General features: G+C 70.8%; 52 protein-coding genes and 1 tRNA gene. 28 read left to right on the top strand and 25 right to left on the bottom strand.

The genetic code is table 11. The annotated features are described in order from the left end of the window. Nucleotides 1-226 precede the first annotated feature (226 nt). Nucleotides 227-883 carry a PIN domain-containing protein gene (locus LHA35_RS21070; protein ID WP_226611770.1) on the bottom strand — a complete coding sequence of 219 codons (657 nt, stop codon included), beginning with the start codon at nt 881-883 and terminating at the stop codon, nt 227-229. Next, nucleotides 817-1026, bottom strand: coding sequence for a helix-turn-helix domain-containing protein (locus LHA35_RS21075; RefSeq protein ID WP_226611771.1), 210 nt, complete (start codon nt 1024-1026; stop codon nt 817-819). The genes LHA35_RS21070 and LHA35_RS21075 overlap by 67 nt, the downstream gene beginning before the upstream one ends. 378 nt (nt 1027-1404) lie before the next feature. On the opposite strand from LHA35_RS21075, the gene LHA35_RS21080 reads away from it, so the two are divergent. Then, nucleotides 1405-1587 carry a hypothetical protein gene (locus LHA35_RS21080; protein ID WP_226611772.1) on the top strand — a complete coding sequence of 61 codons (183 nt, stop codon included), beginning with the start codon at nt 1405-1407 and terminating at the stop codon, nt 1585-1587. Nucleotides 1588-1951: 364 nt separating this feature from the next. Here LHA35_RS21080 and LHA35_RS21085 read toward each other — a convergent pair whose 3' ends face one another. The 3 genes from LHA35_RS21085 to LHA35_RS21095 form a co-directional block, all read right to left on the bottom strand. Then, nucleotides 1952-3274 (bottom strand): acyltransferase family protein, encoded by a 1323-nt coding sequence (locus LHA35_RS21085; RefSeq protein WP_226611822.1) that lies wholly within the window; start codon nt 3272-3274, stop codon nt 1952-1954. Nucleotides 3275-4183: 909 nt separating this feature from the next. Further along, nucleotides 4184-5212, bottom strand: a complete 1029-nt coding sequence (locus LHA35_RS21090; protein ID WP_226611773.1) for a glycosyltransferase family 2 protein — start codon at nt 5210-5212, stop codon at nt 4184-4186. Nucleotides 5213-5472: 260 nt separating this feature from the next. Beyond that, nucleotides 5473-5781, bottom strand: coding sequence for a hypothetical protein (locus tag LHA35_RS21095; RefSeq protein ID WP_226611774.1), 309 nt, complete (start codon nt 5779-5781; stop codon nt 5473-5475). Nucleotides 5782-6013: 232 nt separating this feature from the next. On the opposite strand from LHA35_RS21095, the gene LHA35_RS21100 reads away from it, so the two are divergent. Together LHA35_RS21100 and LHA35_RS21105 are read left to right on the top strand one after the other, a co-directional pair. Next, complete coding sequence (locus LHA35_RS21100) at nt 6014-7495, top strand: SulP family inorganic anion transporter (protein WP_226611775.1); 1482 nt, start codon at nt 6014-6016, stop codon at nt 7493-7495. Nucleotides 7496-7509: 14 nt separating this feature from the next. Beyond that, the gene (locus LHA35_RS21105; protein ID WP_226611776.1) at nt 7510-8361 is read left to right on the top strand and encodes a universal stress protein; all 852 of its coding nucleotides are present in this window, start codon (nt 7510-7512) and stop codon (nt 8359-8361) included. An 820-nt stretch (nt 8362-9181) separates the two neighbouring features. Here the strand turns inward: LHA35_RS21105 and LHA35_RS21110 are convergent. Continuing rightward, nucleotides 9182-9258: transfer RNA gene (locus tag LHA35_RS21110), tRNA-Arg, on the bottom strand. A 213-nt stretch (nt 9259-9471) separates the two neighbouring features. Between LHA35_RS21110 and LHA35_RS21115 the strand changes: the two genes are divergently transcribed. Further along, nucleotides 9472-10002 carry a cupin domain-containing protein gene (locus tag LHA35_RS21115; protein ID WP_226611777.1) on the top strand — a complete coding sequence of 177 codons (531 nt, stop codon included), beginning with the start codon at nt 9472-9474 and terminating at the stop codon, nt 10000-10002. Between the two features lie 10 nt (nt 10003-10012). Here LHA35_RS21115 and LHA35_RS21120 read toward each other — a convergent pair whose 3' ends face one another. Then, nucleotides 10013-10381 carry a hypothetical protein gene (locus tag LHA35_RS21120; protein WP_226611778.1) on the bottom strand — a complete coding sequence of 123 codons (369 nt, stop codon included), beginning with the start codon at nt 10379-10381 and terminating at the stop codon, nt 10013-10015. Between the two features lie 56 nt (nt 10382-10437). After that, complete coding sequence (locus LHA35_RS21125; RefSeq protein WP_226611779.1) at nt 10438-11280, bottom strand: SDR family oxidoreductase; 843 nt, start codon at nt 11278-11280, stop codon at nt 10438-10440. Between the two features lie 218 nt (nt 11281-11498). Here LHA35_RS21125 and LHA35_RS21130 point away from each other — a divergent pair, with 218 nt between their 5' ends. After that, nucleotides 11499-12641 (top strand): CaiB/BaiF CoA transferase family protein, encoded by a 1143-nt coding sequence (locus tag LHA35_RS21130; protein WP_226611780.1) that lies wholly within the window; start codon nt 11499-11501, stop codon nt 12639-12641. A 116-nt stretch (nt 12642-12757) separates the two neighbouring features. After that, nucleotides 12758-14212, top strand: a complete 1455-nt coding sequence (locus tag LHA35_RS21135) for a DUF2142 domain-containing protein (protein WP_226611781.1) — start codon at nt 12758-12760, stop codon at nt 14210-14212. A gap of 12 nt (nt 14213-14224) precedes the next feature. Here LHA35_RS21135 and LHA35_RS21140 read toward each other — a convergent pair whose 3' ends face one another. Further along, a complete protein-coding gene (locus tag LHA35_RS21140; RefSeq protein WP_226611782.1) occupies nt 14225-15253 on the bottom strand; it encodes a TauD/TfdA family dioxygenase in 1029 nt (342 codons plus the stop codon). 129 nt (nt 15254-15382) lie between these two features. Here LHA35_RS21140 and LHA35_RS21145 point away from each other — a divergent pair, with 129 nt between their 5' ends. Next, complete coding sequence (locus LHA35_RS21145) at nt 15383-16165, top strand: class II aldolase/adducin family protein (RefSeq protein ID WP_226611783.1); 783 nt, start codon at nt 15383-15385, stop codon at nt 16163-16165. A 43-nt stretch (nt 16166-16208) separates the two neighbouring features. Beyond that, nucleotides 16209-17888 carry a thiamine pyrophosphate-dependent enzyme gene (locus tag LHA35_RS21150; RefSeq protein ID WP_226611784.1) on the top strand — a complete coding sequence of 560 codons (1680 nt, stop codon included), beginning with the start codon at nt 16209-16211 and terminating at the stop codon, nt 17886-17888. A gap of 328 nt (nt 17889-18216) precedes the next feature. On the opposite strand, the gene LHA35_RS21155 is transcribed toward LHA35_RS21150, so the two are convergent. The 3 genes from LHA35_RS21155 to LHA35_RS21165 are packed head-to-tail and all read right to left on the bottom strand — an operon-like array spanning nt 18217 to nt 20513. Then, on the bottom strand, nt 18217-18525 hold the full coding sequence (locus LHA35_RS21155) for a non-heme iron oxygenase ferredoxin subunit (RefSeq protein ID WP_226611785.1): 309 nt from the start codon (nt 18523-18525) through the stop codon (nt 18217-18219). A gap of 60 nt (nt 18526-18585) precedes the next feature. Further along, nucleotides 18586-19476 (bottom strand): MBL fold metallo-hydrolase, encoded by an 891-nt coding sequence (locus tag LHA35_RS21160; protein ID WP_226611786.1) that lies wholly within the window; start codon nt 19474-19476, stop codon nt 18586-18588. 50 nt (nt 19477-19526) lie between these two features. Further along, complete coding sequence (locus tag LHA35_RS21165) at nt 19527-20513, bottom strand: threonine dehydratase (RefSeq protein ID WP_226611787.1); 987 nt, start codon at nt 20511-20513, stop codon at nt 19527-19529. Between the two features lie 72 nt (nt 20514-20585). Between LHA35_RS21165 and LHA35_RS21170 the strand changes: the two genes are divergently transcribed. Then, nucleotides 20586-21158, top strand: a complete 573-nt coding sequence (locus LHA35_RS21170) for a hypothetical protein (protein WP_226611788.1) — start codon at nt 20586-20588, stop codon at nt 21156-21158. 50 nt (nt 21159-21208) lie between these two features. Next, nucleotides 21209-22183 (top strand): Bug family tripartite tricarboxylate transporter substrate binding protein, encoded by a 975-nt coding sequence (locus LHA35_RS21175; protein ID WP_226611789.1) that lies wholly within the window; start codon nt 21209-21211, stop codon nt 22181-22183. 86 nt (nt 22184-22269) lie between these two features. On the opposite strand, the gene LHA35_RS21180 is transcribed toward LHA35_RS21175, so the two are convergent. From LHA35_RS21180 to groES, 3 genes are all read right to left on the bottom strand, one after another. Then, complete coding sequence (locus tag LHA35_RS21180) at nt 22270-22473, bottom strand: cold-shock protein (RefSeq protein ID WP_132285923.1); 204 nt, start codon at nt 22471-22473, stop codon at nt 22270-22272. Between the two features lie 294 nt (nt 22474-22767). Beyond that, nucleotides 22768-24408: a chaperonin GroEL gene (groL, locus tag LHA35_RS21185; protein ID WP_226611790.1), complete on the bottom strand. Its 1641-nt coding sequence runs from the start codon at nt 24406-24408 to the stop codon at nt 22768-22770. Between the two features lie 158 nt (nt 24409-24566). After that, nucleotides 24567-24878 (bottom strand): co-chaperone GroES, encoded by a 312-nt coding sequence (gene groES, locus LHA35_RS21190; protein WP_226611791.1) that lies wholly within the window; start codon nt 24876-24878, stop codon nt 24567-24569. 296 nt (nt 24879-25174) lie between these two features. Between groES and LHA35_RS21195 the strand changes: the two genes are divergently transcribed. Further along, nucleotides 25175-25462, top strand: a complete 288-nt coding sequence (locus LHA35_RS21195; protein ID WP_226611792.1) for an usg protein — start codon at nt 25175-25177, stop codon at nt 25460-25462. Nucleotides 25463-25711: 249 nt separating this feature from the next. Here the strand turns inward: LHA35_RS21195 and LHA35_RS21200 are convergent, their stop codons facing one another. From LHA35_RS21200 to LHA35_RS21215, 4 genes are all read right to left on the bottom strand, one after another. Continuing rightward, nucleotides 25712-26704, bottom strand: a complete 993-nt coding sequence (locus LHA35_RS21200; RefSeq protein ID WP_226611793.1) for a polysaccharide pyruvyl transferase family protein — start codon at nt 26702-26704, stop codon at nt 25712-25714. Nucleotides 26705-26786: 82 nt separating this feature from the next. Then, nucleotides 26787-28331: a GMC oxidoreductase gene (locus LHA35_RS21205; RefSeq protein ID WP_226611794.1), complete on the bottom strand. Its 1545-nt coding sequence runs from the start codon at nt 28329-28331 to the stop codon at nt 26787-26789. Nucleotides 28332-28477: 146 nt separating this feature from the next. Then, the gene (locus LHA35_RS21210; RefSeq protein WP_264185696.1) at nt 28478-29176 is read right to left on the bottom strand and encodes a TVP38/TMEM64 family protein; all 699 of its coding nucleotides are present in this window, start codon (nt 29174-29176) and stop codon (nt 28478-28480) included. A 145-nt stretch (nt 29177-29321) separates the two neighbouring features. Next, a complete protein-coding gene (locus tag LHA35_RS21215) occupies nt 29322-30125 on the bottom strand; it encodes a glycosyltransferase family 2 protein (protein WP_226611795.1) in 804 nt (267 codons plus the stop codon). An 87-nt stretch (nt 30126-30212) separates the two neighbouring features. Here LHA35_RS21215 and LHA35_RS21220 point away from each other — a divergent pair, with 87 nt between their 5' ends. From LHA35_RS21220 to LHA35_RS21235, 4 genes are all read left to right on the top strand, one after another. Continuing rightward, a complete protein-coding gene (locus tag LHA35_RS21220) occupies nt 30213-31292 on the top strand; it encodes a COX15/CtaA family protein (protein WP_226611796.1) in 1080 nt (359 codons plus the stop codon). Then, nucleotides 31289-35797, top strand: a complete 4509-nt coding sequence (locus LHA35_RS21225) for a PAS-domain containing protein (RefSeq protein ID WP_226611797.1) — start codon at nt 31289-31291, stop codon at nt 35795-35797. The genes LHA35_RS21220 and LHA35_RS21225 overlap by 4 nt, the downstream gene beginning before the upstream one ends. Before the next feature lie 64 nt (nt 35798-35861). Beyond that, nucleotides 35862-37298 (top strand): metalloprotease TldD, encoded by a 1437-nt coding sequence (gene tldD / locus LHA35_RS21230; RefSeq protein ID WP_226611798.1) that lies wholly within the window; start codon nt 35862-35864, stop codon nt 37296-37298. Further along, on the top strand, nt 37295-37738 hold the full coding sequence (locus LHA35_RS21235; RefSeq protein WP_226611799.1) for a GNAT family N-acetyltransferase: 444 nt from the start codon (nt 37295-37297) through the stop codon (nt 37736-37738). The genes tldD and LHA35_RS21235 overlap by 4 nt, the downstream gene beginning before the upstream one ends. An 8-nt stretch (nt 37739-37746) precedes the next feature. Here LHA35_RS21235 and LHA35_RS21240 read toward each other — a convergent pair whose 3' ends face one another. Both LHA35_RS21240 and LHA35_RS21245 read right to left on the bottom strand, forming a co-directional pair. Next, a complete protein-coding gene (locus LHA35_RS21240; protein WP_226611800.1) occupies nt 37747-39090 on the bottom strand; it encodes a glutamate--cysteine ligase in 1344 nt (447 codons plus the stop codon). A gap of 49 nt (nt 39091-39139) precedes the next feature. Next, nucleotides 39140-39871 (bottom strand): 16S rRNA (uracil(1498)-N(3))-methyltransferase, encoded by a 732-nt coding sequence (locus LHA35_RS21245; protein ID WP_226611801.1) that lies wholly within the window; start codon nt 39869-39871, stop codon nt 39140-39142. Between the two features lie 28 nt (nt 39872-39899). On the opposite strand from LHA35_RS21245, the gene ubiA reads away from it, so the two are divergent. Next, the gene (gene ubiA / locus LHA35_RS21250) at nt 39900-40799 is read left to right on the top strand and encodes a 4-hydroxybenzoate octaprenyltransferase (RefSeq protein WP_226611802.1); all 900 of its coding nucleotides are present in this window, start codon (nt 39900-39902) and stop codon (nt 40797-40799) included. Next, on the top strand, nt 40796-41470 hold the full coding sequence (locus LHA35_RS21255) for a class I SAM-dependent methyltransferase (protein WP_226611803.1): 675 nt from the start codon (nt 40796-40798) through the stop codon (nt 41468-41470). Before ubiA ends, LHA35_RS21255 begins: the two co-directional genes overlap by 4 nt. 100 nt (nt 41471-41570) lie before the next feature. On the opposite strand, the gene LHA35_RS21260 is transcribed toward LHA35_RS21255, so the two are convergent. From LHA35_RS21260 to LHA35_RS21270, 3 genes are all read right to left on the bottom strand, one after another. After that, on the bottom strand, nt 41571-42371 hold the full coding sequence (locus tag LHA35_RS21260; protein ID WP_226611804.1) for a hypothetical protein: 801 nt from the start codon (nt 42369-42371) through the stop codon (nt 41571-41573). 102 nt (nt 42372-42473) lie between these two features. Further along, nucleotides 42474-43724, bottom strand: coding sequence for a hypothetical protein (locus tag LHA35_RS21265; RefSeq protein ID WP_226611805.1), 1251 nt, complete (start codon nt 43722-43724; stop codon nt 42474-42476). Between the two features lie 80 nt (nt 43725-43804). Continuing rightward, nucleotides 43805-44479 (bottom strand): SDR family NAD(P)-dependent oxidoreductase, encoded by a 675-nt coding sequence (locus LHA35_RS21270; RefSeq protein ID WP_226611806.1) that lies wholly within the window; start codon nt 44477-44479, stop codon nt 43805-43807. Between the two features lie 206 nt (nt 44480-44685). Here LHA35_RS21270 and LHA35_RS21275 point away from each other — a divergent pair, with 206 nt between their 5' ends. The 4 genes from LHA35_RS21275 (at nt 44686) to LHA35_RS21290 (ending at nt 50589) form a co-directional block, all read left to right on the top strand. Beyond that, nucleotides 44686-46002 (top strand): tyrosine-type recombinase/integrase, encoded by a 1317-nt coding sequence (locus LHA35_RS21275; RefSeq protein WP_226611807.1) that lies wholly within the window; start codon nt 44686-44688, stop codon nt 46000-46002. Nucleotides 46003-46106: 104 nt separating this feature from the next. Continuing rightward, nucleotides 46107-47873 (top strand): hypothetical protein, encoded by a 1767-nt coding sequence (locus LHA35_RS21280; protein WP_226611808.1) that lies wholly within the window; start codon nt 46107-46109, stop codon nt 47871-47873. 342 nt (nt 47874-48215) lie between these two features. Further along, nucleotides 48216-50096 (top strand): hypothetical protein, encoded by a 1881-nt coding sequence (locus tag LHA35_RS21285; RefSeq protein WP_226611809.1) that lies wholly within the window; start codon nt 48216-48218, stop codon nt 50094-50096. Further along, the gene (locus tag LHA35_RS21290; protein ID WP_226611810.1) at nt 50086-50589 is read left to right on the top strand and encodes a hypothetical protein; all 504 of its coding nucleotides are present in this window, start codon (nt 50086-50088) and stop codon (nt 50587-50589) included. The genes LHA35_RS21285 and LHA35_RS21290 overlap by 11 nt, the downstream gene beginning before the upstream one ends. 259 nt (nt 50590-50848) lie before the next feature. Here LHA35_RS21290 and LHA35_RS21295 read toward each other — a convergent pair whose 3' ends face one another. Then, nucleotides 50849-51304, bottom strand: coding sequence for a helix-turn-helix domain-containing protein (locus tag LHA35_RS21295; RefSeq protein ID WP_408902382.1), 456 nt, complete (start codon nt 51302-51304; stop codon nt 50849-50851). A 413-nt stretch (nt 51305-51717) separates the two neighbouring features. Here LHA35_RS21295 and LHA35_RS21300 point away from each other — a divergent pair, with 413 nt between their 5' ends. The 7 genes from LHA35_RS21300 to LHA35_RS21330 all read left to right on the top strand — a co-directional run bounded on the left by LHA35_RS21300 (nt 51718) and on the right by LHA35_RS21330 (nt 56240). Then, nucleotides 51718-52140: a hypothetical protein gene (locus LHA35_RS21300; RefSeq protein ID WP_226611812.1), complete on the top strand. Its 423-nt coding sequence runs from the start codon at nt 51718-51720 to the stop codon at nt 52138-52140. Next, nucleotides 52140-53423, top strand: a complete 1284-nt coding sequence (locus LHA35_RS21305) for a hypothetical protein (protein WP_226611813.1) — start codon at nt 52140-52142, stop codon at nt 53421-53423. The genes LHA35_RS21300 and LHA35_RS21305 overlap by 1 nt, the downstream gene beginning before the upstream one ends. Before the next feature lie 167 nt (nt 53424-53590). Further along, a complete protein-coding gene (locus LHA35_RS21310) occupies nt 53591-53830 on the top strand; it encodes a hypothetical protein (RefSeq protein ID WP_226611814.1) in 240 nt (79 codons plus the stop codon). Further along, the gene (locus tag LHA35_RS29025; RefSeq protein WP_226611815.1) at nt 53827-54558 is read left to right on the top strand and encodes a nucleotidyltransferase domain-containing protein; all 732 of its coding nucleotides are present in this window, start codon (nt 53827-53829) and stop codon (nt 54556-54558) included. The genes LHA35_RS21310 and LHA35_RS29025 overlap by 4 nt, the downstream gene beginning before the upstream one ends. Then, nucleotides 54551-55096 carry a hypothetical protein gene (locus LHA35_RS21320; protein ID WP_226611816.1) on the top strand — a complete coding sequence of 182 codons (546 nt, stop codon included), beginning with the start codon at nt 54551-54553 and terminating at the stop codon, nt 55094-55096. The genes LHA35_RS29025 and LHA35_RS21320 overlap by 8 nt, the downstream gene beginning before the upstream one ends. Before the next feature lie 60 nt (nt 55097-55156). Further along, nucleotides 55157-55426, top strand: a complete 270-nt coding sequence (locus LHA35_RS21325) for a hypothetical protein (RefSeq protein ID WP_226611817.1) — start codon at nt 55157-55159, stop codon at nt 55424-55426. Nucleotides 55427-55493: 67 nt separating this feature from the next. Continuing rightward, the gene (locus LHA35_RS21330) at nt 55494-56240 is read left to right on the top strand and encodes an antitoxin Xre/MbcA/ParS toxin-binding domain-containing protein (protein ID WP_226611818.1); all 747 of its coding nucleotides are present in this window, start codon (nt 55494-55496) and stop codon (nt 56238-56240) included. The last annotated feature ends 104 nt before the right edge of the window (nt 56241-56344 follow it).

The raw sequence follows: 56344 nt of genomic DNA on the forward strand, positions 1-56344 counted from the left end.
CAGGACCGTCGGCACCCTCTGGGATACCATCGGCAGTCTCCTCGACCGCTTCAGTCCGAGCGAGTGCGCCGCCTACTTCCAACACTGCGGCTATGCACAGTCAGGGCAATAAAGGTCTAGCCGCATGCCCAGCCCCTTTCGCTGCTGCTGTGCGGATCGGGCCGCTGCACTGCCATTCTTAGCCATGGTCGCTACCACGCCACCTTTCGCACGCCCGGCGCCGGCCTCAGGGCCGCGTCCTCTGCGCCGCAAGCAGCCGGCTCATGCCCGGCAACGACATCTTCCGGCCGGCCAGCAGCGCGAGATAGGCATCGCTGTCCTCGGCGACCTGCCCCAGCCCCGCGCGATGCGCCCGCAGCCCCGCCGCCATGCCGGCCGGATGCGTGGTGGCCAGCCACGCGCAGAAGGCGTCGGGCCGCAACGCCTGCAGGCCGTGGCGCGCCAGCACCGGCCGCGGGAAGTCGGCGATGTTCGCCGTGACGATCCAGCGCGCCTCGGCCGCCACCGCCGCGGCGATGACATGGGCGTCCCTGCGCTGGCGCTCCGTCCGGCAGAGCGCCTGGATGGCCGCGAGGCAGGCCGGGTCGGGCACGCATGAAGCCGCCGGGAAGGCCCGCTGCAGCAGCGCCTGCCTGAGCAGGCAGCGCTCCCAGGGGATGCCGCGGCGGCGGTGCAGGCTGTGCATCCACTCGGCATGGATCTCCGCCGACCAGGCCGGCTCGAACAGCCCGGCCTCGGCCAGGTGCAGCAGCAGGTCGGTCAGCCTGCCCCGGAACAGGACACAGGCATCAAGGACCGCAATATCCGGGGCGGCGGTCAGGGATCGACCTCCTCGGAGAGCCGGAGGAGGCGCTGCAGCGCATCGCGCCGGTCGGCCGCGCACCGGTCCCGCCAGGCGATGACCGCCTCCCGCGGCATGTGATCATCGCCGGCCCCGGCACCGCCTTGCAGTGCCCCCTGCGCGATCAGGCGCCGCAGGCCGGGCCGGGACAGGCCGAGGAACGCGGCGGCCTCCGCCAAGGTCATGGTTTCCACGGGGGCGTTCAGGGGCTGTGAGGAATTCACGGTATGGCTCTCCCGCTTCGCGGCCGATCGGCGGTCCGGTCTCAGCACCATGCGCCGCAGTCTTCCATGGTGAGCAGATGCGGGCGTCCGGGCATCCACGCCCGCCCGCGGCCTTTCCTCCGGTACGGGGCGCGACCCGACCGCCCCGCCGCAAGCTAGAGCAGATCGCCGGAGGCCGTGAACGACCGAAGGCGTGACTCTGCTCGGAAAACAAGGAGCACCAGCGGATGAGCGTTCAGTTCTGAACGCAATCCGCTGTAGCCGATGCCGGCCAGGTCGGCGAAGCGGCGCACTTCCGGCTCGCTGCCGCGTTGCCACGGGGCCAGCAGGAGAGGGCGAATGAGCGAACCGCCGAAGGGCCATCAGGAACGCATGAACACCGCGGATCCAGCCTCCAGGACCACCGCCGAGACGGTGCAGCAGGACAACATCACGAAGAACCCGAAGGCCAAGGTGCCGTCCGACCTCTATCCCGACCCACCCGGGGTGACGGACAGGACGCCGGGCGGCCGGGACGACTGATCCCCACTTTTGGGGCGGGGTTGCCCACCCGGCCGCCGCGCCAGCCTCGGCCGGAGGGCTCTCACACCAGGCCGTTGGCGCACCCGGTTGGGACGAGGCCGCTGGCCTAGCCGCCGGAAGCGTCCCGGAGGGCAGCAACGGCCCGCCCTGCCCTCACCCTGAGCGCGGTCCTGAACCTGGCGAGGACCCGTTCGATGGGGCTCCGGTCAGGGCCGCAGGGCGGGGGCAGAGGATTCGCGCTCCGGCTGTCTCGGGGGCCTGGCGGACGCCGTGACGCATCATGACGGCCCGCACGCGTCACGGTGCGTGCGGCGCCAGGGCTGAACCTCGCTGCCGGCGCCCCCGGAATCCATCCGGTACCCCGTCAAGCCGCCGCGCGGCCAATGCGGCGGACACCGAGCCGCCCGAACAGCGTCCGGCCCAGCCAGATCGAGGGCCGTTCCGCCAGGTGGAAGAAGCCCCAGGCGAGCAGCAGCGAGAGCAGCACCGCAGCAGCCAGCACCGTCCAGAGCGGCAGGCCGGTCGGCGCCAGATGCAGCGCCGCGAGGATGACCGGGACATGCACCAGGTAGAGGCTGAAGGAAACCTTGCCGATCCAGGCCAGCGGCGGCCAGGCCAGTCCTGCCTGCGCGCGCGCCGAGGCCAGCACCAATGCGATCAGCAGCGCAGCCCCGGCGGCGTTGAACAGATCGATCACCAGCCCCGGCGCTGGAACCAGCCAACGGACGTTCAGCAACAGGTAGCAGAAGGTCAGCAGGCCGAGCCGCGCGCGCGGCGCCATGTCCGCGATCTGCGCCGGCAGCCTTGTCCCTTCCCGCGCCAGCAGGACACCCAGCATGAAATGCGGCACAAAGATCAGCGTCGAGAGCCAATTGCTGCCGACCAGCCGCATCTCCGCCACCGCCAGGGCCGCACAGGCAAGGCTCGCCGCCATGGCCATGCCCGGCCCTGCCGCCGCGAGCATGACGAGCAACGGGAAGAGCAGCGAGATACGCCATTCGTAATGCAGGGACCAGAGCGGGCTGTTCAGCCCATAGGGCTCCTCCAGCAGCAGCGCATGCGATGCGATCAGTCGCGGGGAGACCGTGTCGTTCCAATGGCCGGTCACCCATTCGCTCACCTCCGGCTGCGATACCGGCCCTAACAGCTCAGCCAGCAGGGCAACCGGCAATGCAATGGCGATACAGGGCAGGAGCAGCCGGCAGGCGCGCCGCGTCACGAACGGCAGGTAGGGCTGTGGACTGCGCAGGAAGCCCTGCGCCAGCACATAGCCACTGAGGACGAAGAAGAGGATCACCGCTTCCCGCCCGCTCCAGAGCAGGCTCGGCGGCGTCACGGTCAACAATCCGATGGCAAGCGGATCCTGCTCGGTCCGGAAGAAGGGCACGCCCTTGCCTCCGAGCGTTTCATAGAGCGAAGGCCAGACCAGCAGGCAGTGATAGATCATGACCGAGAAGGCCGCCACGCCGCGCAGGGAGTCGAGCGCATGAATGCGAACCGCATGGTCGGCTGCTTGCGAGGCTTCAGCATGTTTCCCCAAGATCGAGACATCCTCCTGCCTACCATCAAGGCTTGCGGGTTTCGTGCGATTCACGCCCGGATACCCAACCGTGCTTGCACAGCGCCGTTGCGGAACCCGTCCCGACACACTCGCGCGTGGCCGTGCCGCTGATGGGCGTTCAGGCATAGGGGCAACGTTCCATGCATCGGCTCCGCCCGGCGTTAAGCGGCCAGTGCCAGCCGTCGCCTGGACCTGGCGTCTGGCCGTGATCGACAATCCGGGTGCCGTTCATCCCCCAGGCCGCCACCTCGCTGCCCTGGCCGCGCCAGAGGATGTCGGAGCGGGCGTCTCCACCGAATCGGCCGCTGTATCCTGCGGCGCTGTCCCGCACCGCTCTGGAACCGCCTTCGTTCCGCAATCCCGCCGCCGAAGCACGAGCAGGCATTCCGTCATTGTCGCAGACCGCATTGCCTTCGGCCGGAGCGTGGCGGCCAAGGCGCATGTCGGTCGGGGAGAGAAAAACGGGCAAGAGGCTCCCGGCGGCCACACTGGCCGGCGAATGCCACGACGGGATTCGGATGTGCACGGAGGAGCCCAGCTGCTGGGGCGCAGTGCCCTGGTCACGACGCCAGTGTCCCGGCGAGCCGAGCCGATGGCGTGACGGAAAGCCGGAAGGCCGGCGCGTCACGCTAGGTCAGGGCGGCGTGGTGTCTGCAGCGAAGGACATGCAGCCATCCTTAACCAGGTACAGCGCCTGACGTCGAGGTGGAGAAGCAGTGAATGCCCAAGACGTTATCCGAGAGGGGCGGCAGGCCCGGAATCCGGTGTTGGTGGGCAGCCTTCCGCGGGCTTGAGCCTTTTCGCGAGTGGGCGTCGGCGCGACATCAGGTTGGATTGCATCATTGCGGCCGGCCTCCCGACGTGACTTTCTCCACTCGCTGGCCGCCGCAGCAGGCATGGGGGCGACAAATGCCCGCATGCGGGAAGACGGCACTATGCGCCCGGCGCAAGCGGCACGGGCGGCACCAGCAGGCGACAGACGCGCGGCTTAGCGCCGCAGCCTGCCCCTGATGCTCCCCGTGACCGCTGCACGGCTCATCGCCGTGAGGTCACGCCGAGTACCCGGTCCCTCGCCTTGCGGATGCCGGCACGCACCGCGGGATGATTCTTCAGAAGGTCGCGCAGCACATCCGGGAAGTGGCCGTCGGTGAACCACCAGCGAAGCAACTCACCGGTGCATGCCGCGCGCTCCATACCATGCGTGTTCTTCCGCACGACGCTGAGGTAGTGGCGGTAGACGCCAAGATGGTACATCGGGCTCTCCACGCGGGTTGACACAGCCGTGTCGAGCCACAATGCGGCCTGCGAGCGGTCTCCCAGCAATACGGCACGGGTGTACCGCTGATCATGCTCGCGGTGGAGAAAGAGTGGCTCCGGAACGCAGGCCCAGGGGCCGCGCAGCGCCATCTCCGCCAGCAACACGCGATCCGAGCCGCTATAGGTTCCATGCAGGTCGGATCCGACCAGTGCGGCACGGCGGAACAGGCCGAAGAAATCCTCGCATTCATGGCGGGTGTGAATGACCGCAGCGAGGCGGCGCGCGGCGCCGGGCGCATCGATGCCCGGAAAGTGGTTGCAGTAGACCCGCTGCACGTCGTCATCGGGTCCGATCTCCGCAATGCCCGTCGTGCACAGAACGACACCTGGTGATGCGTCGAGCACAGCTACGGTGCGGGAGAGGTAGTCGGGTGCCAGGCAGTCATCGTGGGCTGCCCATTTGAAGTAGGTGCCTTGAGACAGCTGGAAGCAGCGGTCGTAATTGGGCCCCGCCCCGAGGTTCCTCGGGTTGCGGAAATAGCGGACCCGCGGATCGGCCTGTGCATACCTGGCGCACATCTCGGCGGTCCGGTCGGTCGAGGCGTTATCGCAGACGATGAGTTCGAAATCCTGGAAGCTCTGCCCCAGAATCGAATCGATGGCCCGCGCGAGATAGCACTCCCCGTTGAATACCGGCAGGCCGATGCTGACGCGCGGTGCAGCCTTGGTGATTCCGCCGTGTCCCCCGCCCAACGGTTCGGCTGGCATGCTCTCGGCAGACGGGTGCAATGTTATGTCCTGCGGCATCGCGGAAGCGATCCTTAGCCATGACGTCTGGGACGGACAGCATTGAAGCTGCCCAGTGCTGGGCGCGGATGCACCATTCGCCTCCCCATGGAGGCGTTGCGGACGCCCTTATGGCGGCGTCGGGCTCGAGGCCAGTCCCGGGATGAACAGGCAAGGCTGCACGGCGTTGAGCAAGGACCGCTTTCCGGCAGGAGTGCCGCTGCCTTCATAGATTGATTCAGATCGTGGGGCAGTAACAAATCGGCCATCCAGGGCGGTGATCACCGCCCCTGGTCTTCGGCGGCGCCCTGCACTGCCCGCTCGCCATGTCGCGTCAACAGGTGCTGGCCTGCACCTTGGACACGAAACCGGTGGCGCGCCTTGACGGGCGATGCCGTCCGGACAGCTGTCGCCCGCGCCCGCGCCCGCGCCGGCGGCGCGAGCCTGGCCAACCCGTCCAGCAGACGGCCGATCCCGGGGTGGCGCTCCGCTGGCAGGCAGCGGGCCGCCTGTTCTGGTTGGTCGCCGCGAGCGCGATTGCGCTGCCGCTCGCGCATCGTGCCCGCCATCGGGCGGACCGAATGGGTCATGACCGCTGTCAAATTGGCATTGTGCAGCGCAGCAGTCCTCTGCTACGAGCCTCAGCGCATGATCCTCGGGCCGCCGTAACTCACTATTCCGCTCGCGCCCGTGCCTCTCGGCACCGGCGGATGCGTTGAAGCCTGCCCGTTGGGGCGGGACAGCCGCCTTATTCCCAGAGCATCTCCGGTTCCACGCGCCGACGCGCTGCGCCGCGCGGCGTCGCCCATGGAGTCTGTCCGCATGTCCCTTGCCCGGCTCCGTGCCGAATGGTTCCCGAATATTCGCGCCGAGATTCTGGCCGGCACCGTCGTCGCTCTCGCCCTGATCCCCGAGGCGATCGCCTTCTCGATCATCGCCGGCGTCGACCCGAAGGTCGGCCTCTACGCCTCCTTCTGCATCGCGGTGGTGATTGCCTTCGCCGGCGGCCGGCCGGCCATGATCTCGGCCGCGACCGGCGCCATGGCCCTGGTCATGGTCGACCTCGTGCGCGACCACGGTCTGCAATATCTGCTTGCGGCCACCCTCCTCACCGGATTGCTGCAGCTCATCGCCGGCGCCTTGCGGCTTGGCATTCTGATCCGCTTCGTCTCGCGTTCAGTCATGACCGGCTTCGTCAATGCCCTGGCGATCCTGATCTTCCTCGCGCAACTGCCGGAACTGATCGGGGTCGGCTGGATGACCTACCCGATGGTCGCAGCCGGACTCGCCATCATCTACCTCCTGCCACGCCTGACCAGGGCGGTGCCCTCGCCCCTGGTGGCGATCGTGGCGCTGACAGCCGTCTCGATCATCTTCGGGCTCGAGGTGCGGACGGTCGGCGACATGGGGGAACTGCCCAGCGACCTGCCGACCTTCCTCCTGCCCGAGGTGCCCTGGACCCTGGAGACGTTGCGGATCATCCTGCCGGTCTCCGCCACCCTGGCCGTGGTCGGGCTGCTTGAATCCCTGATGACGGCGTCGATCGTCGACGACCTGACCGACACCCCTTCCGACAAGAACCGCGAATGCCTCGGCCAGGGCACGGCCAACATCGTCGCCGGCTTCTTCGGCGGCATGGCCGGATGCGCGATGATCGGCCAGTCGGTCATCAATGTGAAATCCGGCGGCCGCGGGCGGCTCTCGACGCTCTGGGCTGGCGGTTTCCTGCTGTTCCTGATCCTCGTGCTGGGCGACATGGTGCGGCAGATCCCGATGCCGGCCCTGGTGGCCGTCATGATCATGGTCTCGATCGGCACCTTCTCCTGGAAGTCCCTGACGGATCTCCGCCTGCACCCGAAAAGCTCCAGCATCGTCATGCTGGCGACCGTCGCGGTGACGGTGGCGACGCATGACCTGGCGCAGGGCGTGCTGGTCGGCGTGCTGCTCTCGGGCATCTTCTTCGCCCGCAAGGTGGCGCGGCTGTTCCGCATCCGCTCGGAACTCTCGGCCGACGGCCTGACCCGCACCTACGCCGTGACGGGGCAGGTATTCTTCGCCTCGGCCGAGGCCTTCAGCGAGGCCTTCGACTTCCGCGAGGCCATCGAGCGCGTCACGATCGATGTCTCCGGTGCGCATATCTGGGACCTGACGGCGGTGGCGGCGCTTGACCGCGTGGTGCTGAAGTTCCGCCGCGAAGGCACCGAGGTGGAGATCCTCGGGATGAACGAGGCGAGCGCGACCCTGGTCGACCGCCTCGCCACCCATGACAAGCCGGGCGCGCTTGAGCGCCTGACGGCCCACTGAGGAGGCCTTGCACCATGCCCGGCATTCTGGCCTGCACCGATGGCTCGATCTACGCCGACAGCGTCTATGACCACGCCGCCTGGGCGGCACAGCAGCTCGGTGGCGCCGTCGTGCAGGTGCTGCACGTGCTCGACCGCGCCACCGCCGAGACCCCGGCGGACCGCAGCGGTACCCTCGGCTTCGACGCCTCCGAGGAGTTGCTGCGTGAACTGGCCGAGTTGGACGCCGCGCGTGGCCGGGTCGCCATCCGCCGTGCCCGCGTCCTGCTTGCGGCCGCGGAGGCGCGGCTGAAGGCTGCCGGCGTCGCCGAGGTGGTCCTGACGCAGCGACACGGCTCCCTGGTCGAGACGGTCACGGAGTTCGAGGCGGGCGCCGATCTCATTGTCATCGGCAAGCGGGGAGAGGCGGCCGACTTCGCAATCGGCCATCTCGGGGCCAATCTCGAGCGCGTGGTACGGGCAAGTGCAAGACCGGTGCTCGTGGCCTCTCGCGCCTTCCGCCCGATCAGGCGCTTTCTGATCGCTTATGATGGCGGGCCGGCGGCACTGAAGGCAGTGGATTTCGCCGCGCGCCAGGCAGCACTCAGAGGACTGGAATGCCACCTGGTCACCGTGGCGCCGCAGGGTGGCGCGGGCGCCATCCTGGACCAGCCGGCCGAATTGCTGCGCCGTGGCGGGCTGACGGTGACGGCGCAGACCCTGCATGGCGAGCCGGAGCAGGCGATCGCCGCCCATGTGGGCGCCGTCGAGATCGATCTTCTCGTCATGGGTGCTTACGGCCACAGCCGCATCCGCACCCTGCTGGTCGGCAGCACCACGACAGCGATGCTTCGTGCCTGCCGGATTCCGGTGCTGGTCTTCCGCTGAGTGGATCCGACGCGCTCAGCCGGAGCGGCCATCCGGAGTTGCGCATGGTCTTCCCGGCCCGCTCGTGGCCGGGAGGCAGGCTGGCGGGTGGCTTCACAGTTCGTGGTGATGACGTCAGGCAGCCTTCGGCACCTCCACGGCGACGACCGGCGTGGTCTGCCGGTCCGGCGGCGAAGCCGGCGCCGTCGCCATGGCGCAGTCTCCCGAGCGAAGGACGACGGATCGGCCATGCTCGCTGAGATGCCGGCCGCGCTCATAGGGCCTGGGCGTGGGTCGCCCGCGCTGCCGCCGGCTTGGTGCGATGGCTGCTACAGCGGATTGCGTTCAGAACTGAACACCAATCCGCTGCAGGTCATTGATTGCAGAGAGGAGTCACGCTCCCGGGCGTTCACGATCGTCCGCAACCTGCTCCAGGCCGTGCGCGCGAGGATACCGACGGGGCGCTCTGTCGCCTGCTTGATGTTATGGAGCACCGCTTTTCCTGAAAGCTGACATGCCGCGCGGTGCCGATGGCCCCGTCCCGGGCCGCACGAACCCGAATTCCGGTTCTCGACAGAGCCTTCGATCGGATTGCGATCCGGCCGGCCTCAGTCCCGGTCGTGGGGGGCCACCCGGCCGTAGTGGATCATGCACGCTTCCGGGAGCGGGGGGCCGGTAGCCGCCCCCGGGGCATCTTCCCGGCCCGATGCACCGAATGAAGGGCCTGGTCGGTCCTGGTTCGACAGATGAGGCCGGACATGGCCTCCCCCCACCGCTACCAGTTCTGTTGCCTGGAGCACCGAGGCGGGCAGGCAGACGCCTTGCGACCCATTGAGGAGATTGGCGGACCCGATACGATTCGAACGTACGACCTTTGCCTTCGGAGGGCAACGCTCTATCCAGCTGAGCTACGGGTCCGTTGAGGGGCTCTCTAACCTGCCTTGCGGCGCAAAGGAAGCCCCTTCGGCCGCTCTGTGATCGCGGAACCCAATTCCTTCCGGCCGCGCCGCACAGGCCATGCCCGGGCTGTTCCGCGCGGCGCGGCGTCAGGCCGGGGGATCGCCACTGCTTCCGGCCGGGCAACCGGTGCTCCGCCCACCGCGTTGGCCGCCGGACAGGGCGGAGGCAGGCATGGCGGAGCCGATGAAGCTGAAGGCGGAGGGCGTGGCAGCCACCCCCTTTGAGATCCCCGGATCGCGCGGGCAGTTCCGCATCCAGATCCTGAACGAGGATGCCGGGCGCGGCGTCGTCACCAGCATCGTCCACATCCCCCCCGGCGGCTTCATCCCGGCGCATTTCCACGAGGCCGGGCCGGAGATGCATTTCGTGCTGTCCGGCGACCTGATCGAGCACGGCGAGCGGCTCGCCCCCGGCGCCTTCCTCACCCATGCGCCCGGCGTGGTGCACGGCCCGCATGAGAGCGAGGGCGGCGCCCAGGTGCTGACCGTGCAGTCCTGGCAGTCGCATGAGGGGCAGTTCGATTTCCACATCGCCGAGGGCGAGGCCACCGGCGGAGACCAGCCGCAGGGCGGGGCGCCCGCCGGGGATGCCGGCGAGGCAGGCGAAGCCCTCGCCAGCGAGGGCATCCCGAAGCGCGACGAGGGCGGCTCCCCGCAGGAGCGCAAGGCAACGGAGCAGTCGCTCGGCCGCGGCTACGGCTGAGCCGGCACCCCTATCTGTGCCCTCCGGCCCGCCGCAGCACGGCGCAGAGGCGGGAGAAGCTGAGCCAGAAGGCGCCATGGCCCGGCGCCTCCTCCGGATCGGGGCCCTGCCGCGGCTCGCCCCGGCGCAGCAGGCCGAGCCGCGCCTCGAACCGCCCGCGCATATTCTCCAGGAAGGCGTCGCTGGCGCCGAGATACTGCTCCAGCAACTCGGCTGCGATCTCGATCTCAAGGCCCGGACGCCCGGCCTGGGTGAAGCGCTTCAGCGCCCGGCTGTCCCGCGCCAGCGTCAGGTGCAGCCGGTGCAACTCGGCCAGATGGCGGGCGATCTGCAGCCGCGCCTCCCGCGCCTCCTCCATCAGCGTGTCGCTCTCGGGCATCCTCCCTGACCCTTCTCCGGGGCCTGCAGCCTGCATGGCCAGGGCTGAAGGCGCGCTTAACGCCCCTGCCGCGCGCGATAGGCCGCCCAGTCGGCATCGCTCCAGTCCAGCATGGCGTCGCTGCCCGATCGCGCGCCGCCCAGGAAGCGCTTGCCGCCATCGATCACCACCGTCTCCCCGGTGATGTAGGCCGCCATGTCGGAGACGAGGAAGGCAGCTAGGTCGGCGAGCTCCCGGTGCTCTCCCACGCGCCGCAGCGGGATGCCGCGCTCGACGGCGCCGGCCGCCTCCACCTGCAGCCGGGCCGTCGCGTCCGGCGTCGGGACGTTGCCGGGTGCGATGGCGACCAGCCGGATGCCCTTCGGCCCCCACTCCACCGCCAGCGACTGCGTCATCGCCAGCACCCCTGCCTTCGCCATGGCCGAGGGCACGGTGAAGGCGCCGCCCTGCAGGGCCGAGAGGGTCAGGATGGACAGCACCGTGCCGCCGCGCCCTGCCTCGATCCAGCGCCGGCCGCAGCCCAGGGTGCACCAGGCGCTGCCCTTCAGCACGATATCCACCACCGCATCCACGGCGCGCGGCGAGAGGCGATGGGTCTGCGCCAGGAAATTGCCGGCGGCATTGTTCACCAGCACGTCGAGCGGCCCGCGCGCCCAGATGCGGTCCAGCATCGCCTCCACCGCCGTGGCGTCGCGCACATCGCAGCGCTCGGTCGCCAGCTCGGCGCCGAGTTCCGCGCGGAAGGCGGCGGCCGTCGCCTCCAGCACCTCGGCGCGCCGGCCGCAGATCGTGACCGCGGCGCCGAGTTCGACGAAGCGCCGTGCCATGCTGCGGCCGAGGCCGGTGCCGCCGCCGGTGACCAGGATGCGGCGGCCAGCGAGGGTATCGGGCGAGAGCATGTCGGACTTCCCCTTGTTCTGCGGGTATCCGGGGGGATCGGCGTTCGATCCTGAACGCCGATCCCCCCCGGCTTGTTGGCCATAGAGCCGATCCGCGCGCCCGGGCCTCCCCGCCCCTCCGCGATCCGCTGCGGTGCCGGCCCCGGCGGCCCCGCGCTTGACCGCCCGCGCCGCCAGGGCGAGCCTGCCACGGAACGTCCGGGAAGGAACATGCCGCGATGCTGCCTCTGCAGGGCATCAAGGTGCTGGAGATCGGCCAGAACCTGGCCGGCCCCTATGCGAGCGAGATCCTCGCGATGCTCGGCGCCGAGGTGGTGAAGATCGAAAGGCCGGAGGGCGACGACGCGCGCGGCTGGGGGCCGCCCTTCCATGCCGGCATCGCCTGCAGCTTCCATGCAGTGAACCGCAACAAGCGCAGCGTCGCGCTGGACCTGAAGGACAAGGCGGCGCTTGCCTGGCTGCGCGACTTCGTCCGTACGCAGGACATCTTCGTCCCGAACATGCGGCCGGGATCGCTGGACGCCTTCGGCCTGGGGGCGGAGGCGCTCCGGGCGCTGAACCCGCGCCTGATCTACTGCTCGCTGCACGCTTTCGGCGCCAAGGGGCCGATGGCGCTGAAGCCGGGCTATGAGCCGATCGTGCAGGCCTTCGCCGGCATGTTCAGCGTGAACGGCCTGGCCGAGGCGCCGCCGGCGCGCGTGGGGATGCAGGTGCTCGATCTCGGCACCGGCGTCTGGGCGGCGCTCGGCTGCCTCGCCGCCCTGCAGCGCCGGCACCACACCGGCCAGGGCTGCACCGTGGATACCTCGCTCTTCGAGACCGGCCTGGGCTGGATGGCGCAGCATGTCGCCGGCTTCAACGAGAGCGGCCGGCAGCCGCCGCGCCACCGCACCGGCAACCCGAAGCTCATCGTCTTCCAGGCCTTCGATACGGCGGATGGCGAGATCGTGGTCGCCGCCGCCAATGACCGGCTCTTTGCCAAATTCGCCGCCGTGCTGGGGCACCCGGAATGGGGGAGCGACCCGCGTTTCCGGACCAATGCCGACCGCATCGCCCATCGGGACATCCTGCTGCCGCTGCTGGAAGCGGAGATGGCGAAGAAGACCAGCGCCGAATGGAGCGACGCGCTGGAGGCGGCGGGCATCCCCTGCTCCCCCATCCACGACATCGCGGCGGTGAAGGCGCATCCGCAGACGGCGGCGCTCGGCATCATGCAGCCCATGCCGGGCTATGGGCTGGAGGGGGTGGCGCTGCCGGTCTCCTTCGACGGGGAAAGGCCGCCGGTCACGACCGGTGCGCCGGCGCTGGGCGAGGCGAATGCAGAGTTGGGCGCACCGAGGCCCGTCACCACCCCGGGCTGAGCACAGGCCGGGCTCTCCCGGCCCATGCTGTCGTTGCAGTTCCATATGGGCTAACTGCAGGCAATCTCAACTTCAGGTTGCCAATCCTCATGCTTTGCTGGCTTGCGGCCCCGCTGATGAGGCGCCGGCTGCTCCCTGCGCTGTTCGTCCCCGTGGCACTCGCGCTCGGGCTGCTGCTGGCGCGGCTGACGCCCCCCTTCCAGAACCCCGACGAGTTTGCCCATCTGCTGCGGGCGGAGCAGGTCTCGCGCGGTATCTGGCTCGGCCAGCGGGTCGATTGCGCCGCCGCGCCGGATCCGGGTCTTTGCCGGCTCAGCGACGACGTCGCGTTCGGAGTGGTACCGGGGCGTGCGACGACCGGCGGGATGGTGGATGCCGGGCTGCTCGAACTCGCCGCGGTCTATCGCGACCTCCCCTTCCAGCGGGACCGGAAGGCCACACCGGCCATGGCGGATGCCGCGATGCGCATCGGCTGGACCGGCCGGCTGCATCCGGCGGCCTTCACCAACACAGCCGTCTACCCGCCGCTGCTGTACCTGCCCGCCGCGGCCACGCTGGGCACGGCGCGCATGGCCGGCATGCCGCCGCCCTCAGCGTTCCGCCTCGCCCGCGCGGTCAACCTCCTCATCGCCATCGGCCTGGCGGCCCTGGCGCTCCACCTGTGCGGGCGCGGGCGGGCCAGCATGGCGGTCCTGCTGGTGCTGCCGATGACGCTCGCCCTGGGGGGGTCCATCGCACCGGACGGCATGCTGATTGCGGGTGCCGCGCTCGGCGCCTCCATCCTCTCCCGGGCCATGCAGCGCGAAGCGGGTCTGTCCTGGGGAGCAATCCTCGGCTTCGGCGCGGTGGTGCTGGCCCTGGCGCTGGCGCGCCCGCCATACCTGCTGCTCGGCCTGCTGGCGCTGGCGGCACCGGCGGCGACGCCGCTTGGTCCTGCCGGATCCTGGCCGAGCCGCCTCCTGCGGCTCGCCGTGCTGCTGCCCGCAGGCTTGGCGGCACTGGGCTGGATGGCCACAGCCGCACCGGTCATGGTGCCGGTCCAGCTTCCCGAGGTGCAGCCCGACCTCACGGCGCAGGCGCGGTTCCTGCTCGAACACCCCTTGCGCCTGCCGGAGATCCTGGCCCGCACCGCGGCCGTCTCGGGCGCATCCATCCTACGGCAGGCGATCGGCGTGCTGGGGTGGCTCGACACGCCGCTGCCGGGTCTCGTCTACCTCGCCGCCATCATGGCACTGGTGCTGGCGCTGGCCGCGGATGGCGGCGGCCTGGATGGTCGTCCCGGGCCGGAAGGCCGGGCGGTCCTCCTCGCCGCCGTGGTTCTGGCCGGCACCGTGACGGCCATCGCACTGGCGCTCTACCTGTCCTACTCGCCGGTCGGGCATCCGGTCGTGCAGGGCATCCAGGGCCGCTATCTGCTGCCGCTCCTGCTCCTGGCGCTGCCCTTCCTGCCGCGCCTGGTGCCGCCGCGGCCTTGGTCGGGACCGGCCGCCGGCCTCGGCATCGTCGCGCTCATCCTCTGTGTCGGCCTGCTGGTGCCGGCCCGGCTGATCACGCGCTATGGCTGGCCCTGAGCCATCGCCGCCTCACGCCGGCAGCGGCGCCGCCTCCGGCGCCAGCCGCGCCGGGATGCCGTCATGCTCGCCGAAATCGGGCGCCAGCGGCCGGCGCGGATGGACCGTCAGCCACAGCCGCACCATCAGCCGGCGCCTCTCCGGCTCGGGCCAGTCCTCGAACTCCGTCCGGGCATGCGTGGTGACGTAGTTGTTGCAGAACTGCATGTCCCCGGGCTCGAGCATCATGTCGAGCCGCATGTCCTCCCGCGCCGAGAGGTCCGACATCAGCTCCAGCGCCTCCCGCTCCTGCTCCGTCAGCGGCACGCCGCGGCGCTGCGCGCCGGTCTCGATCGGGTTGCGGATGAAGCGGCAGGAGAGCACGCCCCCGGGGCCATCGGGCCAGCGGCTGAAGACCGGGATGGGTCGCGGCGTCACGCCGTTCGGGTTGTCCGCCGCCTCGCGCTCGGAATAGTGGAAGCCGCGATAGAGGACCGGCAGAAGGTCCGGCCGCGTCCGCAGGATCTCGTTATGCACCGCCATGGTGCTGACGACGGAGGAGAGCCCGCCCGCCTTCGCCCGCCTCTGGCAGAGCAGCCCGACCAGGTCGCAGCGGTCGGTGTGGAAATCCAGCCGCGCCCTGGTCTGGTAGCCGCGGGTATTGGCGGAACCGTAGGTGCGGCCCTGGTCGAAGACATGGCCCAGCATCTCGCCATGGGAGTTCTGCGAGACCGCGGTGCCGAGATGCGTGCCGATGCCCCAGAAGATCGCCTCCCGCTCGGCTTCCGTGAACCGCCCCGCCGGCAGGCCGCGCAGCACGAAGAAGCCGCGGCCGCTCTGGGCCTCCCGCAGCCACGCCGCCAGGCGCGGCGCCAGCACGGGCAGCGGGAAATCCGCGCGGCTGATGGCGGTGGTGGCGAGGCCACGGGCCTGCACGCCGCGCAGCGCGGCCGCCAGATCCTCGACCTCCGCCGCGGTCAGGGTGCCGATCCAGCCGGCATCATTGGCGATCTCCGCGCCGCGCCAGGCGCTGGCATCGGTCACGGGGGCATGGTCGCTCATGGCGGTTGTTCCGGAGGTTTCCCTGGGGGCGGGAAGCTTCCGCCGCTTCCCGCACCCGCGCAACACCCCCTTCGCGCCCTGCCCGAAGGCTGGTTGAATGCCTGCAAGAACATGCTGGAGGGTCCGAGGATGACGTCCCATGCCGCGCTGCGGATCGCCCCGGTCCGCGCCTCCGTCTCGGAGGCCGAATGGCAGGCCCGCCTCGACCTCGCCGCCTGCTACCGGCTCTGCGAGGGCTACGGCATGTCCGACATGATCTACACCCATATCACCGCGCGGGTGCCGGACAGTCCGGGACATTTCCTGATCAACCCGAACGGCATGCTCTTCGGCGAGATCACGGCATCGAGCCTGCTGAAGGTCAGCCTGGAGGGCGAGATCCTCTACAGGCCGGACCTGCCCTATGGCCTGCACCCCGCGGGCTTCACCATTCACAGCGCCATCTACCGCGCGCGGCCGGACGCCATGGCGGCGATGCACACCCACACCGTCGCGGGCATGGCGGTTTCCGCCCTCACATGCGGGCTGCTGCCGCTCACCCAGACCGCAACGCGCTTCTACGGCCGCATCGCCTATCACGACTTCCGCGGGCCGGAGCGCGACCCGTCCGAACGCGACGCGCTGGCCAGGACCATCGGCCCGCTGAATTACTGCATCCTCCGCAACCACGGCCTGCTGACGCTGGGTGAGAGCGTGGCGGAGGCCTTCATCGCGATGTGGGGGATGGAGCGCGCCTGCCAGGCCCAGCTTCAGGCCATGGCCTGCAACACGGAGCTGAACATCCCCTCCGACGAGGTCGTGGCGAGATCCTGTGCCATGTACGACCCGCCGAACAGCCGGCGCTACGGGTTGCTGGAATGGCCGGGGCTGCTGCGCAAGCTGGATCTCGCCGACCCGTCCTGGCGGGACTGAGCGCGGCCGGGGGCATCCGCAGGCAAGGGAGGGACAGGAGCAGATGAGCCGCACCGTAGGCCGCGTCCTCGCGGAAAGCCTGATCGCGCATGGCATCGACACCATCTGGATGGTGCCGGGCGAGAGCTTCCTCGGCCTGACCGATGCGCTGACCGAGACGCCGGAGGTCCGCCTCATCGTCTGCCGGCATGAGGGCGGCGCCGGCTTCATGGCCGTCGCCGATGGCCGCATGCAGGGCGGCCGCGCCGGCGTGCTGCTGGTTTCGCGCGGCCCCGGCCTCTCCAACGCCATGGTCGCGCTGCACACGGCCTGGCACGACGCGACGCCGCTGGTCGTCCTGTGCGGCCAGGTGGAGCGCAAGGATTTCGGCCGGCTGGCGCTGCAGGAGCAGAACTACGGCAAATTCCTCTCCGACGTCACCAAGGACGTGATCGAGGTGAACGAGGTGGTGCAGGCCAGCGAGAGCATCGCCCGCGCCTTCCACCTGGCCGAGAGCGGCACCCCCGGCCCCGTCGCCGTCATCCTGCCGGAAGACATCTTCGACGAGCCGACGGACGCGCCGCTGGCGAAGCCGCGGCCGCGGGTCTTCGGCGGACCGCGCGAGGAAGACCTGGACCAGCTCGCTGGCATGCTCGCGCGGGCCGAGCGGCCGCTGGTCTGGGTCGGCGGGGCGCTGGCCAATGCCGATGCCGCCACGCTGGAGGCGTTACGGCAGCTCGCGGAGCAATGGGTGCTGCCCGTCTCCCCCACCCATCGCCGGCCGCAGCTCTTCGATGCCACGCATCCCCATTACGGCGGCTATATGGGGATCCGGGTGCCGAAGCAGCTGCTGGAGGAGATGCGGAAGGCCGACCTGCTGGTTGCCCTCGGCGAGCGCATCACGGATTCCGTCAGCCAGTCCTACAGCTTCCCGACCGCACCGGATCCGCAGCTTCCGCTGGTGCAGGTCTGGCCGGATGCCAATGAGATCGGCCGCGTCTTCCGCCCCGATCTCGGCATCGCGGCCGAACCGGCCGCGGTGATCCGTGCCCTGCTGAAGCGCGGCGCACCCGCGGACGCCGCGAAGCGTGCCGGCTGGGTCGCCGGGCTGCACGGTATCCATAGCCGGCTGATGGCGCCGGACTGGGACAGCATGCCGGATGGGGTCAATTTCGCCGCTGTCTGCGTGGCAGTCGCCAGGCACCTCGCGCCGGATGCCGCCATCACCTCGGATGCTGGCAATTTCTCTTCCTTCATCCACCGCTATATCGGCTTCCGGCCGGGGCAGAATTTCCTCTCCTCGGTCGTCGGCGCCATGGGCGCGGGCGTGCCGATGGCGGTCGCGGCCGCCATCCGCCGGCCGGGGAGGCAGGCCGTCGCCTTCGTCGGCGATGGCGGCGCGCTGATGACCGGCAACGAGATCGCCACCGCCATGCAGTATGGCGCGGCGCCGATCATCATCATCTCCGACAACAAGCGCTACGGCACCATCGGCATGCACCATGAGGTGCGTTATCCGAACCGGCCCTATGAGAGCGCGGTGCGGCTGACCAACCCCGACTTCGCCGCCTGGGGCCGCGTCTTCGGCGCGGAGGGCATCACCATCGCCTCCGAGGCGGAGGTGGAGGACGCCATCGCCCGCGCCTTCGCGGTGAAGGACCGGCCGGTGGTGGTGCATGTCCACAGCTCGGCCGAGCAGATGAGCGCCTGGCGCCGGCGCGGCGCGGCACGGGTGCACGGGTAGCCGCCCGGGCCGGGCGCGATGCCGCCCGGCACAATGCCAGGCTGCACGATGACCGGCCTGCGGTCGCCGGAAGCGGCGCCGGCGCCTGAGGCCGCATGGATGCGCCAGCATTCGTGCAGGACAGCATGATCCCCGACCTGGCCGGTTGGGGCACCGCCACCACGCCGGCCTGAGGGGGCGGGAGCGGATCATCGTCGCTGGCCTCGACCCGCCGGAAACGGGATTGGCGGCGATCCCGGGACGGATCGCGGCGAAGGCCGGGACATCGGCGCGGGCGCTGGAGGAAGCGGGGTTCAGCCCGGACCGAACCCCGGCCTCGCCCCGGCCACTACGCCTCCACGAAGACCTCGCCTTCCTCGACCTTCACCTGGTAGGTCGCGACCGGCACCTCCGCCGGTTCGTTCAGCGCGGCGCCGGTGCGGATGTCGAAGCAGGCCTGGTGCAGCGGGCATTCGAGCTTGCCGTCCTCGCAATAGCCGTCCGACAGCAGCGCGTATTCATGCGTGCAGATGTCGTTCACCGCATAGATGCCGTCCTCCAGCTTCACCACGGCGATGGAAAGATCGCCGATGCGGACGGCGAGCGGCATGTTCTCGGCGAGATCCGCCTCGGCGGCGACACGGTGCCAGGCTGCCATGCTTGCTTCCCCCTCTGGTCCCGCCGAAATTACCGCGCGCCGCCGCCGCTGTCGAACCGCTCAGGCGGCGCTGGCCGCCGCGGCGGTTGCGTTCTCGTTCACCGGCGCGGCCTGCCGCTCCGACCAGGCGGAGAGGGCGACGAACTCCACCGGGTCATGGGTGCAGAACACCACCACCGGCGAGTCCGGGTCGCGCGCCAGCAGCCGCACCCGCTTCTGCTGCGCCCGGACCAGCGGGCCGCTCCAGGCCATCGCGGCCTCATAAGCCGCGCTGCCGGGCGGGCAGTGCGGCGCCTCGGCATGGATCTCGGCGCGGTTGAAATAGGTGTCGCCGGCATGCAGCATCCAGCCGCGTGGCCCCTCGATGGCGACGCCGGCATGGCCCGGCGAATGGCCCGGCAGCGGCACCAGCGCGAATTCCTGCGGCAATCCGTCCAGCCGCAGCACCGCATCGAAGCCGAACCAGCGCCCGACTTCCCGGTCGGAATAGGTGCGCCAGCGGCTCGTATCGCCCCATTGCACCGGCCGGTAGCGGGTGCGGCCCAGCACGCCCTCCCGCGCCCGCGCGGCGCGCGCCTCGGCCTCCATCAGGTGCACCGTCGCCTGCGGGAAATCCACCAGCCCGCCGGCATGGTCGAAATCCATATGCGTCATGATGATGTGCCGCACATCGCTCGGGTGCAGGCCCATCCGCTTCATGTGCCGCAGCATCGTGCGGTCCGGATCGTAGCGGAAGCGGAGCAGGGCGCTGTTCACCGCCGGCAGCCGGCCGGCCGGGCGGATCATGTCGCGCAGGCCGAGGCCGGTATCCACCAGCACTACGCCGTGCCGCGGCGTCTCGACCGCGAGGCAATGGCAGGTGAGCCGGCCGATCGCGCCGGGGCTCACGCCATCCATCAGCGCGCCGCCCATCGGGCGCGCCGGCCCGCAATCGAGGTGGTGAATCCGCATCGGCCGTCCCTCCGTTCCAGCCGAGGGGAACGGGGCCCGGCCGCGCGGGTTCAGCCGGCCCGGCCGCCTCCCTCCCCGGCCTCCCGCCCCAGCACCCAGTCGCGGAACAGCGCCAGGTCGATATTGCCGCCGCAAAGGACGAGTCCGACCCGCCTGCCGGCCATCCGTCCCCGCTCCTGCAGCAGCGCGGCCAGCGGCGCGGCGCCGGCGCCCTCCGCCAGGTTGTGGGTGTCCTGCCAATAGGCCCGGATCGCCGCTGCCACCTCGGCATCCGTCACCGTCACCACCCGCGCCGCGCCCCGGCGGATGATCGCCAGCGCCGCCGGGTCCGGGATCCGCACGGCCATGCCGTCGGCGCGGGTCTGCGCGCTCTCCACCGTCACCACCCGGCCGGCGGCGAAGGAGAGCGCATAGGCCGGCGCCTCGGTGCTCTGCACGCCGATGATCTCGGTGCGGAGGCCGAGCAGGTCGCGCGCCAGAATGCAGCCACAGATGCCCGAGCCGAGGCCGATCGGCACATAGAGCGCGTCCAGCGCGGGCGCGCCGCGGAAGAATTCCAGCGCATAGGTGGCGACGCCCAGCACCAGGTCGGGCGCGAAGGACGGCGCGAATTCCAGCCCCTCCGCCTCGGCCAGCGCAGCCGCATATGCCCGCGCGGCATCGAAATCGGCGCCATGCTCCAGCAGGCGCGCGCCCTGCGCCTGCATCGCCGCGTTCTTCTCCGTGCTGTTGCCCTGCGGGACCACGATCGTCACCGGCACGCCGTGCCGCGCGCCGGCATAGGCCAGGCTCTGGCCATGGTTGCCGCGGGTCGCGCTGACGACGCCGCGCACCTGCGGCCGCTCGCGCTTCAGGCGGTCCATATAGACCAGCCCGCCGCGGAGCTTGAAGGCGCCGGTCGGCGTGTGGTTCTCGTGCTTCACCCAGACCTCCGCCCCGGTCCGGGCGGCCAGCAGCGGCCAGGCGTATTGCGGCGTCGGCGGGAAGGCGCGGTGCACCAGGGCGGCGGCGGCCTCGAGGGCGGGCAGGTCGAACAAGCGGGACTCCGGAACGGCGATGGGCGGCGGGCGTTGCCCGTGCAACGGCGCAGTCTAGCGAAAGGAGCCCGCATGCCCATCGAGGTGGAAAGCAGCCAGTGGACCGGTTCCTACGACGACCAGCCCATGGCGAGCCCGATCGTCTGGGGCGAATTCGCGGAACGGGCGGCGCTCGACCAGGCCGCGGAGCGGCTGCAGTCGGAGGCATGGTTCCGGCAATCGATCGCCGAGGCCGAAACCGGCCAGCCCGGACCGGCCGATAATGAGCAGGTGATCATGCCGGACGAGGACCCGAAGGGCGCCGAGCGGCGCAACCTGCGGCAGAACTTCGTCGGCATCGGCACGGCCTCCACCTCCATGCTCGCGGCCGGGATCGTGATCGCGACGGGCGGTGCGGCCCTGCCGGCGGTGGCCGCCGCGGCCGCGGCCGGCGGCGCGACGCTGGCGGCCGGTGAGGCCGCGGGTGCAGCGGTGCCGGAGACCGGCACCGGCCGGCGGCCGGAGGGCACGGAAGAGGCAGCCCGCTCGGAAGGCCCGGCACTCGGCATCCATGCCGCGACGCAGGACCTGCGCGAGAAGGCCGAGGCCTTCCTGCAGCAGGCCGGCGCGAAGCGGGTCTGGGTGCAGGAAACACCCTCGGGCTGACCGCCCCGCCCTGCCGCGGCAGAATGCACGCGGCAGCGGCGGAGTCGGCGATGAGAGGGGTTCCGAGGCGCGCGGCATTTGGCCTCTTCGCCCTGGCGGCGACACCGGCGATGGCGCAGGAGGCCTGGCCGGACCGGCCGGTGCGGCTGGTGGTGCCGACGCTCGGCGGCGCCGGCACGGCCGACACGCTGGCGCGGATCACCGCGCAGGAGATGGAGAAACGCCTGCCGCAACGGGTGCTGGTGGAGAACCGCGCCGGCGCCAACGGCAATATCGGCGCAGGCCTGGTCGCCCGCAGCACACCGGATGGCGCGACCTTCCTCTGGGGCTGGGCCGGCACGCTGGCGACCAACCCGGCGCTCTACCGCGACCTGCCCTTCGACCCGCAGCGCGACTTCGAGCCGGTGATGCTGGTCGGCAATGTCCCGAACATCCTGGTGGTGCATCGCGGCCTCGGCCCGCGCAGCCTGGCGGAGTTCACCGCGCTGGCCAGGGCGCAGCCGGGGCGCCTGCATTTCGGCTCCACCGGCAATGGCAGTTCCATGCACCTGGCGGGGGAGTTGTACCGGCAGCAGACCGGGGCGGAGCTGGTGCATGTGCCCTATGGCGGCCCGGCCCCGGCGGTGACGGACCTGCTCTCCGGCCGCATCCAGGCCATGTTCAACCTGGTGACCGGCGCCATGCCGCAGATCCGCGCCGGGGAGGTGGTACCGCTCGCCGTGCTGTCCGAGCACCGCATCGCGCAACTGCCGGAGGTGCCGACGGCGGCGGAGCTGGGCCTGCCGGGCCTCGTCTTTGGTACCTGGTTCGCCGTGCTGGCGCCGCGCGGCACGCCGCCGGCAGTGGTGGCGCGCGCCAATGCCGTGCTGGGCGAGGTGCTGGCGGATGCCGAGGCGCGCCGGCGCCTGGAGGAGGCGGGGCTGGAGATCCTGGGCGGCCCGCCGGAGCGGCTGGCCGGCTATCTGGCTTCGGAGCTTCGCCGCCACGCGGAGATCGTCCGGATCAGTGGGGCGCGGCTGGATTGAACCCCGTCCGGGCCGGGGCGCCGCGGCAAGGCGCCCCGCGGCGGATGGCGCGGGCCTGCCGCGCCATCGCCCTGGAAGCCTGCTGCTTACAGCGGCTTCAGGTTGGCGGCGGCGGCCTTGCCGCGCTCCATCACCACGTCGTAGCTGACCTTCTGGTTCTCGTTCAGCCCCTGCAGGCCGGCCTTCTGCACGGCGGTGATGTGCACGAACACATCCTTGCCGCCGTCCTGCGGGACGATGAAGCCGAAGCCCTTCGTTGCGTTGAACCACTTCACGGTGCCGGTCGCCATGCGACGCACCCTCCTTATCCTGGTGCGCGGACGCCGATCGCCCGCGCGAAGAAACCCACCGGGCTGGATCGCTTGAGGGCGCCCGGAGTTTTTCCCCGGGGAGGCACGGCAAGGCGGGCCAAGAGCGGCTGGCGGGGGCAGTCAGCGCAGATCGACCCGGTGAAGTCAACGATCGCAGATACGCGATTCGGTGAGTAGCGGGAGCGGCGTAGAAAAAAGCGTTCCAGGCCGGGAAAAAGAAAAAGGGCGGGACCTTTCGGTCCCGCCCCTCCGGTACTTCGATCCTGGAAGGGATCAGAAGTCCATGCCGCCCATGCCGCCCATGTCGCCGGCACCGGCCGGCGCGGCCTTCTTCTCCGGACGCTCGGCCACCATCGCTTCCGTGGTGATCAGCAGCGCCGCGACCGAGGCCGCGTCCTGCAGCGCCGTACGCACGACCTTGGTCGGGTCGATAATGCCGGCGCCGACGAGGTCCTTGTACTCGTCCTTCTGGGCGTCGTAGCCGAAGGTGTAGTCGGACTTGCGGAGCACCTCACCGGCGACGACCGCGCCGTCCTTGCCGGCATTGGCCGCGATCTGCTTCGCCGGCGCCTGGATGGCGCGACGGACGATCTCGATGCCGACCTGCTCGTCGTTGTTGAGGCCCTTCAGCGAGGACAGGTTCTCGGAGGCGCGCAGCAGCGCCACGCCGCCGCCCGGCACGATGCCTTCCTGCACCGCGGCACGGGTCGCATGCAGCGCGTCGTCGACGCGGTCCTTGCGCTCCTTCACCTCGACCTCGGTCGAGCCGCCGACGCGGATGACGGCAACACCACCGGCCAGCTTCGCCAGCCGCTCCTGCAGCTTCTCGCGGTCGTAGTCCGAGGTGGTCTCCTCGATCTGCGCCTTGATCTGCTCGCAACGGCCGTTGATCTCGGACTTCTCGCCCGCGCCGTCGACGATGGTGGTGTTCTCCTTCTCGATCCGCACGGTCTTGGCGCGGCCGAGCATGTTCAGCGTGACGTTCTCGAGCTTGATGCCGAGATCCTCGCTGATCACCTGGCCACCGGTCAGGATCGCGATGTCCTCGAGCATCGCCTTGCGGCGGTCACCGAAGCCCGGGGCCTTCACGGCGGCAATCTTCAGGCCGCCACGCAGCTTGTTGACCACCAGGGTGGCCAGCGCCTCGCCCTCGACATCCTCGGCGATGATCACCAGCGGACGGCCGGACTGCACCACCGCCTCGAGCAGCGGCAGCATCGGCTGAAGCTGCGACAGCTTCTTCTCGAAGATCAGGATGTAGGGGTTGTCCATCTCCGCGATCATCTTCTCCGCATTCGTGATGAAATACGGGGAGACATAGCCGCGGTCGAACTGCATGCCCTCGACGACGTCGAGCTCGGTCTGGATGCTCTTGGCTTCCTCGACCGTGATCACGCCCTCGTTGCCGACCTTCTCCATCGCCTTGGCGATCATCTCGCCGATCTCGGACTCGCCGTTCGCGGACAGCGTGCCGACCTGGGCGACCTCGGCGGAGGTGGTGATCTTCTTGGTCTTGGCCTCGAGCTCCTCGACGACCTTCGCCACGGCCTTGTCGATGCCGCGCTTCAGGTCCATCGGGTTCATGCCGGCGGCCACGGCCTTCGCGCCCTCGCGGACGATGGCCTGGGCCAGCACGGTCGCGGTGGTGGTGCCGTCACCGGCCAGGTCGTTGGTCTTCGAGGCCACTTCGCGCACCATCTGGGCGCCCATGTTCTCGAACTTGTCGGCCAGCTCGATCTCCTTGGCGACGGTCACGCCGTCCTTGGTGATCCGCGGCGCGCCGAAGCTCTTGTCGATGACCACGTTGCGGCCCTTCGGACCGAGCGTCACCTTCACCGCATCGGCCAGGATGTCGACGCCGCGAATCATCCGCTCGCGGGCGCTGGCGCCGAACTTGACGTCCTTTGCTGCCATAGTGCGTATCCTCTTTGAACAGGCGCTCACGCCTCGTGCCCGGGGTCAGCCCCCGGCCCGTGGCGGATCGCCAGGATTGACGATGAGCCGAAGATCGGGTCCTGCCGCCGGATCCGGCCGCCGCGCCCCGGGCGCCGCGGCCTTGGGCGGCAAGAGCCTCAGGCGGCCTTCGCGACGGAAGGGTTGTCGAGGATCCCCATGATGTCGGACTCCTTCATGATCAGGAGCTCCTCACCATTGAGCTTCACCTCGGTGCCCGACCACTTGCCGAACAGGATGCGGTCGCCGGCCTTGACGTCGAGCGGACGCAGCTCGCCCCGGTCGTTCAGCGTGCCGGAGCCGACGGCGATGACCTCACCCTCCTGCGGCTTTTCCTTGGCGGTGTCGGGGATGATGATGCCACCCGCGGTCTTCTCTTCGGCCGTCACGCGGCGAACGAGAACGCGGTCATGCAGGGGACGGAAGCTCATACGGTCCTCTCCTGATGCCTTTGCCATGCGTTTCCTCAACCGGCAGGTCCGGCCAGCGTCCGCCTTGGCAGCCCGCTAGCACTCCCCCCGGAGGAGTGCCAAACACCTAGGGGAGCAGCGCGCGGCCGTCAAGACATTGCAGCACTCACCCAGCGTGAGTGCCAACAGCCTGATTCAAAAGGTTTTTGTTGCAGGAAACCCCGCCCCCCATGGCAAGCTTCCTTCTGTCACAAGGGAGGAACCGCGCCGGTTCGCACCGCATCGCGGACCGAGAAGGCCAGGAAAGGACGACAGGCGTGCTGCAGCAGATCGAGAGCTTCGTTCGCGTGCCCGGACTCAATGTGCCCGACTGGCGGCTGACCACCGCCGAGATCCTCTACCACATGCCCGACCACCCCGGCGTATTGCAGAGCTTCATCTGGCAGAAGCTGGACCGCGCCCCGGTCTTCCCGGAGCTGTCCCGCTTCCTCGCCTTCTGGCAGCGCGAGATCGAGGGGCCGCTGCATTCGGTGCGCGTCGCCTCCTCGGCCCTGATCCGGCCGGCGGAGCTGCGCTACGCCAACGGGCAGTTCCTGCTGCACTGAGCCGGGCGGCCGCGACGCCGGGCGCCGTCGCGGGTCGCGGCAGGAGAGGAGCACAAGGGCCGGACCCGCGCTGCTCCGGAGCCACAGCGGCCGCAGGGCTGCGCCGCACCCGCGCAGCGCGGGCGCCGGCCGGCGCCGCGGCCGCTCCGGCCCCCCCAACGCAGCGCCGCTCCGCCGGGACGCCCGGCCGCGGCCCGCCGCAAAGGCGGCGCTCCTGCCCGGATGCGCTACGCATCCGGGCCTTCGGTGTCACGCCGCCAGCCGGCGACCCTGCGCGGCGGCCAGCGCGCCCAGCCGCGCCACCATCCGGTCCCGCAACTCCTCCCGCAGCCGCGCCTCGCTGAGGGCCGGCTCGGCTCCCGCCAGGCGGGTCAGCGCCTCGGCCGTGCGGGCCGGGCTGAGGCCCAGCAGGCTGCGGGCCAGGGGGGAGCGCTTCAGCGCCGCCTTCAGCCTGGCCTTCAACGAGACCGGCGCGGGCGCCGCGACCGGCCCGATCCGCTCGCGGAACTGCGCGAGGCCGGCCGCCGCGTCGAAGCGCAGGCGCTGCCCATAGGGTCCTGCCGGGCGGCCGTAGGCGAGGACCGGCCCGGGATCGGGCGGCGGCACGATGTGCAGGTCCAGATCCCGCCCGATGGAGGCCGTCCAGTCGATCCATTTCGGGATGCCGAAATGCTTCGAGGTGGCGAAGGCGATCCAGGGGATGCCGTAGACATCGGCCAGGATCGCGCCATGCAGGGATTCGGTCAGCACCAGCCGCGCCCCCGCGATCCGCCGGATGACGGAGAGCGGATCGGCCCGCGGGTCGAGCAGTTCGAAGCCGGTCAGCGCCGCGACCTCTGGCCAGCCCGGATGGTCCAGCGTCTGGAAATGCGGAATGACCAGCGTGCCGCCGGTGCCGGTTGCGGCCTTCGGATAGTCCCGCAGCAGCGGCACCAGCAGGGCGCCGTCGGTGATCGCGCGGTCCGCCGGCAGGCCGAGGATCCGGGCCGAGATCGGGCCGCGCACGCACCAGTACTCCACCTGCTTGTCCCGCCAGCGCTCGATGGGATCGTTGCCGACGCCGCTGGAGAAGACATGCAGCCGCGGCACCTCGCCGCAGGGCATGCCGATGATGGTGCCGATGCCGGTGAAGCCGGTGCTGGGATCACCGTCGAACAGCCCGGGCACCAGCCCTTCCCAGAGCACGGCGTTCAGGTCGTCCCCGAAATTGGGGACCTTGGTGCGGTAGTGAATGAGTCGCATGGAAGGGCCTTTCGCGACCTCGGCGCCGCAGGGGCGGTGGGACGGGCAGCCGCGCCGGAGGTTCGGCTGCCCGGCGGGTGGGTCAATGCGGCGCGTGCAATGCGCCGGCCGGCACGGCACCGCGGCCGGCCTCGAGGGTGGAGCGGCGGGCGATGTGGTCGCCCGCCCGCAGCGCGAGTGCGACGATGGTGAGCGCGGTATTCACCGCCCCGGCCGAAGGCAGGGTGGAGGCGTCCACGACATAGAGATCCCGCACGCCATGCACCTGGCAGTCCGGGTCGAGCACCGAGTGGCCGGGATCCGTACCGAACCGCGCCGTGCCCACCTCGTGCCAGAGATAGGGCGGCCGCTTGCGGGCGAGCGAGGGATAGCCGGCGCGGCGGAAGGCGGCGACCGCGAGGTCCCGCAGCTTGTTGAAGGTAGCCAAGTTGTGCACCGGCTCGGTCTTCGCGCCGAGGCGGTCGCCATCGAAGCGGAAGCCGCTCTCGCGGGTCGGCAGCGCCTCGGTCATGTAGAAGCACATCAGGCTGTGCGTGCCGACGAGCCTGGCGATCGGCCGCATCAGCCGCCCGGCCTCCTCCCAGAAGGGCATCTGGCCGGCCACCTGGATGACGCCGGCCGGATAGGGCCAGCCCGGCGCCTCGTCGTAGAACTCGTTGATGGCGAAGGTCTTGGTGTAGAAGGCCGGCACCGTCTTCAGGCTGACGAAGGGGAAGATCATCCCGACGGAATGGCCGCCCAGATAGCGCCCGAGCGCGCCGCCGGCATTGCCGAGCCCCTCCGGATGGTGGCCGGTGCGCGACCGGCGCAGCAGCGTGGCCGATCCCGGCAGGCCGGCGCAGATCGCCACGACATCGGCGCGGACCACATGCTCCTCGCCCGCATGCCGCACCCGGATGCCGGTGGCGCGGCGGCCCTCGCTGTCGGTCAGCACCGCGAGGCATTCCGTGTTCGTCGCCAGGCGGACATTGCCAGTGCGCAGCGCCGGCCGCAGCGCCGCGGTATCGGCATCCATCTTGGCGTCGAGCGTGCAGTAATGCGCATCGCAGGTCGGGCAGAGCACGCACTGCCCGCCCGGCCCGTAGTCGAGGCCGCTTGGGATGGCGGCGGTGCGGGTGCCGGTCTTCGCCAGCCGCTCGACCATCCTCGCCACGATCGGCCCGTGCGGGATCGGCGGGTGGGGATAGGGGCTGGCGCGCGGCGGCTCGGTCGGGTCGCCATCCGGCGCGCCATGCACCTTGAACAGCCTCTCCGCCTGTTCGTAATAGGGTTCGAGTTGGGCATAGGTAATCGGCCAGGCGGGGGAGGTGCCGCCCTCATGCCGCACCTCGCGGAAGTCGCTCTCGCGGAAGCGGTAGAGCGCCGCACCGTAGAATTTGGTCCGGCCGCCCACGATCTCGAGCGGCGTCTCGCGGCTGCCCATCACCTGGGAGATGAACCGCCCGACCGGGGCACTGGGCGCCTCCCGTTGCACCTCCAGCCGCCGCCCCTGCTCCACCAGCAGAACGCGCAGGCCGTGCTGGCCGAGCCGCAGGGCCAGGCTCGCGCCGCCGGCGCCGGTGCCGACCACCACGGCATCATAGGGGCGCGCGAGATCGGCCGCGCTGGAGGAGTCCGTCATCTGCATGTGGCCCGGCACCCTTGTGCGTGCGTTGCCCGTACCCGCCACGGCCGGACTCACGAGGGCGTGAACCTACAGAGTCCCAGGCAAACTACAAGATTTTGCAGCGCAGCACAGCAATCCAGAGTTGTGGTGTGCCTTCCGGGCCGCAATCAGGATTCGGCCATGGCCCGCCCCGCCCGCGCCCGCCGCAGCAGCACGAGGCCGATCCCGAGCGAGGCCAGCAGGAGCAGGCCGGCAAGCCCGAGTTGCCAGAGGCCATCGACCCGGACCCCCTTGCCCAGCAGGGCGAAGACGATGGTCTGCGGCAGGTAGCCGAGCGCCGAGGCGGCCAGGAAGGGAAGCGCGGCAATGCCCGCCAGCCCGGCCAGCAGGTTCAGCGCCAGGTTGTTGCCGACCGGCAGCAGGCGCAGCGCCAGGGTGGCGCCGAAGGGGCTCTCCGCCAGCACGTCCCGCACCGGCCGCAGCCGCCGGCCGAACCGCCCGGCAAGGCGCCGCTCCGCCCAGTCCCGCCCCACCAGTCGCGCCCAGGCATAGGCGAGCGCGCAGCCCAGCACCTGCGCGGCCAGGCCGAGCACCGTGCCGAGCACGGCGCCGAAGGCGTAGCCGCCGAGGAAGGCGACGCCCTGCCGCGGCAGCCCGGCGGCCGCGGCCGCGGCCCCGGCCAGCAGGAAGAGCGCCTCCCCCGTCAGGCCCTGGTCGCGGATGTACAGATCGACCCAGTCGGTGCCGGGCGCCGCCCCCAGCGCCCGCAGCAGCAGCCCGCCCAGCACCAGCCCGGCCGCGAGCAGCACCAGCTTGCCGGCCGCCCGCAGCCTCGCCGGGCCGGGCGCGGCGGCGCCTTCGGTCATGCCCGGCTCATGGCATGCTGGCGCATGTCATGCCCCGGATGCCGGCGGCCCCTCGGGCCCTGGCTTCGCGGCAGGTGCCGCGGCGCGCTGTCGCGCGCCCGGCCCGCCCCACCGGCCGGCGGGTCGGGCCTTCATGCGCCAAGCATCATTCCCCCGCCTCCACCGCCGGCCGCTTCCAGCGGCGCTGCAGCCAGGCGACGCCCACCAGATCGAAGAGGCTGACGGCCAGCCGGTCGAGCGTGCCGTAATTGGAGGCGCCGCGGGTCCGCGGCCGGTGGTTCACCGGCTCGCTCACCACCCGCCCGCCCTGGCGCAGCACCAGCGCCGGCAGGAAGCGGTGCATGTGATCGAAATGCGGCAGTTCCAGGAAGAGCGCCCGCGGGAAGACCTTCAGGCCGCAGCCGGTATCCGGCGTGTTGTCCTTCAGCAGCCGCGCGCGCACCCGGTTGGCGATGCGGCTGGAGCGGCGCTTCACCCAGGAATCCCGCCGCGTGACGCGATGGCCGGCGACCAGGATGGCGCCGCCCCCGGCCCCTGCCTCCCTCTGGGCGCGCGCCAGCAGGCGCGGGATGTCCGCCGGGTCGTTCTGCCCGTCCCCGTCCAGGGTCGCGATCCAGATGCCGCGCGCCGCCTTCACCCCGGTGACGATGGCCGCCGACTGGCCGCAACTGGCACGGTGGCGGAGGAAGCGCACCGGCGCGCCGGCCGCCACCGCGCGCAGCGCCGCGACCGTCCCGTCCGAGGAACCGTCATCCACATAGACGATCTCATGCCCGATGCCGGCCAGCGCCGCCTCGATCTCCGCGACCAGGGGCGCGATGTTCGGCGCCTCGTTGCGGACCGGGATGACGACGGAGAGCGGCAGCGGATCGGGGGCGGCGGGCCTGCCGGTGGCACCCGGCGATGCCAGCGCCGCGGCAGCCGGCGCCGCGGTCTCGGCGGAGGGCATGGCCGCGCGGGTAGCAGCCTGCCGCCCCCCCTGCAAGCCGCAGCCCCCACGGATGCGTCAGCCGCACCGGCACCCTATACTTCCGGCATGCCATTCGACGTCCAGACCTCCGCCGCCGCGGCGGACCGCACCCAGCCGAATTCCCGCCCCATCGCGCTCTGGCTGCTGACCGTGGCCGGCATGGTCTGGGCCATGGTCGCCATCGGCGGCGCCACGCGCCTGACCGGGTCGGGACTGTCGATCATGGAATGGGCGCCGCTCTCGGGCACCCTGCCGCCGTTGTCGGAGGCGGAGTGGCAGCGGCTCTATGACCTGTACCGCACCATTCCGCAGTACGCGTTGGTCAACCAGGGCTTCGGGTTGGCGGGCTTCAAGGAGATCTTCTGGCTGGAGTGGTTCCACCGGCTCTGGGGCCGGCTGATCGGCCTCGCCTATGCCCTGCCGCTGCTCTGGTTCTGGCTGCGCGGGCGCATCCCGGCCGGGCTGAAGCCGCGCCTGCTGCTGCTGCTCGCGCTCGGCGGGCTGCAGGGCGCGGTCGGATGGTTCATGGTCGCCTCGGGCTTCGAGGCGGACCGCACCGCCGTCTCGCCCTATCGGCTGGTCACGCATCTCGGCCTCGCCCTGGTGCTCTATGCCGCCCTGCTCTGGACCGGGCTTTCCCTGCTGCGACCGCAGCCGGCGGCGCCGCACCCGGCGACGCGCTCCGTCCGGCGGCAGGTCAAGGCGGCGGTCTGGCTGCTGGTCGCCACCATGCTGGCCGGCGGCTTCGTCGCCGGCATCCGGGCCGGCTTCGACTACAACACCTTCCCCCTGATGGAGGGGCGCTGGGTGCCGGAGGGCTACTGGCGGCTCGAGCCGCTCTGGACCAATCTCACCACCAATATCCCTGCGGTGCAGTTCAACCACCGCCTGCTGGCGACGCTGGCCACCCTGGCGGCGCTGGGCGCGGCCTTCGCCGGCTGGCGGCGCCTGCCGGCCGGCCCGGCGCGGCAGGCCTGCCTCGGCCTCGCCGGCGCCGCCTGCCTGCAATATGCTCTCGGCGTCGCCGCGCTGCTGCTGGTGGTGCCGGTCTGGCTCGGCACGCTGCACCAGGCCTGCGCGGTGCTGGTGCTGACCGCCGCCCTCATCGCCCTGCATGCCCTGCGGGAACCCCGGAGAGCCAAATGACCCAGCACGGGGCCGCCGACGCGGCGCTGGCCACCGCCCTCGCGGCGCTGCCCCTCGGGGTCTGGGTCATCGGGCCCGACCGGACCCTGGCCTTCGCCAATGCCGCGGCCTGGCGGATCACCGGCCTCAGGGCCGATACGGTCCCGCCGGGGACGCCGCTGGAGGCGCTGGTCCGGCAGCTTGCCCGTCATGGCGTCCATGGCCCCGGCGATCCGGACGCCCTGGCCGCCGGTCAGTCCGGGGCCGATCCCACCCGCCCTTCCCGCCGCCGGTTCCGCCGGGCCGACGGCGCCTGCTTCGACCAGATCACGACGCCGCTGCCGGAGGGCGGCTTCGTCGCCATCCTGATGGAGGTGAGCGACCCTGCCGCCGCGACGGCGACGGCCGAGGCCCCGAACCGGCAGCTGGTGGGCCTGCTCTCCCGCCTGCATGGGGGCGTGGCCGCCTATGACGCCGAGCATCGCCTGGTCTTCGCCAACCCCGCCTTCGAGGCGCTGCTCGGCCTGCCGAGCGGCACCGTCCGGCCCGGCACCTCCCAGGAAAGCCTCTGCCGCCTCCTGGCCGAGCGCGGTGCCTTCGGCGAGGCGGCGGTGGCGGACTGCCTCGGCCTCGACCGCGCCCGCCCGTGCACCTGCCAGTGCAGGCAGCCGGACGGGCAGGTCCTGCGCTTCGAGAGCCAGCCCCTGCCCGATGGCGGCTACATCCTCGAGGTGACCGACATCACCGCCGCGACGCGGGCGGAGGACGAGGCGCAGCGCCGGGCCGCGATGCTGGACGGCGTGCTCGCCTCCCTGCCGCATGGCGTCGTGGTCTTCGACCGGGACGGGCGGGTCGCGATGGTCAATGCCGCCCACCAGGCCATCATGGCCGGGGCCGAGGCGGCGGTCGGCGAGCACCGCGAGGCGATCGCGCGCCGCCGCGCCGAGCAGGGCGAGTACGGGCCGGGCGATCCGCACGCCCTGGCCCTGGCGCACCTGAACGCGCCGCCGCGCCGGCTCGCCCCGCGCCAGCGGACCCGGCCGGATGGCAAGGTGATCGATATCCGCTACGCGCCCATGCCGGATGGTGGCACGGTGCAGGTGACCACCGACATCACCGCGCTGCACGCCGCGCGCACCGAGGCGACCGCCCGCGCCGGCCTGCTGCAGGCGATGCTCGACAACATGCGGCACGGCATCGCGCTCTTCGGCCCGGACCGGCGGCTGCTGGCGGCCAACACCCTGTCCAGCACCCTCAGCGGCACGCCGCTGGAGGCCGCCCTGCCGGGAACCCCCTTCGAGGAGGTGGTCGCAGCGCAGTGCCGGGCCGGCGCTTTCGGCAGCGGCCCGGCGGCGCAGGCCGAGGCGGCCCGCATCATCGGCCTCGATCGCGCCCATCCGGCCCGCTACGAGCGCACCACGCCCGAAGGCAGGACCATCGAGATCGAGTCCGACCCGACGCCGGATGGCGGCTTCGTCGTCACCTGGACCGACGTCACCGCCCGCGCCCGGGCGGAAGCCAAGGCCAATCAGCGCACCGCGATCCAGGCGGTGATGCTGGATGTCATCCGGCACGGCATCCAGCTCTTCGGCCCCGACCGCCGCCTGATCGCCGCCAACCGCTTGGCCGCGACCCTCAGCGGCGCGCCTGAGGAGGCGCTGCGGCCCGGCACCACCCATGCCGAGGTCCTGCGCCTGCAACAGGCGGCGGGCGTCTTCGGATCGGGGCCGGAGGCAGAGGCGACGGTGCAGTGGATGCTGGCGATGGATCGCGCGCAGCCGATCCGCTACCAGCGCCGCAACCCGGCGGGACGCCTGATCGAGGTGGTCTCCGACCCGACCCCGGATGGCGGCTTCGCCATTACCTTCTCCGACATCACCCCCCTGGCGGCAGCGGAGGCCGCCGCCGCCTCCCGCGCCGCGATGCTGCAGACGGCGCTCGACAACATGCGCCATGGCCTCCTGATCTACGGGCCGGACAGCCGCCTGCAGGCGGTGAATGCCCTGGCGCTGGACCTGGCCGGGCTCGCGCCCGAGGATGTGGTGCCGGGCGTCACGCTGGAGACGCTGATCCGGCGGCAGCGCGACCGCGGCCATTTCGGGCCGGAGCCGCAGGCGACGGTGATGATGGAGGCGATGCTCGCCGTGGACCGCACCCGGTCCGGACGGAGCGAGCGGACCCTGCCCGATGGCCGCAGGGTCGAGGTGTTCAGCGAGCCGACGCCGGATGGCGGCTTCGTCGTCAGCTTCACCGACGTCACGGCGCGGGTGCGGGCGGAGGAACAGGCGCGGCAACAGGCCGGCATGCTGCGCGATGCCCTCGACAGCATGCGCCACGCCCTGATGCTGTTCGGGCCCGACCGCCGGCTGGTCACCGCCAACCGGCTGGCGGGGCCGGGTTACGCGATTCCCGACCTGCGGGGGCGGCAGGGCGTCCTGTTCGACGACCTGGCACGCGAGCAGCACGCAGCCGGCCAGTTCGGCGAGGGGGCGGAGGCCGAGGCACGGCTGCGCGAGATCCTTGGCTTCGACCGCAGCCGCTCGATCCGCTATCGCCGCCGCCAGCGGGATGGCCGGGTCTTCGAGATCGGCTCCGACCCGACGCCCGATGGCGGCTTCGTCCTCACCCATACCGATGTCACCGAACTCGCGAAGGCGCAGTCCGAGGCCTCGGACCGGGCCGGCATCCTCCAGCTCATGCTCGACAACATGCGGCATGGCATCGCGCAGTTCGACCGGGACAAGCGCCTGGTGATGGCGAACCGCCTGGCCGCCGAGTTCAACGGCATCGAGCCCGCGCTGCTGCAACCGGGCGCGCATGCGGCGGAGCTGGCCGAGGCCGCGCTCCGCGCCGGCATGATCACGCCGGAAGCCCTGCAGGCCAGGTTGCAGGACGACTATTCGAAGCCGCATCGCCATATCCGGCCGCGCCCGGACGGCCGCGTCATCGAGATCTTCACCGACCCGACGCCGGATGGCGGCTTCGTCGCCACCTACAGCGACATCACCGCGCTGACCGAGGCGGAGGCCGCGGCACGGCAACGGGCGGGCGTGCTGCAGGTGATGCTGGACAGCATGCGCCACGCCATCTGCTACTATGGCCCGGACCGCCGGGTGATCGCGGCGAATGCGCTCGCCGCCGATCTCGGCGGCTACCCCCGCGAGATCCTGGCCCCGGGCGTGTCGCTGGACGAGATCATCGCCCACCAGCTCCGGCATGGCTCGGTCGGCGGCGATGCCGAGACGACAGCCGCCATGGCGCGGAAGCTCGACCGCTCCCGCCCCGCGCGCTACGTCCGGCCCAACCGCGACGGGCGGATCATCGAGGTGACCTCCGACCCGACGCCGGATGGCGGCTTCGTCATCACCATGTCCGACATCACCCCGCTGGCGCGGGCGGAGGCGGAGGCGCAGCGGCGGGCCGGCATCCTGCAGGCGATGCTGGACCACATCCGGCACGGCATCGCCCTCTTCGACCGGGAAGGCCGCATCCTGGCGGTCAATCCGGTCTTCCTGGCCCTGCTCGACCTGCCGCCGGAGATCATGGCGCCCGGCGGCAGCTTCGCAGGCTTCGTCGACCACCTGCAGGCACGCGGCGAGTATGGCGAGGGCGAGGCGGGCCGCGCCATCGCCGCCGCCTTCAAGGCGCGCGACCGGCGGCAACCGCGCCGCAGCGTCCGCACGCGCCCGAACGGCGTGGTGCTGGAGATCGCCTCCGAGCCCGTGCCGGATGGCGGCTGGGTGCTGGCGCTGACGGATGTCACCGAGGACCGCCGCATCCGCGCCGAGCTGGAGCGGGCGAAGGACGCCGCCGAGGCGGCGAACCGGGCGAAGTCCCGCTTCCTCGCCACCATGAGCCACGAGCTGCGGACGCCGCTGAACGCCGTGATCGGCTTCTCCGAGGCGATCACGGCCGATCCGAACCCGGAGCGGGGCAAGGAGTATGTCCGCTCCATCCATGAGGCGGGGCGGCACCTGCTCGCCCTCATCGATGACATCCTCGATGTCACCCGGGCGGAAACCACGGGCTTCCCGACCATGGAGGGCGAGGTCGATGTGATCCCGCTGGTCGAGGGCGCGGTGCGGGTGATGCAGGCGACGGCCACGGCGGCCGGCGTCTCGGTGGAGGCCGAGCTGCCGCCGGTGCTGCCGCTGGTCCGGGCGGATGAGCTGCGGCTGCGCCAGGTGCTGCTGAACCTCCTCTCCAACGCGGTGAAATTCACCCCCGGTGGCGGCCGGGTCACCATCTCCGCCGCCGAGGAGCCGGAGGGCGACCTGGTGCTGAAGGTGGCCGACAGCGGGATCGGCATGCGGCCGGAGGACATCCCGCGCGCCTTCGAGCCCTTCACCCAGCTCGATTCGTCGCTGGCGCGGCGCTTCTCCGGCTCCGGCCTCGGCCTATATCTGTCCCGGGCGCTGGCCGAGGCCCAGGGGGCGACGCTGACGCTGGAGAGCATGCCCGGCGATGGCACCACCGCGGTGCTGCGCTTCCCGAAATCCCGATTGCTGACACCGCTTGCCGCCTGACCGGTCCGCTGGCCACAGCGCGGGGCCCGGACCGCCCCATCCCGCAAGGAAGGAAAGCCACCCGATGCCGCTCGACACACCGCTTTCCGTCACCGACCGCCTGTTCTTCGCCGAGCTGGACCGCGCGGGGTCCGAGCGCATCCTGAAGGAGGCGCTGCAGGGCGCCGAGGATGGCGAGCTCTTCCTGGAATACCGCGAGAGCGAGGTGATCTCGCTTGATGACGGCCGCATCCGCTCGGCGAGCTTCGATGCCACCAAGGGTTTCGGCCTGCGCGCCGTGGCCGGGGAGGCCGCGGGCTACGCCCATGCCGGCGAGCTGTCCGAGGCGGCGCTGAAGCGGGCGGCGGAGACGGTGGGCGCGGTGCGCCAGGGCCGCTCCGGCACGCTGGATATCGCGCCGCGCGCCACCAATGCCCGGCTGTACGAGGACGCCAACCCGCTGGCGCTGCTGGATTTCGCCGCCAAGACGAAGCTGCTGGCCGAGATCGACGCCTATGCCCGCGGCCGCGACCCGCGGGTGAAGCAGGTCATGGCCTCGCTCGCCGGTGAATGGCAGGCGGTGCAGATCCTGCGCCCCGACGGCACCCGCGTGGCCGATCTCCGCCCGCTGGTGCGGCTGAACGTCTCGGTGGTGGTGGAGCAGGACGGGCGGCGGGAGACCGGCAGCCACGGCATGGGCGGCCGCTTCGACTATGCCCGCATCGTCGCCGAGCCGGTCTGGCAGGGCGCGGTGCAGGAGGCGCTGCGCCAGGCGCTGGTGAACCTTGAGAGCATCCCGGCCCCGGCCGGGGAGATGGAGGTGGTGCTCGGCCCCGGCTGGCCCGGCATCCTGCTGCATGAGGCGATCGGGCATGGGCTGGAGGGCGACTTCAACCGCAAGAAGACCAGCGCCTTCGCCGGCCTGCTCGGCCAGCGGATCGCGGCGCCGGGCGTGACGGTGGTGGATGACGGCACCATCCCGGACCGCCGCGGCAGCCTGACGGTGGATGACGAGGGCACGCCCAGCAACCGCACCGTGCTGATCGAGGATGGCGTGCTGGTCGGCTTCCTGCAGGACCGGCAGAATGCCCGGCTGATGGGCGTGGCGCCGACCGGCAACGGCCGCCGGCAGAGCCATGCGCACATCCCGATGCCGCGCATGACCAACACCGTCATGCTCGGCGGCGCCCATACGCCGGAGGAGATCCTGCGCAGCGTGAAGCGCGGGCTCTATGCCGTGAATTTCGGCGGCGGGCAGGTGGACATCACCTCGGGCAAGTTCGTCTTCTCCGCCTCCGAGGCCTATCTGATCGAGGACGGCAAGGTCGGCGCGCCGGTGAAGGGCGCGACGCTGATCGGCAACGGGCCGGACTCGCTGACGAAGGTGGCGATGGTCGGGAACGACATGGCGCTCGACCCCGGCATCGGCACCTGCGGCAAGCAGGGCCAGGGCGTGCCGGTGGGCGTCGGGCAGCCGACCCTGAAGCTCGCGGGGCTGACGGTGGGCGGGACCGCCGTTTGATCCGCCCGGCGCGCGCGGAGGAGGCGCCGCTGCTGGCGGCCCTCGTCGCGCGCGCCTACGCCCCCTGGGTGCCGGTGATCGGCCGGCGCCCGGGGCCGATGGAGGATGACTACCCCGGCCGCATCGCCGCCGGCGAGGCCTGGGTGCTGGAGGAGGGCGGCGCGATCCGCGGCCTCGTGGTCATCGAGGCGCATCCGGACCACCTGATGCTGGACAACATCGCCGTGGACCCGGCGCGGCAGGGCACGGGCGATGGCCGCGTGCTGCTGGATTTCGTGGAGGCCGAGGCGCGAAGGCGCGGGCTGCCGGAAGTGCGGCTCTACACCCATGCGCTGATGGCGCGGAACATCGGCCTCTATGCGAAGCGTGGCTATGCCGAGACGGAACGGCGGGAGGAGAAGGGGTTTTCGCGGGTCTTCATGGTGAAGCCGATCGCCTGATCCCGGGCCTACACCTCCGCGTGCAGCAGCGCCCGGCTGGCATCGCCGCCCCAGGCGCGCGCATGCAGTTGCAGCAGCCGGTCGGCCTGGGTCAGGCCGCTCGCCACGATCTCGTCGAGCGGCGCGAGATAGACCTCCTCGCCCAGGCCCCGCGCCTTCAACCCGTCCCGCGCGATCGCCACCACATCCCGCGCGACGTCCCGCACCCGCCGGCCGCGGATCGTGGCGCCCAGGGCGTCGCGTGGCACCGCCAGGCGCAGCGCCCGGATCTCCTCCACCGTCCAGTCCCGCACCAGCGCCGCCGCCGCCTTCTGCGCCGCGTCGTCATAGAGCAGCCCGGCCCAGAGCGCCGGCTGCGCCACGATCATCGCCGGGCTGCCGGCATCCGAGCCACGCATCTCGAGGAAGCGCTTGAGCCGCACATCGGTGAAGGCGGTGGTCACATGGTCGGCGAAGTCGCCCATGGTCGCACGCTCGCCGGGCAGAACGTCCAGCTGGCCGTCCAGGAACGCCCGGAAGCTCTTCCCCGCCGCGTCCAGCCACCGGCCGTCGCGCATCACGAAGTACATGGGCACGTCGAGCACCCATTCAGCGAAGCGCTCGAAGCCGAAGCCCTTCTCGAACACCACCGCGGGGATGCCGGTGCGCGCGCCATCCGTATCCGTCCAGACCTGCGCCCGCATGCTGCGGAAGCCGTTGGGCTTCCCTTCGGTGAAGGGGGAGTTGGCAAACAGCGCGGTCGCCACCGGCTGCAGCGCCAGGCTGATCCGCAGCTTCTCGACCATGTCGGCCTCGTCGCCATAGTCGAGATTGGCCTGCACCGTGCAGGTCCGCAGCATCATGTCGAGGCCGAGGGAACCGACTTTCGGCATGTAGCGCCGCATGATGGCGTAGCGGCCCTTCGGCATCCACGGCATCTGCTCCCGCCTATGGAGCGGGTGGAAGCCGAGCGGCGCGAAGCCGATGCCCATCGGCCCCGTCACCTCATGCACCTCCCGCAGATGCTGCTGCAACTCGGCCCAGGTGGCGTGCAGGTCCTCCACCGCAGCGCCCGACAGTTCCAATTGCCCCGCCGGCTCCAGGCTGATGGAGGCGGTGCCGCGCTTCAGCCCGATCGGGTGGCCGTTGTCGTTGATCGGCGCCCAGCCCCGGGCCTGCAACCCCTCCAGGATCGCCCGGATGCCGTCGGGCTCATAGGGCGGCGTCGCGTAGCCCTCACGATAGAAGCCGAATTTCTCGTGCTCCGTGCCGACCTTCCAGCTCCCGCGCGGCTTGCTGCCGGCGGCGAACCATTCGGCGAGCTGCCGCACGGAGGTGATCGGCGTCAGGTCCGCCTCGCCGGGATTCGACATCCTGCCCTTCCAGTGTCGTCGGGCCCTGGGCGAGCCGCCCGGCGCACGATCAGAGAGTGTTCCAGTCACCGGCCAGCGCCTGCAGGACCGCAAGGCCCGCCACCGCCGCCGTCTCCGCCCTCAGGATGCGGGGCCCGAGGGAAACCGTCGAAACAAAGGCACGGCGGCGGAGATCGTCAAGCTCCGCCCGCTCGAACCCGCCCTCCGGCCCGACCAGCCAGGCCCAGGCGGTGCCGCGCGACAGGGTCTGCGCCGCCTGGATGAGCGGCGGCGACTCCCGCCGCTCATCGCCGACCAGCAGGGGGGTGCCATCCCATGCATCCAGCACGGCATGCAAGGGGGCGGCCGGGCCGACGCGCGGGACGGTCAGCCGGCCGCATTGCTCGGCCGCCTCCTGCGCGATGGCGGCGAGCCGCCCGGTATTCACGCGATCCGTGATGCTGCGGCGGGTCAGGACGGGCTGGATCAGGCCGATGCCGAGCTCGGTCGCCTTCTCCGCCATCCAGTCCATGGCGTCCCGCTTCACGGCGGTGACCAGCAGCCGCGCCGCGGGCGTGGCCTCCTGCGGCCGGGTCGGCCGGTCCGGCCGGAAGGCGCAGCGATCCTTGCGGAGCGCCGTGATGGTCGCCGCCCATTCGCCGTCCCGGCCATTGAACAGCAGCACCGCGTCGCCGGGCGCGCGGCGCATCACGCCGCCGAGGTAATGCGCCTGGGCGGGGGTGGCGGGGATCTCCCTCCCCTCCTCCAGCGGCTGGTCGAGATAGAGGCGCGGGGTGGACATGCTGCCCTTTCGCTGGAAGAGAAGCGCCGTGCAAGGCTACACGGATATCCGAACCCAGGGGCTCGTCGCCCGGTTGCCCGCGGCCTGGCGGCCCTATGCGCTGCTGGCGCGGCTGGACCGCCCGATCGGCTCCTGGCTGCTCGTCCTTCCCGGCCTCTGGGCCTTCGCGGCCGTCGCGCCCTCCTGGGCCGAGGGGCTCCGGCTGACCCTGCTCTTCGCCATCGGCGCCATCGCCATGCGCGGGGCGGGCTGCGTGGTGAACGACCTCTGGGACCGCGACATCGACCGGCGGGTGGAACGCACCCGCAACCGGCCGCTGGCGGCCGGCACGGTCACGCCCTTCCAGGCGCTGGTCTTCCTCGCCGGGCTCTGCCTGGTGGGCCTGCTGGTGCTGGTGCAGCTCAACCCCGCCGCCATCCTCTTCGGCCTCTGCGCCCTGCTGCCGATCCTGCTCTATCCGCTGGCCAAGCGCGTGACCAACTGGCCGCAGGCCATGCTCGGCCTCGTCTTCTCCTGGGCCGGGCCGCAGGGGGTGGTGGCGGCGACCGGCCGGCTGGATGCGGTCGCGCTGCTGCTCTGGGCCGCCGGCTTCTGCTGGATCCTTGGCTACGACACGATCTATGCCCATCAGGACCGGGAGGACGACGCGGCGGTCGGCATCGGCAGCACGGCACTGCGCTTCGGGGAGCGGACGCGGCCCTTCCTCGCCGCCTGCTATGCCGCGACGCTGGCCTTCCTGGCAGGCGCGGGCTGGGCGGCCGGCCTGTCCTGGGTCTACCTCCCCGGCCTTCTGCTCCCCGCGGCGCTGCTGGCCCGGCAGGTCCTGACGCTCGACATCCACGATCCCGCCCATTGCCTCCGCCTGTTCAAGGCGAACCGGGAGGTCGGGCTGGCCGTCGCCCTCGCCTTCCTGCTCGGCAGGCTGTGACCGACCCCGAAGCCTTCATCCGCGCCCAGACCGCCATTGCCCGGCCGGCGCTGGTGCCGGAGATCCCGCTCCACCTCGCCACCGAGATCACCCCGATCTGGCAGGCGACCGAAGCCTGGCTGGGCGCGGAGGGGATCGAGCCGCCCTTCTGGGCCTTCGCCTGGCCGGGCAGCCAAGCCATGGCGCGGCTGATCCTGGATGATCCGGCGCGGGTGGCGGGGAAGCGCGTGCTGGATTTCGCCGCCGGCTGCGGCCTTGCCGCGATTGCCGCCGCGAAGGCCGGCGCGGCGCTGGTGGAGGCGGCCGAGATCGATCCCCTCGCCATCGCCGCCACCCGGCTGAACGCCGCGCTGAACGGGGTCGCGGTCTCCGCCCTTGATGGCGACGTGGTCGGCGCGCCCTGCCGCTGGGACCTGATCCTGGCCGGGGATGTCTGCTACGAGGCGCCGATGACCGGCCATATCCTGCCCTGGCTGCGCGCCATGGCGGCGGCGGGGGCGGAGGTCTGGCTGGCCGATCCCGGCCGCGCCTATGTCCCGCGGGAGGGGCTGGCGGAGATCGCGCGGCTGGACGTGCCGGTGACGCGGGAGCTGGAGGATCGGGACAACCGATTGGTGCGGGTCTGTACCCTTGCCCCGGCCGATCACAGTACCCTCCACCCAGGGGCGTAGACCGGCTTCACGCTGCACGGTGAGCGTGAAGCCGGCCTGAAGCAGCAGAGGTTGGCCGCGCTCCCTACCGCGAATCACGCGCATCTCGCCGGAAAGCGCTTCAGGCTGCAGCCTTCGGTGTCGCGATGGTCTGCCCGACACGTCCAATCACCAGCTTGGTTAGGCTGTCCTCGGCAAGTCCGCCGATGAATCCGACGAGGATGCCGATCGTCGGCACCGTCATGAAGGCGGTTAGGTTGTTCTTTGCGATTGCTATGTCGATAATCTGCAAATGCAGCAAGACGCAGAACAGCAAGGTGACCATGGCAACGATCATCAGCCGCCAGGGCGCCGAAAAGCCATCGGGGTCGAAGAGATTCAGGTTGTTCCAGTCGATCTGCCGGTTCCGCAGCACGGTAGACAGCCATACCGAGGCGCAGACACCGAACATGACATAGCCGCCGGCCTGGACCAGGGAAAGGAGCTGAGGGTCAATAACCCTGGACGGCAATCGATCGATGAAGACTCCCAGCAGCAACGACACCAAGCCGACGCAACCTGCGACGACCGTCAGCTTCCGGATGAAAACCTGGCGGAAGCGCGGCCCGACCAGGGCCACGAAATCCCGCTGGATCTGTTCCACCATATAATTAGCAATCAAGAAATCTTTGGCGTCGGAGTTCAGGCCGCAATTGGCAGCCGCCTCGATCTGCCTAACGTAAAGATTATATTGCCCAAGCCGCTCCATCTTTTCTAAGACGGCATAGATCTTAAAATTAACGGCTTCAATCTCTCGGGCGAATTTGAGCGCGTCCGGAACCAGTTGCGGGTCGGCTTTGCCGTCAGGGAGAGGGTCGAGCCGCAAGGCGGCCCGATCGCCAGGCCTTTCAGCCTCGAAATCGACGCTAAAGATCCTTGGCATGGTTTCCGCCGCAGTTGTCGTGCCCAATTGCGAATGACACAATTACGATAAACTAACAAGCCTGCGTCATACCAAGACCGAGCGCCCGCTACTTGGCATGGCCTACCGCGTCGTCTGCTCGAGGAAGCGCAGCAGCGCCGCCAGGTCGCCCGGCTCCCCCACCGTCTGCACCGGCATGCGCGTCCCCGGCGTCACCACATCCGGCCCTCGCGTGAACAGGTCCGCCACCGTCTCCGGCGTCCAGGTGATGTCGCCGCGCGCCAGCCGCTCGGAATAGGCATAGCCGGGCACCGATCCCATCCGCCGGCCGAACAGCCGGTGCAGGTGCGGCCCCGCCATCACCCCCTCCTGCTCGGTCAGCGCGTGGCAGGCGCTGCAGGCGCGCCACACCCGGGCGCCATGCGCGTCCACGCCGGCGGGCAGCGCCGCCTCGGCCTCGGGCGCGAGCGGCCCGAGCGGGGCGCCCGTCGCCGCCTCCCAGCGCCGCACCCGCCGGTCCTGCCCGCCGGTCCAGAGCGTCCGCCCATCGGCGGCGAAGACCACGGACCAGACGGGCAGGCCGGGCCCGTCCAGCGTATGGCGCAGCCGCCCCTCCGGCAGGGACCAGAGGCCGACGCTGCCGCCGAGGGAGGCGGCGGCGAGGCTCCGCCCATCCGGCGCGGCGGCCAGCGCCACCACCGGCCGGCTGCCTGCCGCCAGCTCCCGCACCCCGCCATCGGCGGAGAGCAGGCGCACCGTCCCATCCGCCCCGCCCGTCGCCAGCGCCCCGCCGGGCAGGGCGGCGAGGGCGTTCTGCGGCAGGCCCAATTCGGCCAGCACCCGGCCGCCCGTCGCGTCCCAGAGCCGGATCGTGCCATCCGCCCCGGCGCTGGCGAGGCCCCCGGCCCGCCAGGCGAGGCCGCCGACCGCCCCGGCATGTCCCTCCAGCACCCGTGCGCTGCCATCCGCCGCCCAGACCCGCACCGTGCCATCCCAGCCCGCGGAGGCGAGGGTTCCGTCCGGCGCGACGGCCAGCGCGGTGACCGGGCCGGCATGGCCTTCCAGCACCCGCAGCGGCTGCTCGGCGCCCCCGGCGGGCCAGAGGGCGATCCGACCCTCCTCCCCCGCGCTGGCCAGGCCTCCCCCCGGCAGGGGCGCGAGGGCGGAGAGCGCCCCCGCATGCCAGCGCATCACCCGCCGCGCCTTTCCCGCCGCCGGGTCCCACAGGATCACCGCCTGGTCGAAGCCGGCGGAGGCGAGGCCCCCGCCCTCCGGCACCGCAAGGGCCCGCACCGGCCCGCCATGGCCGGCGAGGTCCTGGGCCCGGGAAAGGATTGGGAGCAGGAGGAAGGCGAGGAGGAGGAGCGCGCGCATGCCGGGCTTATCGCGCCGGCGCCGGGGATGGTGCCAGCCCGCGCCGCGCCGGCTTTGCGCCTGACCAGCAGGATGGTCGCTCAGGCGGTGATGCCGCCATCCACATGCAGCACCTGGCCGGTGATGTAGCCGGCCGCCGGCGAGGCCAGGAAGGCGATCGCCGCCGCCACCTCCTCCGGCTCGCCGAGCCGCCGCAGCGGGATGCGGGCGGTTCGGTCCGCCATGGCCTTCGGGTCCAGCGCGGCATGCGCCCCCGGATCCTTCCTGGTGAAGCCCGGCGCCACCGCATTCACCGTGATGTCCGGCGCCCATTCGATGGCCAGCACCCGAACCAGCGCCTCCATCGCCGCCTTGGCCGCGGCCGAGGCGGGGAAGAGCGGCTGCTCCAGCCGGAAGACATGCGCGACGAAGGAGGAGACGGCGACGAGGCGCGGATGCTCCCCCTGCACCAGATGCGGCCGCGCCGCCCGGGCCAGGCGCAGCAGGGCGAAGGCGATGGAATCATGGCTGGCGGCAAAGGCCTCGTCGGTCAGCCCGGCGATGGGAGTGCGGTCGGCGAAGCCGGCATTGGAGACCAGCACATCCAGCCCGCCGAGCGCCGCCGCGGCCTCCGCCACTGCCCGCTCCGGCTCCCCTGCCCTGGCCAGGTCGCCGGTCAGGACATGCGCCCGCCCGCCCCGCTCCCGCACCAGGGCGGCCATCCGCTCCGCGCCGTCGCGGTTCTTCCGGGTTATACACGGCCGATAGTTGTTCACGGCTGCACAGCCGTATCCACCCATCAACACATTCCGCGGGCACGTTTTCTGCGCAAGGGGGCGGCAATTTGCCGTTCACGCGCCTTCTCGCGAGCGCCTGATATTCGAGAGGCCGCTTTGTGTTGACCAAACCCACTGCACCGCCGTCGAATGCACGCGTATCGCCTCGCGCGCTGTGCACGAAGCGGAGCTGGAGAGGGTGTGGGGTGGACACCTACGTGGCGGCCGCAGTGGACCTACCGCCGCCCGGCGACGGCTTCGAGGTCGCGCCGGAGATCCGCACCGCAGCCCTCCCCTCCGGGTTTCCCTTCCTCGTCGACGCCGATACCGGACAGGTCGTAGAGGCCGCGCTCCTTTTCCTGGTGCAACGGCACCTCGAGGTTTCCAGGCGGTGGGTCGTGAACACGGCCCTGGCCCATGCCCACGACCTGAATGACTGGTGGAAGTACCTGGGGGCCCGCGGGCTTGCGTGGGATGAGGTCGGGCGTGCCGACCTGCTGGACTACAAGCGCGCCATGGAGGCGACGATCTCCCTGGCCACCCACGGGCCGCTCTCGTTGAGTTCCAGGCGGCGTCGCTTGGGCACTGTCCTTGCGATGTACGCGTGGGCCCGCCGCAAGAAGCTCTTCACCGGGGACTTTGACGACGTCGAGCTTCGGCATGTCCGGCGAAGCCTCGACTCCGACCCGCTCGCGCACATCGGCTCCCGGCCCGAGGTCGTTACGGTATCGGACCTCATGCCGCGGGACAACAGCGGACCGGACGACAAGGTCCGCCCCCTCACCGGCCGCGATGCACGGCTCGTGATGCGGGAGCTGGGTCCATTACCGTCAGAAAACATACCCGGTGTGCCGTGCCGTGACCGGCTCGCGGGTGAAACCGCATTGAACACCGGAGCACGCGTGGACGAGATCGCCAAGATGCCAGTCCATCGCGTGCTGGCACTCCTGCCGTCGGATCCCGACGATGCCAGGGCGGTGGTGCCTCTCCGCCTGACGGAGACAAAGGGGATGGTGCCGCGCACGGTGCTGGTGCCGACGTGGCTCCTTCGCGAGCTGGTCGCGTACATTGAGGGCGAGCGCAAGCAGGCGCTGGAAAGGGCCAGGGAGCTTGGCCTGCCTGCAGGCGCCCGGACGCTGTTCGTGAACGGGATCGAGGCGCGTGCCCACGTCGGGCGTCCGATCCGCAGAGCCACGCTACAGGATGCATTCCGACGCGCGGTCGTCGCCGCAGGCCTAATCGTGCGCGTCCCAAAGGTAAATCCCGAGAATGGCGAACTCTACCTCAAGGCAGTGCCGAAGCACAGCTTCCACGACCTGCGCCACACCTTCGCGGTCTGGACCTACCAGGCTAGGCACATGATGGGCGATCCAACGCCATGGAAGTACGTCCAGGCGCGCCTCGGCCACAAGACGGTGGCCATCACGATGGCATTCTACGTCCGCGTGGTGGACGAACTCGAAGCCACCGCCAGCGACTACATGGCCTCCTTCTACCGCGAGATGGGAAGGGGCGAGGTCTAGGCAGCATGCGCAGCTCCGGTCGCCGCAGGAACGCCTACGCGAACCTCGCTCCGGGGGCCGCGGGGCAAGCCCCTCCCAACTCGCCCCGCGTCGAACGCGATTCCGTGGACGGGAGGGTAACCGGAATCACGCTTATTTTCCCTCGCCCAGGCGATCCGGATGGCGACCAGAAGATTCCAGCCTCCTTCCTATTGCGCTACCCTGCGCTTGAGGAGCAGTTCGCGTATGCGCTGATCGAGTCCTGCGCGAGCCAGTCGCCCGCCACGCGGAGCGAGTTCGTCAAATGCCTACCGAGAGGCTTCTACGCGTTCCTGGACGAGGCCGTGCCAGCCAAGCGCCGTGGAATGTTCGGGCTTTCAAGCCTGACAACGCCGGTGGTGAACCAGTTCGTCACCTGGCTCGAGCGCGTCGATCCGAAGAGCGGCAAGGCGGTCTGGGCACCAAAGACGAGGAAGCAGCACCTTGCGCCGCTCACCAGGTTCGTGGAGGTCCTCAGGCGCAGTCGGTTCGCCTCCGACCTGGACCCCACGCTGCACATGCCGCGCGGCCTGTGGCCGGGTGCGCATCGGCAGCAGAAGCCAACCCGCATCATCCAGCGACAGGAGTTCGAGCGGATGTACCGCGCGTGCGTTGCGGAAGTGACGTCGGCGGTAAGGGCTTTCGCCGACGGGCAGAGGCTCATCGCAGCGAACCGGTGGCGCCTCCCTGTGGATGGGACCGCCCGGGGAGCGTATTCCGACATCGGAACCTGCCTCTCGGTCATCGACGACAGGTTCCCAGGCGTTGTTCCCACCGACGCCGGGCTCGCGCGCGTCGATCCTGCGCTCGCACGCGCCGTCGAGGAGATCCACGGGTCGGCGATGGTGCTGCGCCGCTTCCACCCGACGGCCCGCGATCTCGTCCCCTTCGTGCTCCTGCTTACCGTTCATTACGACTACAACCCGGAAACCATCCTCACCTGCGAGCAGGAGGACTTTCCCCGCGTCACCGTCCTCGGGAGAGAGAGGATCGGCGGCAGGGCCCTGAAGCGGCGCTCGGGGCGGAGGCAAATGCGCTCCCACGCCGTCACGGACGACATCGACAACTCGGCGACGCTCCTTGAGTTCGTCAAGATCTGGACGGAGCGCCTGCGCCGCGTTGCCGAGCCACACATCGCCACCCGGCTCTTCCTGTTCACGCTCGCACGAGGGTCGCGGGCCCCCCAGGCTTTCGCGTCACGGCAGAAGAGCAACGGCGATGCACGCTGGATCGCGGCACTGAATTCGTTCTGCAAAGACTACAACCTGCGCCGCTTCACCCTCAAGCAGGTCCGGCACACGGTGCACGACCACGCGCATGAGCTGTTCGAAGGCGATCTCCGCATGGTGGCGGCGATCGGAGGGCAGCGGAGCGCCCAGGTCATCAACGACCACTACATGTCCGATGCGGCCCGGGAGAGAAACCTGGAGCGCCTGTCCGGCGCGCAGGCCCTCATGCTGCGCGATCGGTCCATGCGCCATCGCGCCGACGCCAGGCGCGAGCGAGATGATGGCGGCGATCCGGGCGCCGCCACCCCGGGCTGGATCTGCCTCGACCCGTACTCCAGCCCCATGCACGGCGAGGTCCAGGGACGGCTGTGCCAAGCCTACGGACGCTGCCCGATCTGCCCGCACGCCCAGCTGGACACGACATCTCCCGTCGCCTGTGCAAGGGCACACGACCTACTTGCCCGCGTGGACGAGGCGCTGGCCGCCGTGATCTCCGAGGCCTGGCTGGCCCGGTGGGCGCAGGTCAGGCGACGGCTCGTCGACTACTGGCTCCCGCGCTTTCCCGAGTCCGTCCTGTCGGAGGCACGGACGCTGGACATGCGTCGTTTGCCTCCACTGGAGTGACCGATGCCGAGAACCACCGCCGAGATACTTGCCAGTTCTGACGCAGGGTTCCATCTCAGGCCAAGGGTTGGAAACCCGTGGATCTCGACCCGGAGCTGCTGGCGCGATCGACGGTGGATCCTCGACAATCCGGTACCGAGCCACCAGGCAAGCCAGTCGACCATCTCGTGGGATGCGGAACTCCGATGCGGGAGTCGCCTGACCGACCCCAGGCATGCCGCCTTGCTGGACGCCCTCAGGCGCCTGGCTTGGTCGCTGATCGCTGATGCGCGCGGCGGGCCCGCTCTGGCGCCCGCCAGCGCCGGAAGGCTGGGAGCCGCGCTCCGCTACCTTGCATCCTGGATGATCCAGAGGGGCTATGGCCACTTCGGACAGCTCGACGAGGACGCATTCCGGATCTTCCTCCAGGACCTCGCCGCGGACCTGGCCGGACAGGACGACCCAGGTGTCGAGGGCGACAACGAGGCATTCGAATCCGACGCGGATCTGCCGGAGGATGGACGCGCGGACGGCGACTTGGAGATAGAGGCGGCCCGCACCGCGGGGATCGGCTACTGGACAGCGTACTATCGCCTTCTGGTCTGGAGCTATCTCTGGCGCCAACGACCCGCCCTCGCGGAGGCGGGCCTGCCTATCCTGCCGTTCCAGCCGTTCGCGGACAGGGACTCGAGCATAGCCGCCATCTCGAAGCGGGTCGCAGTCAGGGCCCTCGGCTGGGTTCGCCCACTTCCGGATGAGGTCGCCGCGCCGATCATGGAGGCCGCCGTCAGGATGATCGGCAGCCCAGCGAACGACATCATTGCCATCCAGCGGGCCTACAACGAGTTCCGGAGATCCAACAGTGGGACCAACGCGGAGCAGACGCAGAAACGCAGAGCCTTCCTCGCCACCTTCCGGTTTTCGACGCTGCCTGGCGAGTCTGCACCTTGGCGACCGCCCCTGTCCACCGTCGCGCCCGGCGGGACCGTCGCCCGGGCAGAGGCATTGAAGGCCACGCTGGAGCTGCGCGAGCTCGTCAACAACGTGTGCGACGCGGCGGTGATCGTGCTCCAGTCGGCGGCGGGCCAGCGTATCGGAGAGATCTGCGGCCTGGAGGCCGGAACCGACGGGCAAGCGGGGATTCCCTCGTGCATCGAGGTCCGGAGGAGTCACAGTGGCCTGCTGGACCTGTTCCTGCTGAAGGGCAAGCTATACAAGACGCGTTCCGCGCCGGTGGACGCGGAGTGGCTCATCGGAAGCCGCCCGGTCGGAACCGACTTCCTGCCACCGCCCGTCCGTGCGGTTGAGGTGCTCGTGGAGCTGTTCAGGCCGTGGCGCGACCTCGCTGCGGACGAGAGGGCGAGCAGGTCACTGATCGTCACGTCCCGGGCGAACGGGCTCCCGTGGAAGCCGGGCACCGTCAACACCGTCACCAACCTGAACCTTCTGGACGGGCAGAAGAGGTTCGTCGAGAGGCACGTGGACCTTTCGCGCCTGCCCGACAGGAACCCGCGCGAGGAGGACCTTGCCCGGTACAGGAGGAGCCGCGGCAGGTGCATCAGGACACACCAGTGGCGGGCGACGTTCGCGCTCTACGTGAACCGGATCGACAACCGCCTCGTCCCGGCCCTGGCCCAGCAGTTCCACCACCTCTCGCTGGCGATGACGGAGGGCTACGTGGGCTCGGACCCGACGTTGCTCGGGGACTTCGACAGCTCCCTCATGCAGCGAACCGTCGACTTCTTCCTTCAGGCCACGCGCGAGAATCCCCCTGCGCTGGCGGGGCGCTTCGCCGAGATCATCGAGCGCTACCGCCCGGAGATCGCGGCCGTCGTCGGAGGCCGAACGGGCACGGATGCCCGCGTCGCGGTCGAGGAGTGGGTCGTGGAGCACGACCTCCGCATCTGGTTCGCCGCCCACGGAAAGTGCTTCATGGGCTTCAATCCGAAGGAAGCGCGGTGCCATGAGGTCGCGGGCACCACGAGCTGGAGGAACCAGAAGCCAAATTACGCGGCCCGCGAGACGAGCATCTGCGCAGGATGCAGCTGCTTCGCCGTCGACGGCGAGCACGGCGACTACTGGGAGACGCGGTACCGGGCGAACCAGGGCGCCTGGCTGGCCGCGGTGAACCAGGGAGACACGCGTGGGTACCGCGCCGTGCGCGCCAGGGCGGAGCAGGCGGCGGCGATGCTGCGGGCGCTCGGCCGGGAGTTTCCGCACGTGGAGGTGGCCGGTGCGGCGTGACAATGCCTGGCAGCCGCCGGAAGGCGTAGAGCGCGACTTCCTGGAGGCGCTCGAACGCCTCAAGGCGAAGAGGCCAACGAATCCCGAGTTGGCCCGCCTCGCGAAACTAGGGCGCCTGCGCATCACCATCTCGACCGTGGCCCGGGAGGCGGGGCGTTCGCGCACGCTCATCGGGCACGACGGCTGCCGCTACCCGCGCGCACGGGCGGCCGTCGTGGCGGCGATGGAGCCGGTAGTGGAACCCCGAACCACGGAGGACGCGTTGCTGCGGCTGCGAGAGGAAGTCGCAAACCTCCAGCGTGCCCTGAAGCTGCGTGACTCGGTCAACGCGGCCCTCGTGCTGCGAATGGCTCGGGTCGAGGAGGCGGCGAAGGAGAGAGTCGGACGCGCAGAACGGAGTGCCGAGCGGGAAGATCCAAACGTCGTCGCCGGACGCACGCTTCTTCCCCGGGGGCGAGTGGCCACGAAGCGCGGTGTCGCACGCGGCCGGTAGGGACGCTGAGCGACTTGCTGTTTGCCTCCAGTCCAACAACGATAGATTCCGCTCCCGGCCTGCGTCGCGCGAAAGGCGAGGACTCCGGCTGTGCCCCAGGCATCGGTTTCCCGTCCCGGGTTCCCCCATCGACAAGCATCCGACGGGCCGGGCGCCGGTATGCTACCTCGTGGTCACCGGCCTGCCACGTCGACAAGCCCCGGTCCGCCTCTGCCACCGCCGGGCCCATTCCGGCCCGGAGCCGAACCGACAGGCGTACTCACGGGTCGGCTTTCCTCCCGCGGCGCGGCGCGGGCGCCTCGACGCAGCCCGCTGGATTGGCGGGGGCGTCACGTCCCGCCTCGTCGCCGCCGGATGGTTCGGGGCCGGTGCCGCCAAGGAGGACCCCGTTGTCGCCGTGCGCGACAGACCGTGAGGGATCACCGCCCTCCTCCGACGGCATCGGACACAGCCAGTCAGACGGGCTCCCGCGCACCACCAGTACGCCTCCCATGAAGCGCTCCGAACTCTGAGCGAGTTCCACGCCACGGCGGCGCAGTGCCTCAATGATGGCGACGACACTCGAAAACTTCGTGTCGCGGGATGCGCCCTCGAGGCCTCGCACGGTGCTCAGGCTCACCCCGGCCGCTGCCGCGAGGTCTTCCTGGCTCCACCCGGCGAGGGCGCGCGCGGCTATGAGTTGACGGGCGTGGAGCATTCGGACGCGGGCACCCAAGCGAAGGATTCGAGGGTTTTCTTTGCACGCTCCCGGCGTGCCCGCTCCCTGGAATTCTCTTCGGCCCGGACGAATCCTTTTGCGCTATATTATATTCCTCTCGCGACCTTTTATGATGCTTTAGCGTTGACCCGTTTGGCCGGGCGCGCCATCCTCGCCACGTCGCATCGGTCCGAGCGGCCGCGACTCGGCACCCGGCGAGGCCAAACTCGATGCGTGAACCTCATCTGAGGAACCGACCGCAGGGCGCCGCCGCCAGCTGGGGCCCAGTTGGTCCGAGTGAGGCCGTCACCGGCCGCCAACCTCGACGGACCGGCTGCGGCCCATAGTGGCCTAGGCCGAAAGGCAGACGGGGGTGCCAGATGGCTGGTGGTAACGGGTTGACGCGAGCGGTAATGGACCCCTGGTGCCTCGTGGAGCTCGCCGATGGCTCCGAGGCCCTCTTCGGGTTCGCCATCGAGCACGGGGGAACCGGCGGCCTCTCGTGGGTCCTCAGCACCTCCGTCGTCTGGCTGGACGCGGAGGCTGGCCGGGCACGCACCCTCAGCGGGAGACGCTACACGCTGGGTCGCCGCGTCACCGCGATGGAGTTGCCCACCGAAGAGGCCCGGATCGCGTTCGCCCTGCTGGTGACGCCACACCTCGACGTCCACACCGCCACGCCGCCGACCACTGGCGACCCCGCCACCGGCGCGGCCTGGGTGGCCGCGTGCAAGATGTCGCGGCATCTGAATGTCGCGCCCCCGCCGCTCCACGATCCCGCGGCCGTGCGGGACTTCCTCGGCAGCAACATGGAGCGATACATGCTGGCGCGCGCGGGCCGGAGGCCGTCCTGATGCGGCCAGAGCTGGAGGAACTCCTACGGTCGAGGTTTCCGGTACTCTACCGGTATGGCGCAGGGCGCCGTGACAGCGGTCCGAAGCAGTTCAGCCCCGACCTCGGGGACGGCCGGTTCGCCGTCCTGTCGGCGGTGTCCGGCGTGCTCGAGCGGCACGTGGACCAAGCCGGGCTGGACCAATTCCAAATACAGCGGATTGCGCCGCGGCGTGGCGGCATGCACCTCTACTGCAGCGGGGGAGACCACTTCGCACGGGGCGCGACCGACGCCGCGTTGCACATGAGCCTCGCCCTGAGCGAGCTGACCGGGAGGCCCGGCAGGCTGATGTTCAACGAGCGCGGTGAGTACTGCACGATTGCTCCGGGCGAGTTGGACGGCTGCGAGCCCGTGTCGGCCCGAGCCATGCGGCCCTATCGGCCGCCGGTCGGTGCAGGCGGACGGCGGGCTCTCACATTGCTCGGACAGCGATGGGGACACCTCGTGGACCAGGACATCGATGTCCCGCCGGGTTGGGCGGACGTCGTCGACGTCCTCCTGACGGCGTTCGCCAACACGCCACATCTGGTGGGCTGCGTTCGCGCTTGGCACGGTGGTGCCGTCAGTCAACTCGCCGTCGCCTGGGACACGGCGCATTCGTCCCCTTACCAGGACGGCGTCGTTACCTTTGCCGTCAGCATGGCTGCGCTGATCGATCCCGTCACGGGTGCCTGCGGGCCGGTGGACGACAACGGGTCTCCGGAATGGTGGAGACGCCTGGCAGGCGGGCACGGCACGGTGCCTGTCCCCTGGGGCGGCTACGATGGCGATGGCGCCTGGCGCTCCCGCGTGGACAGCACTCCAGGGCCAGCACCTGGTCATCCTTCGGGCTCGCTGATCGTCGCCGACCATCGCGAGGCAGGCGACATGCAGATCAGCCTCAAGCCGACTGTCGCCCAGGCCATGCGCGAGGCGGCGCGCCAGCGAGGCGCTCGCGGCTGCGCGGCGCTGATGGCCGAGTTGCTGGGGCTGCCGCCAGCCGAACCTCCCGTCGTCAGCGCCGAGGGCCAGGATGGCAATGTGAACGCCGGGACAGGCGAGAACAGAGAACTCGGCGCGGAAGCCCTCGCAGCCATTCACCTCCTCGCCTCGGCGGCGCATACCCAGCTCGCCATGGCGGCGGACACCGCACGCGGCACCGCAGTCGGGGCGGCCACTCAGGTGGCGTGCCTGGCCGTCGGCGCCCTGCGGGACCACATCGGCGCGGAGCTGGTGACCGCCAACCGACCAGCGTCGGAACGCTAGCTCGATGGCGATCCGGGCCTCATTCCGGTTCTCGATGCCAATGGGGTCCTCCCACGCGGCTGCCACGGCCGCCGTCACCACGCGAGAGCATGCATGCGGGCAACCTCAGGTCGGCGAGGCGAACGCGCTTGGGACGCCCATGGGCGGTGTGCCTGATGGGCTGGCGCATGTCTGCCGCCGTCATCGCTGGCTTCGTGGCGGCCAGCCTGTCCGTCAGATGCGCAGTGGGCTCTCTCGGTTCCGGAAGTGCTTCCGGCGCACTGCTGCTTTCCATCCTCATCATGTGGATCGTGGGGATTGCGACCACTGCCTTCGGCGCCGGTGGCATCGCTTTCTATGGGCTCGGGCTGGCCGAGCTCTGGTGGTGCGACCGGCGGCGCCGCAAGGAAAGGGCGGATCCGCGGTGACACGGGTTTCGTCAGATCCGCCGTCCGCCGCCGTCGGCCCGACCGAGATCGATGCCCTCCGCCGGTTCCGCCGCGCGGTCGAGGACGCGTTCCCCGGCCGCCTGCGGTCGCTGGTCCTGCTCGGCTCGCGTCCCCGCCGCGACCACGAAGCGGGCCGCGATTGGGAGGTGGCCGTCCTCATCAAGGGCTTCGACCGCGACCGAGAGGGGCGCCGCCTGAGCCTCGTCGTGGCCCCCTTCCACCACGACGGCTTCACCATCTCGCCGATCGGTCTGCCTGTCGACCGGCGCGGCGTCAGCCCAGAGCTGCTAGCCGACATTGACCGCCAGGGAACGCACCTCCCGTCGGTGCGGCGGCCCGGCGAGTTGCTCCGCGAGGAGCCTCGGCTGGCCGACTTCGTGGCCCTGGCCAGGGAGCGCCTATCCGCCCGGGAGGTATGGGTCTTCGGCTCCAGGGCGCGTGGGGACCAGCGGCCCGACAGCGACTGGGATCTCCTGGTGATCCTGCCCGACGACCTGCCTGAGGATGGGGGCGAGCCGGTGCGCCTTTGGCGGCTCGGCCGGGACGCTGGCCTCGTGGCGGACGTCCTCGCCGTGCGGGAGACGGAGGCGCGCGAGGCCCGCGCCGTCCAGTCCACGCTCATGTACGAGGTCGGGCTGGAGGGCGTGCGCATCGACCTCGCCTGCCCAGCCTCGCCAGACGTGGCAGGAGGCAACATCCATGCGTGACGCCCTCGAGCAGCTGCTGTTCCGTCGCTACCCGGGCTTCTACGTGGGGCGCCACATGCCCCTGACCGAGAACCTGATGGGGTTCGGCTTCACGCACGGGGACGGCTGGTTCGCCATCGTCGACGTTCTGAGCGGCCTCGCCACCCAGGTGATGGACCGAACCGGCAAGCGAATCATCGCCTCCCAGGTCAAGGAGAAGCTCGGTGGGCTCCGATTCTACATGCGGCGAGCCGACGATTTCATAGGCTACGCGAGAGCCTTGGGCGAACGCTACAGCTACAGGGTGAGCGAGCTGTCGGGTCGCCCCGGTGTGCTGCAGATCGGCGACGGCCATTACTGCACGCTGGCTCCCGGCGAGCGCGCCGGGTACGGCCCGGTCGAGCCAAGGGACACTCCTCTGCTCGGCGTGGGCGAGCCGGGCGCGCTGGACCGGCTGCGGGAGGGATACCAGCGCGTTGACAAAATGCCCCCGCCCCAGGGGCAGCACAACATGTTGCGGCAGTCGGGAGCTATATGGTCCCACATACTGTGGCGCTGAGCACGGCAGCCGATTTTGTCAACGGGCTGATACGGCGCCCTCCTGCCCGGCGGCATCGACGTGCTGGACGGCTGGGTCGACCTGGTCCAGGAGTTCATCCACGAGGAGGTGGGGTTCCCGGCCAGGCGGAGCGCTCGACAGGGAATGGCCGAGCTGAGGTCCATCGCCACCGCTCCGGACGGTGCACTCGCCATCGCGTGGACCGGCGAGCCGACTCTCGAGCAGCAGGGCCGCGCCGCATTCGTCCGGGCCATGGCGAGCCGTGTCGATCCCGTGTCCGGTGCGGTCGGGCCGGTGGACGACGCCGGAGTCCCGGAGTGGGCCCGGTGAGCGCGGCCGAGCACCGGGCGGGCTCGACGTCCCGCCCGGCCGTGCGGGCCAAGGACAGTGGTGACCCATGAGCGTGCCCTGGGACCGCCTTCCATCGGTCGTCGGCGAAGCTGGCGCCGAGATGCTCCGGCGGTTCCGCGCCACCGTCGAGGACGCCTTTCCTGGCCGCCTCCGCGCAATGGTCCTTTTCGGGCCGCGGGCGCGCGGGAACGGCGGGCCGGACAGCGACTGGGACGTCGCACTCTTCATCGAGGGCTTCGAGCGCGACCGCGAGGGCCGACGCCTGAACCTGCTCACCGTTCCCTTCCATGACGAGGGCTTCCCCGTCTCGCCGCTCGGCCTGCCCGCCGACCCCACGCAGGTCAGCCCGGAGCTGCTGGCGAGCGTCGACCGGGACGGCATCCCGGTACCCGGTCCGCAGGGCCTGACGTTCGAGGAGTTCTGGTACTGGGAGCGCGACGAGCCCGACCTGCACGAGCTGGTCGACCGGCAACCGGTCCGCCTCCCGGACGCCCGCCAGGCCAACCGCCGAGGCATGCGCGGGAGGCTTGCCGCCACAGTGGCCCATGGCGGCGACATGGACGCAGGTCAACGGTGGCTCAAACGCCCGCACGACGAGCTCGGCGGCGTGCCGCTGCACCTTGCCCTGGAGGACTGGCGCGGCCTCGTCAGGGTGCTGCGGCTGCTGGAGGCGAGGTCGCCGGGCTGCACCGCCTATGACCCGGAATCGGCGCCGTTCCCCGTCGGTTGCAGAGGCGACAGCCTCCTGCGGGAGGCCGAGCGCTTCGCCGCGCTCGAGGCGCGCCGCCGATGACGGGGCGCGACGGAATGGACCCCCTTCACCTGCCGCGGCCGCTGCCGGGTTCGCCGGTGTGGTCCGCGTCGCCGGGCCCCGCGCGACCGCGGCGTGGTGGGGTC

The sequence above is a fragment of the Roseicella aerolata genome, assembly GCF_020523605.1.
GTDB lineage: Bacteria > Pseudomonadota > Alphaproteobacteria > Acetobacterales > Acetobacteraceae > Paracraurococcus > Paracraurococcus aerolatus.

Coding starts and splice junctions, on each gene's coding strand:
- LHA35_RS21220 (WP_226611796.1), top strand. CDS start 30,213: ATGCCATTCGACGTCCAGACCTCCGCCGCCGCGGCGGACCGCACCCAG.
- LHA35_RS21090 (WP_226611773.1), bottom strand. CDS start 5,212: ATGCCGCAGGACATAACATTGCACCCGTCTGCCGAGAGCATGCCAGCC.
- LHA35_RS21085 (WP_226611822.1), bottom strand. CDS start 3,274: ATGCCTGAACGCCCATCAGCGGCACGGCCACGCGCGAGTGTGTCGGGA.
- LHA35_RS21080 (WP_226611772.1), top strand. CDS start 1,405: ATGAGCGAACCGCCGAAGGGCCATCAGGAACGCATGAACACCGCGGAT.
- LHA35_RS21115 (WP_226611777.1), top strand. CDS start 9,472: ATGGCGGAGCCGATGAAGCTGAAGGCGGAGGGCGTGGCAGCCACCCCC.
- LHA35_RS21240 (WP_226611800.1), bottom strand. CDS start 39,090: ATGTCGAATCCCGGCGAGGCGGACCTGACGCCGATCACCTCCGTGCGG.
- LHA35_RS21285 (WP_226611809.1), top strand. CDS start 48,216: ATGATCCAGAGGGGCTATGGCCACTTCGGACAGCTCGACGAGGACGCA.
- LHA35_RS21095 (WP_226611774.1), bottom strand. CDS start 5,781: ATGACCCATTCGGTCCGCCCGATGGCGGGCACGATGCGCGAGCGGCAG.
- LHA35_RS21105 (WP_226611776.1), top strand. CDS start 7,510: ATGCCCGGCATTCTGGCCTGCACCGATGGCTCGATCTACGCCGACAGC.
- LHA35_RS21330 (WP_226611818.1), top strand. CDS start 55,494: ATGAGCGTGCCCTGGGACCGCCTTCCATCGGTCGTCGGCGAAGCTGGC.
- LHA35_RS21305 (WP_226611813.1), top strand. CDS start 52,140: ATGCGGCCAGAGCTGGAGGAACTCCTACGGTCGAGGTTTCCGGTACTC.
- LHA35_RS21150 (WP_226611784.1), top strand. CDS start 16,209: ATGAGCCGCACCGTAGGCCGCGTCCTCGCGGAAAGCCTGATCGCGCAT.
- LHA35_RS21205 (WP_226611794.1), bottom strand. CDS start 28,331: ATGCAGATGACGGACTCCTCCAGCGCGGCCGATCTCGCGCGCCCCTAT.
- LHA35_RS21130 (WP_226611780.1), top strand. CDS start 11,499: ATGCTGCCTCTGCAGGGCATCAAGGTGCTGGAGATCGGCCAGAACCTG.
- LHA35_RS21225 (WP_226611797.1), top strand. CDS start 31,289: ATGACCCAGCACGGGGCCGCCGACGCGGCGCTGGCCACCGCCCTCGCG.
- LHA35_RS21245 (WP_226611801.1), bottom strand. CDS start 39,871: ATGTCCACCCCGCGCCTCTATCTCGACCAGCCGCTGGAGGAGGGGAGG.
- LHA35_RS21135 (WP_226611781.1), top strand. CDS start 12,758: ATGAGGCGCCGGCTGCTCCCTGCGCTGTTCGTCCCCGTGGCACTCGCG.
- LHA35_RS21265 (WP_226611805.1), bottom strand. CDS start 43,724: ATGCGCGCGCTCCTCCTCCTCGCCTTCCTCCTGCTCCCAATCCTTTCC.
- tldD (WP_226611798.1), top strand. CDS start 35,862: ATGCCGCTCGACACACCGCTTTCCGTCACCGACCGCCTGTTCTTCGCC.
- LHA35_RS21310 (WP_226611814.1), top strand. CDS start 53,591: ATGTCTGCCGCCGTCATCGCTGGCTTCGTGGCGGCCAGCCTGTCCGTC.
- LHA35_RS21145 (WP_226611783.1), top strand. CDS start 15,383: ATGACGTCCCATGCCGCGCTGCGGATCGCCCCGGTCCGCGCCTCCGTC.
- LHA35_RS21140 (WP_226611782.1), bottom strand. CDS start 15,253: ATGAGCGACCATGCCCCCGTGACCGATGCCAGCGCCTGGCGCGGCGCG.
- groL (WP_226611790.1), bottom strand. CDS start 24,408: ATGGCAGCAAAGGACGTCAAGTTCGGCGCCAGCGCCCGCGAGCGGATG.
- LHA35_RS21175 (WP_226611789.1), top strand. CDS start 21,209: ATGAGAGGGGTTCCGAGGCGCGCGGCATTTGGCCTCTTCGCCCTGGCG.
- LHA35_RS21260 (WP_226611804.1), bottom strand. CDS start 42,371: ATGCCAAGGATCTTTAGCGTCGATTTCGAGGCTGAAAGGCCTGGCGAT.
- LHA35_RS21100 (WP_226611775.1), top strand. CDS start 6,014: ATGTCCCTTGCCCGGCTCCGTGCCGAATGGTTCCCGAATATTCGCGCC.
- LHA35_RS21200 (WP_226611793.1), bottom strand. CDS start 26,704: ATGCGACTCATTCACTACCGCACCAAGGTCCCCAATTTCGGGGACGAC.
- LHA35_RS21215 (WP_226611795.1), bottom strand. CDS start 30,125: ATGCCCTCCGCCGAGACCGCGGCGCCGGCTGCCGCGGCGCTGGCATCG.
- groES (WP_226611791.1), bottom strand. CDS start 24,878: ATGAGCTTCCGTCCCCTGCATGACCGCGTTCTCGTTCGCCGCGTGACG.
- LHA35_RS21170 (WP_226611788.1), top strand. CDS start 20,586: ATGCCCATCGAGGTGGAAAGCAGCCAGTGGACCGGTTCCTACGACGAC.
- LHA35_RS21210 (WP_264185696.1), bottom strand. CDS start 29,176: ATGACCGAAGGCGCCGCCGCGCCCGGCCCGGCGAGGCTGCGGGCGGCC.
- LHA35_RS21155 (WP_226611785.1), bottom strand. CDS start 18,525: ATGGCAGCCTGGCACCGTGTCGCCGCCGAGGCGGATCTCGCCGAGAAC.
- LHA35_RS21075 (WP_226611771.1), bottom strand. CDS start 1,026: ATGACCTTGGCGGAGGCCGCCGCGTTCCTCGGCCTGTCCCGGCCCGGC.
- LHA35_RS21125 (WP_226611779.1), bottom strand. CDS start 11,280: ATGCTCTCGCCCGATACCCTCGCTGGCCGCCGCATCCTGGTCACCGGC.
- LHA35_RS21180 (WP_132285923.1), bottom strand. CDS start 22,473: ATGGCGACCGGCACCGTGAAGTGGTTCAACGCAACGAAGGGCTTCGGC.
- LHA35_RS21120 (WP_226611778.1), bottom strand. CDS start 10,381: ATGCCCGAGAGCGACACGCTGATGGAGGAGGCGCGGGAGGCGCGGCTG.
- LHA35_RS21320 (WP_226611816.1), top strand. CDS start 54,551: ATGCGTGACGCCCTCGAGCAGCTGCTGTTCCGTCGCTACCCGGGCTTC.
- LHA35_RS21160 (WP_226611786.1), bottom strand. CDS start 19,476: ATGCGGATTCACCACCTCGATTGCGGGCCGGCGCGCCCGATGGGCGGC.